The following is a 55,375-nucleotide window of genomic DNA, read 5'->3' on the forward strand; positions in this document are numbered from 1 at the left end:
AAGGCCCGCCCATCCCGGTTCGCCTTGGAGATCGAGAACCTGCCGGTCAACGGCTGGCTGGTTGAGGTCGAGGTCGACGCTGCCTACCCGGTTCGGTAGCGATTGCCGAAGCGGCCAGAAGGGTCGTGGTGGTGAGGGTCAGCCAGAGCGTGGCCTTGCCGTGGGCGGCGAGGGTGGTGACGACGGCAGGGGCGACGGCGAGGCTGAAGCCTGTGGAGAGTTGGAAGCGGGCGAGAGCCCGGCCCAGGAGCTGAGGCGGTGCTTGGGCGGTGACCAGGGCGGTGGCGCTCCCGGCGTAGACGATTTCGCCGAGCGTGCAGACGACCGAGACGGCGGCGACGGCACCTGGTCCGAGTGATGTTGCGGCGAGGAAACCAAGGTAGGAGGCGGCCAGTACGACGCCTGCGAACGCGAGCACTGTGCGCCGGGAGAAGCGCGACATCAGGATCGTGACCGGTACCTGGAGAGTGACCACCAGGACCGTATTCGCGACGAAGATGGCGGCTGACCAGGCGGGGGAGGCGTGCAGTTGGGTCACGATCACCAGTGGGATCGCGACCTCGGGGACGCTCAGGCAGAAGACGTAGATGACGTTCGCGACCAGGAGGGTGCGCATCGGGGGTGCGTCCGCCTGGAGCTGCGTCTTCGCCGGCCGTGCGTGAACGTGGACCGACCACGCCAAGGCGGCTGCGACCAGGTAGGCGAACCCGGTCGCAGCCGCCATCGCGTGCAGCGCGACGGGTCCGCCCGCGAGGCAGGCCGTGGCGAGGAGAGCGCCGACGCCGAGGGCGGCGTTGCGGAGAGAACGGGCGGCCGCGAGCGCGGCGTCGCGTTCGCGGCCGTGGGAGACCGTGGCCACGAGAGCTGCGTGGGCGGCCGGCCACGCTTGGTTGCCGATGCCAAGGAAAAGGCCGGCTGCCGCGAACATCCCGACCTGTCCGGGCTGGGTGGCCAGGAGGAGCACCACACCGACGACCCGGATCAGCATCGAGGCGGCGACGACCGTACTGCGCGCGCCCCGGTCGAGCCACCGGCCGACCGCGGGCATGCAGGCCAGGGCGACGACGACGCCGGCCGTCATCGCGATACCGGTGACCGGGGCAGACAGCCGCAGTACGGTCACGCCGTACAGCAGCAGGAAGGGCCGAAGCAGCCCGGTGCCGAGCGCGTCGACGGTCAGCGCGACGGCGTACCGGGGTCCTCCGGAGGCGCGGACGAGGGCCCGCCGGTTGGGCTTGGTCATGGCCTCAACGGTGCGTTCGTACGCCACGCGGACCACGACAGTTGACGAACACCGTCAACTGTCGCCGGCGCCGGTGGTCCGGCCAGCAACAATGAGGGCATGACGTTGCGCATCGACATCGGCGGTCCCGCGGCCGGACGGGTGCGGTTCGCCGCGTCCCCGTTGGCCGAGCTGACCGCGATGCTGCACGTCCTGGCCGAACCTGCGCACCATCCGCAGCTCGCCGGTTGGGCGGCCGACGTGTGGGCCGGGCTGCGGCCGGAGCTGGCCGAGCGGCTTCGCGAGGCGGAGTTCCTCTGGCGTTCCTCGCGGGCCGACTTCCTGGTCCCGGCTCGTCCGCGGCCGACGCTCGCCGCGGAGCTGGACGACGTGGACCGGATCGACGACGAGACCTATGTGACCGCGGCGCTCGTCACCACCTGCGGCAGCAACCGGGTCCACTTCGGTACACCGTCACCGCTGGTCGACGCGACGGCGCGGGAGCGGGCGCTCGATCTCGCCCAGGCCCGTGGCGCACTGCAGGAGGCGTTCGCGGAACGGCTGCTCGCGGATCCGGCTGCGGTGCGGGCGCGCGTACGGGACACGCTCGAGCAGTGCGCCGAGGCGTTCTTCGACGCGGCCTGGGCGGGCGTCGGCGTACAACTCGCCACCGATCTCCGGGTGAAGAACGATCTGCTCAAACGTCAGGGCATCGAGGCCGCCCTCGCTGCGGTCTCCACCGCCGTGACCTTCGACGGCACCTCGATCGTCGTCGACAAACTCCAGGACAACGCAACCACCGGCCCCGGCATCACCTTCCTTCCCACCGTCTTCGGTCGCCCACACTTGGTGGCAGTACACGCCCCTGGTTGGCATCCAGTTGTCCAGTACCCGGTCGCCGAGCCCGCTCCGTCGGAGCCGGTCTCCTTGGAAACGGTCACGCTACGGCTGGACGCCCTCGCACATCCCGTACGTCTGCGCCTCCTTCGCACCCTTGCCCGCGGCCCCCACACCACCGGCGAACTCGCCGACGCCTGGGACCTGACCCCACCCGAGGTCTCCCGCCACCTCGCAGTCCTCCGCCGAGCAGGCCTACTAACCTCCGAACGCCACGGCCGCTACGTCCGCTACACCATCAACCTCCCCGACCTGACGACCTTAGGCTCCGACCTGCTGTCCGCCGTACTCCGATAGTGCAGCCGAACCGCTCCACTCGTATCGGCGTCAGCGCGAGGCGTCCAGGTCGATTTCTTCGCGGACTGTTTGGAGGCTGGTTTGGAGGTCGGGGAGGGGTACCGAGCCGAGGGCCAGGCGGAGGGCGTGCGGGACGGTGGGGGTGGCGGCGAAGGGGGCGGCCGTCGAAACCGCGATTCCTTTGGCGGCGAGGGTTGTGGCGATGCGGTCGGGGCGGGCGTCCTGGGGGAGCGGGAGCCAGATGAGGTACGACGACGGGTGGCTGACGTACGGCAGTCCGTCGAGGCTCTCGGCTGCGATGGATTGGCGGAGGCGGGCGTCTTCGCGTTTCTGGAGTTCCAGGCGAGCGACGGTGCCGTCAGTGAGCCATCGGGTTGCGATCGCGGCGGTGATGGCCGGGGTGTGCCAGGTCGTTGCCCGGACAACACGTTCCAGTACGGGGATCAACGCCGGAGGAGCGGCGACGAAGCCGATGCGGAGTCCGGGCGCGACGCTCTTCGACAGGCCGGAGACGTACACGGTGCGACCGGGGGCGAGCGTGGCGAGTGGCGGCGGCGCGTCTTCGACGAGGTAGGCGTACGAGGCGTCCTCGACGATCGTGACGTCGTACCGCCGGGCGATCGCGGCGAGGCGTTCGCGCTGCCGTTTGCCGTAGACCCAGCCGAGTGGGTTGTGCAGGGTCGGCATCGCGTAGACGGCGCGAACCGGGCGTTGGCGGCACAGCTGCTCGAGAGCTTCGAGATCGGGACCGGTGCCGGCAGCGGGGATTGGCGCGAGTTCCAGGCCGAGGGTGCGGGCGAGGACGAGGAAGCCGGGGTAGGTGACGGCGTCGACGGCCACCACGTCGCCCGGCTGGAACAGCGCCATCGCGGTGACGGCCAGTCCTTGTTGGGCTCCGTTGACGATCAGTACGCGGTCGGCGTCGACGGCCAGGCCGCGGCGCCCGAGGTGACGGGCGACGGCGGCCCGGTCCTGGGCGCGGCCGAGGTGTGGCTGGTAGCGCAGCAGCGATTCGAGATCACCGGAGCCCGCCAGGTCCCGGAGCGCCTGGCGGAGCAGGCCGGCCTGTCTGGGGACCGACGGCGAGTTGAAGTTCAGGTCGATCGCGTCGGCGGCGACAGCTCGCTGATCTGTTCCCTCGGCGGTGGTGGTGGCCAGGTCGCGGACGAACGTGCCGCGGCCCTGCTCCGAGCTGACCAGGCCCATCGCCTCGAGTTCGGCGTACACCCGCGACGCCGTGACGATCGCGATCCCCTCGTCGGCCGCCAGCGCACGGTGCGTGGCGAGCCGGTGCCCGGCCGGCAACCGTCCGCTGCGGATCTCGGCCGCCAGCGAGTCCACGACCGCCTTGTACTTCGGCACTCTCACAGCCGCGATTGTATCCAGAACAATTCTTCGACTGTCATGGATAGGAGCTCCTAGCCTGAACCCCATGCACACCGCGATCCTGACCTTCGACGGCTACAACGAACTCGACTCGCTGATCGCCCTCGGCATCCTGAACCGGGTGAACGCGCCCGGCTGGCGGGTCTCGATCGCGTGCCCGGCACCACGCGTACGGTCGATGAACGGCGTGACGATCGACGCGATGATCGACTTGGACGAGGCGTGCGAAGCCGACGCGGTGATCGTCGGCAGTGGCCGCAAGACCCGCGAGGTCGTCGAGGACCCGGCCGTCATGGCGACCCTGGCGCGGCTCGATCCGAGCCGGCAGCTCCTCGCCGCGCAGTGCTCCGGAACCCTGGTGCTGGCGAAGCTCGGCCACCTCGACGGCGTACCGGCTTGTACCGATCTCATCTCCAAGCCGTGGGTGCAGGCGGCCGGCGTCGAGGTGCTGAACCAGCCGTTCTTTGCCCGCGGCAACCTTGCGACCGCGGGCGGCTGCCTGGCGTCGTCCTACCTTGCTGCGTGGACGATCGCCAGACTCCACAGCGTGGAAGCAGCCGACGAGGCCATGCACTACGTGGCACCGGTGGGGGAGAAGGACGAGTACGTCGCGATGGCGCGCCGCGCGGTCGGACCGTACCTGTCCGAGGCCGGGTCAGATCTTTGTCTCTCCTGAGCGCCGGAAGGCGATAGGGGACAGGCCGACGCGGTTCGTGAACAGGCGGGTGAAGTAGGCGGGATCGTCGTAGCCGACCCGGCGCGCGACGGCGGCCACCGGCAGGTCCTCCTCGGCGAGCAGGACCTTCGCGGTGCTGAGGCGCGTAGCCAGTACCAGCTCGTGCGGGGTCGATCCCGTCGTACGGCGGACGACCTCACGCAGCTGCTCGACGCTGAGGTCGAGCCGGTCGGCGTACGCCTGGATGCTCATCGGTGTACAGGCGAGCTCCGCCAACCGTTCCGCGATCTCGTCGGCCGGCTGTGGTGCGGCCTGCGCGATCAGGTCGAACAGTGCGGCCGCGGTCTGGACGGCGTTGTGCGCCCGGCTGACCCGGAGCAGCCGCGTGAACGCGCGGTCGATCTGCCGCGGATCCGGGTACCGGCTGACCGGTTCGGTGCCGAGGTGACCGAGCGTCGTGAGTGCCTCGGTCGCGGGACCGGCGAACAATGTCCACGCCTGCCGCCAGCGCGTCGCGGGTACGTAGCTGTGCAGCACGCCGGCGTGCAGCCGGAGCATCGCGGGCGCGCGTACCTCGTACAGCTCCCGGTCCGGTCCGTACTGCAGGTGGCCGCTGCCCTCGGTGACCCAGACGAGCGCGTGGCAGCCGAGCGCGCGCTCCGGCATCTGCTCGGTGCCGTTCTCCTTCTCGCCCGCTCCGAAACAGCAGAGTCCAAGTTGGCGCTCGGTCGCGCTCGGCGTCGGGTAGATCGACCACGATTTCATGCCGACAAGAGTCCAACAAGTCGCGTACGACCGTCCATTCCGGCGAACATCGCCGGTGCCGAACCGTTGACACCGGGCCCGCTGGGTCTCAAGGTGGCATCTGCGAAAGCGCTTTCGCCCAACGAGAGGACAGCCGATGGCTGGTTCGGTTCGAAAGATGATCGGGGTGCTCGCCGCGGGGCTGCTGGTGGCGAGCCAGTTGGTGACGACGGCAGCCGCAGCGGGGGACCCGGGGATCGTGTTCAGCAACCCGGTCGCCGCGGACGGGATCACCGCCTGGCCCGGCGACGCGGACAAGACGCCGGAGCACGCGGCGTCGAGCCGGCTCGGGGTGCCGTGCTGGCAGACCAGCAACGACCCCAAGGACCAGTACCTCTACCTGAACCTCGACAGCGCCCGGATCCCGGCCGGCGCGACCGACGCCGTACTCACGGTCAACTACTTCGACACGCCGGGCCAGCAGCTCACCGCGCAGTACGACAGCGTCAGCGCGGCCTTCACCTCGGTCCCGTGGTTCACGTTCCCCGGCAGCGGTGCCTGGTCGAGCACCCAGTTCAGGTTGTCGAACGTCAACTTCCAGAACCGCGCGAACGGCGCCGACATCCGGCTGATGGCGAATGCGCCTGGTGGCGTGATCAGCTCGGTCTGCGTCAGTTCGGTCAGCGTCTCGTTCGCGGACACGACCGGCATCACGGTCACCAACCAGAGCCTGGTCTTCCAGCAGGGCTCGGGCAACGTCACGCTCACCTCGACAGCGTCGTCGGTTGCCTGGAGCATCACCGACGACCAGTACCTACCGGTTGCCTCCGGCAACACCACCAACGGCACCATCAGTACGGCGTCGCTCGGCCCTGGTTTCTACAACCTGCGCCTCACCGCGGGCGGAACGGTCGTGGGCACGACGTTGGCAGTCATCCCACCGCTCCCGGCCGGGATCCAGTCGCCGACCGGCAGGTGGGGTGTGAACACCCACATGAACCACTACTACAACCTCAGCAGTGCCCTGATCCGCACCCTCGCGCTGGCCGGCTTCTCGCACATCCGGGAGAGCCTCGAGTGGCCGCGGATCGAGTCCGGCTCACCGGGCAACTATGCGGTGGACCCGCAGGAGGACGCGGTGATCGCCGACGCCAAGGCGAACGGTCTGACTCCGCTGCTGGGCACCGGCTACCGCAACCCGCTGTACGACGGTGGACATACCCCGAGCACGCCGGAAGGCCTGGCGGCGTACGGCAGGTACCAAAGTTGGTGGCTGAAACATTTTGCGGGGACGACCAACGACATCGGGACCTACAACGAGTACTACATGTCCGGGTTCAACGACAGCGCCTGCGGCATCACGGGCGCGTGTTTCGTGCAGCTGATGAAGGCGGCCTACGAACAGACACATGCCGACAACCCGAACGCGAACGTCCTGGCCGACATCGGGCCGAACAGTGGCGACACGTCGTTCCGTGATGCCGTGGTCGCAAACGGCGGGCTCAACTACTTGGACACGATCGACGCCCACATCTACACGTTCGGCGGGCCGGAAGGAAACCTGGACACCCAGATCCAGAGTCTGCGGGCCAAGGCCGACGCGAACGGCGGCGCCGGCAAGCCGATCTGGATCAGTGAGCAGGGTTACCCGACCGCGCCGAGCTTCGGCGGCTCAATGCTCGACCAGGCGCGCAAGTCGATCCGCAACGACGCGTTGATGATCGCGAACAACGTCAGCCAGTTCTACTGGTACGACGCTCTGAACGACGGCACCAACCTCGACGACAAGGAGTCCACCTTCGGCCTCCTGCAGGCACCCGCCGGACCGATCGCGGGGATGGCCCCGAAGCCGGCCCTGGTCGCGAAGGCGACGACGATCCGCGCGCTGAGCGGTCTGACGTACAGCGGCCGTGACAACCTGGCGGCACCGCTGTACTCGTACCGCTTCGGCACCACGCGCGTCATGTGGTCGACCGCGACCGGTACGTCGTCGGTCAACCTGAGTACGACCAGCCCGCTCGAGGTCACCGACATGTACGGCCACCAGACCACGCTCACCCCGACGAACGGGGTCGTGACGATGACCGTCGACCAGGACCCGGTGTTCGTGAAGGGGGCGGCCTCCGGCGTCACCGTCGCCGCCGCACCGGACGTCAAGGTCGCGGCCGCGGACCCGTCCAACTCGCAGGAACCGACCGCCGTCACGGTCACGCTGAAAGGCACCGCGCACAACCTCGGGCCGCGCGCGGTGACGATCGCCGGTCAGACCAAGCAGGTACTCGTTGTACCGGGCAAGGACTCGACCGTCACGATCCCGGTGCCGCCGAGCGACACCCTCGGTGCCCGGCACGTGGTCGCGACGGTGTCCCGGAACAACAGGCCGACCGCGCGGCTCGTCGCGTGGACCAGCGTCGAACCCGCTACCAGGATCCGGGTTCTCCCGCAGCTCACCCAAGACCTGCAGACGTCGCTCGGCCTCGAGCTCACCAACACCAGAGCGAGTACCGCGGCGACGATCCAGGAGCTGACCTGGACCATCGCCGGGCAGCACGGCACCGCCGGTGCCGGGCAGTCGGTCGAACCGGGGCAGAAGGCAACGATCGCCGTACCGGTGAGCGGGCTCCAACCGTGGAAGGCGTACGCGTACACGGTCGACCTCACGACGACCGACGGCAACAAGATCTCCGCGAAGGGGACCACCGCGTTCGACCCGATCGTGCCGTCGGCAACGACGCCGCGGAGCTCGATCGACCTTGCGACCGATGCCAGCTGGATCGCGTTCAGCCGGCCGTGGGGTGGCGCGGCCGACCTGTCCGGTACGGCCAATTTCCAGTACGACGCTACTGGTCTGACTGTCAACGCCGATGTCACCGATGACGTCTTCGCGCAGACTGAGACCGCGCCGAACCTGTGGCGCGGCGACAGCCTGCAGTTCGCGATCAGCAACGGGCTGCCCGGCGAGAACGCGACCTCCACCGAGATCGGCGCTGCCCTTTTGCCGACCGGTCCGGCGGTCTACACGTTCGCTCCCACGGCCGGGCCGACGGCCGGCGCCACCTCCGACATCACCCGCGCCGACGGCGTCACGTCGTACCGGATCAAGGTGCCGTGGACCTCGCTGGGGTTCACGGGCCAACCGGCCGGACCGATCGCGATCTCGCTTGCGCTGAACGAGAACGACGGTAGCGGGCGAGTGGGCGCGATGCAGTGGGCGAGCGGCATCGTCACCGGCAAGACCACCACCCTGTACCTGCCGGGGACGTTGATCAGCTGATGATCGTTGCTCAGGGCGCGCATCTGACCTACCCACATGCGAACGGCTTCCACGACGACCGGGTCGCGGTTGTCCGCTGGGATGCCGAACGGTCGGCGACGGCTCTCGTCAGCGTGTCGCTGGATGACGCCGGGGACGTGCAGGAGATCTGCACGGTTCCGGGGCCGTACCCGAACGACAACACCGTCTGGTTCGACGTCGCCCGGTCCGCGCGACGGCTCGCGGCGGTTTGGGATGACGCACTACACCTCGTCGACCTCGACGATCCGGTGGCCGAGGTCGTCTACCGGGGCCGGAACCTGCATGGGCTGGTCAGCATCAACGCTGCGGGAGACCGGGTGCTGGTGGCAGAGCAGGAGCCGTGCCGGTTGCTCGAGGTGGATGTTGATACCGGCGGCGTGCGTGTGGTGCACACCAGTAGTTGGTGGTCGAACCACGCGCACTACTGCCCGGCGGACGAGGCGTGGATCGGCTTCTCGCACGAGGGTCCTACTGAGACTGTCCCGGACCGCGTGTGGGCGTGGCATGCCTCGGAGTTGCCGGCCGGCGGTTGTGTGCTGAAGCAACCGGACGGGCTGTACTTCGGTCACGAACGTTGGGCGCACCATGCCGTCGGTGCTGTTGTCGTCGCGTACGGAGTCAGCCCGGGAGAGCCGCGGGGGTTGTACTGGACCTCGCCGGGGGAACCCGAGGGACGGTTGCTGTCGCGCGGCGACCGGTACTGGCATTGCGACATCAACCGCGACGGTACGCTCGCCGTCGTCGACACCAGCGGTCCGGCGGACCGCCCAGGGAAGGGCTGGGAGAACGCCGACAACCAGTCCGACGTACTCCTGATCGACCTCCGCGACGGCCAGGTGACGCCGCTCGCACGTACTCTCGCGAAGCGTCACCCGGCCCATCCGCACCCGATCTTCACGCCGGACAGCTCGTCCGTCCTCTACAACCACCTCGCCCCCGACGGCACGGTTTCCGTCGGGCGCGTCAACCTCTGATCAGCCCCAGATGCGATGGAACCTGTAGATCGGCGGACCGTACCCGTCGATCTGCCGGTGCCCCAGCCCCGGCGAGGGTGTTGGTGCCCGGCCCGGTCGGGTGCGGGATCAAGCCGTAGTAGATGCGGGGTGCGCCGTCCAGCCTCAAAGTCGCCTTGCCATTCGCTACCGGTAGCGTCCGGGTCTGCCCGATCGCATCCACCTCCCGAACAGTGGTGCCCGATGCGGCGACGGCAAGCGAAGTCTTGGTCGGCCACGGGTCGCCCCACACTTCGGGCGCGGGGAAATGCCAGTCCGTACGTTGGCCGACTGTGTTGAGGATGTACCCATCGGCCCGGTTCCACAGCACCACCGCCGGTCCGTCAGGAGTGTCGAACCACAACCCGAACGTCAGCGGATCCGCGAACGTCAGCCACCCGCTGAAGTCGGCCCGGTCGAACACCCGCGCGGCATTCGCATAGGCAAGCAGCGAAGGCTTCGGGCTGAGGTCGCGGTTCATCAACCCGTAGTGGTACTCGACGTTGTCCGGGTCGGCGACCTGCGGCATCCCGAGCACACTGTCGTGGAACTGGTACCAGCACACGCACTTCACACCTTCGGCCTTCGCCAGCGCGAGGGTGAGCAGGACGTTCTCGGCCGCATGCCGATACGTGTCGTGCCACCAGCTGTTGGGCTTCGTCGGCGCGTACGCCTCGGTCATCCAGATCTCTTTCGCGCCGTGCTGGTCCATCAGCGCCTTGAGCTGCTTCAGCCCGCCGTAGAAGTTCCAGTAGGTGCCTGCGGCACCGGTATCCCAGTCGCCTGGCGGTATGTAGTCGGGCGTGAAGTTCCCGCGCCCCGGGTGATAGGCGAAGGCGTCGATCAGGTCCCAGCCGCCGCCGGCGATGAAGTTCTCCACCCACGGCTTGTCCATCCCGGCCAGGCCGTTGTTCATCAGCTTGACCGTGTCACCAGTCACGGCCCGCCGGTTGAACACGGGCCGCATCACCTTGTCCAGGTACGCCTGCGCCACGGTCCCCGTGTTGAACGGCCGGTTCAGCTCGTTGCCCACTTCGAAGTACCCAGCCCCGGCCCCGGCCGCTACCGCCAGTTTGTCCGCGGCCCAGGTGGCCGCGACGGCGTCGGACACGTCCAGCGATGGCTGCAGCTCGATGTTGTGCCGCATCCCGCGCGCGTCGAACGCGGACGGCGGCAACCCGGGCCCGCCGTCGTACGCGATCCGGACGAGGCTGATGCCGGCGCGCTGCCACAGATCGAGTACGGCGCCCGAACTCGGCCGCTGCAGCCACGGGTAGTTCGCGATCCCGAACATGCTCGCCGTACCGGCCTGATAGTCGTACGACGGCAGTACGGCAAGATTGGTCCGCGCGAACGCCTCGTCGGCACCGGACCGTACGACGACCTCGGCCAACGCGATGCCACTCGCCGGAGCCGACAGGCTGAACGTGTACTGCCACGTCCCGGCCGCGGCGACGTTCCCGGTCACGGTCGAGGCCGCGAGCTGTACGCCGTCGAAGCTCCGCATCGTCAGCTCCAGCTCGACCGTCTTCGCCGCGCCGCCGTTCGCGACCAGCGCGGTCAGCTGCATCGGCTCCCCGGCCGTCTCGTACAGGTTGAAGTCCTTGTTGGTCGTCAGCTCAAGGCCTAGCTCGACGCCCCGGCCGATCGTGGCGGTGGCCGACGGGCGGGTCTCGGAGAAGTAGAAGTCGGCCTGACTCGTCCATCCGCCGGCCGGATCGACGACACCGGGTGCGTGCACCCAGGTCGCGTTCGTCCACGCCTGCTTCGACCGCTCCAGCAGGAACAGCCCGTGCAAGCTGCTGCTCCAGGTCGACGTGTGCGAGACGCCGACGGTGTCCTCGTACGGGATGCCGCCGCCCGCGTCGCGGACCCACTCGGTGATCGCGATGTAGTCGTCGGGCGCGGCCGGCGCCTGGATCGCCCGGCTGAACAGGAACCCGTCCGGGACCAGCGTCGAAGCCCCGTTGATCCGCCACTCGAGCCGGGCGTGCGACGTACTGACGCTGAACCACCCAGTCACCACAGTCCCAGCGGTGTCGAACGTGTAGTCCATCCGGATCGCCGGCGTCCCGTCCGGCAGCGCGCTCAACGTCGGCGTACCTCCGGTGGAGGTCTGAACACCGGTGACGCTGTCCTTGACCTGGAACTTCGAGCCGGCGGACCGCGTCACGCCGGCCGCGTCGCGGATCGCGAGCCGGCCGCCGGGACTGGCCAGCAGGCTGATGCCGCCGGCGGTCAGGGTGACGTCACCGGCGGCGGCGAACGCGCGGATCGGGGTCGCCTCGGCGACCAGGACGACGCCGGCCGCGAGCGCCGTCCCGAGGAAGCCCCGGCGGCTGATTGCTGAGGTCATCGACTGCTCCTCACTGATAATGCGTATCTTCAGATCGATGACCGGAACGCTCCCAGTCCGGAACCGCTTCGTCAAGAGGTCATTGCGCGATCGGTGCGAGCTGGGCTAAGGTCGCCGCAGATCGGTTGCAGATAGGCATTATCACCACGGAGGAACGATGGCCCCGAAACCTCGCCGAGTCACCCAGCGCGAGATCGCCGAGCTGGCCGGCGTCAGCCAGACCACCGTGTCGGTGGTGCTGAACGACCGCGACGGCAAGAACGTGCGGATCCCGGACGCCACCCGGGCGCGGGTCAAGCAGGCCATCGAGAAGCTGACGTACGTCGCCGATCCGGCCGCGCGCCGGCTGGCCGGGCTGGACAACGAGATCATCGGCGTCTTCACGTACGAGGCCGCGCTGTCCCCGGAGAGCATGGACTTCTACGGCCCGCTGCTGAACGGGATCGAGCGCGCCGCCGAGCGGATCGGCTGGGACCTGCTGTTCTTCACGTCGTCCCCGGTCGAGAACGGCAACCGCAGCCTGTTCCATCGCAAGACCCGGCTCCGGCTGACCGACGGCTGCGTCCTGCTCGGGCAGCAGATGGTCGCGTCCGAGCTCGAGCGACTGGTCGCGGAGCAGTTCCCGTTCGTCGCGGTCGGGCGTCGGGACGAGACCGCCGCCGCGGTGCCGTACGTCGCCATCGACTACGTCACGCCGACCACGGCGCTGATCGACATGGCCGCGGCCGCCGGACATCAGCAGGCGTTGTACGTGCATCGCGGCCGGGACACGCCCGCGGCGCGGGATCGGCGCGGCGCGGTCGAGTCCGCGTCGGCGGAGGGCCGGCTCGCGTTCCTGCTGGTGGGGGAGGAGCGGATCGCCGAGTTGCCAAGGCTCGCGCAGGCGACCGGCGCGACGGTGATCTTCGCGGAGGACGCGTTCCTGCTCGAGGACGTCGTCCATGCGCTCACAACGGCGGGCGTCTCGGTGCCGGACGAGATCTCGGTGGCGGCGCTCGGCGCGGTCCGCGGGCACAGCATCGAGGGCAAGGCGCTCGCGGGCTTCCACGTGCCGAGGGAACAACTGGCGGCCGAGGCGCTCGACCTGTTGCGGTTGCTGATCGCAACGGATCCGGCCGAGTGGGGCGGGATCGAGATCCGGCGGTTCCTGGTCGCCGAGGTCGAGCCGGGCGAGACGATCGTCGAACGGACCGGCGCATGAGCGAGAAGCTCGGCACCGAGGTCGCGATCATCGGCGGCGGGCTCGGCTCCGTCGCGGCTGCGCTCGCGTTGCTGCAGCGCGGCCGGCGCGTGGTGATGACCGAGGAGTACGACTGGCTCGGTGGGCAGCTGACGTCGCAGGCGGTGCCACCGGACGAGCACATCTGGGTCGAGCAGTTCGGTGTCACCGCCCGGTACCGAGCGCTCCGCGACGGCATCCGCCGCTACTACCGCGACCACTACCCGCTGACCGCCGCCGCGCGCGCCGACCGCGAGCTGAACCCGGGCCGCGGGCGGGTCAGCCGGCTGTGTCACGAGCCACGGGTGGCCGACGCGGTCATCACGGCGATGCTCGCGCCGTACCGGTCGACCGGCCGGCTGACCGTGCTGCAGCCACGGGTGCCGGTCGCGGCCGAGGTGACCGACGGCGTCGTCCGCAGCGTCACGGTCGCGGATCCGCGCACGGGGGCGGAGACCGTGATCTCGGCCGAGTTCGTCCTGGACGGGACCGAGACGGGTGACCTGCTGCCGCTGACCGGTACGGAGTACGTCGTCGGCGCGGAGGCACGCGCCGACACGGGCGAGCCGAGCGCGGCCGAGGTCGCGGATCCGGGCAACGTGCAGTCGATCGCGTGGTGCTTCGTCTTCGACCACGTGGCCGGCCCCCACACGATCCCGCGCCCGGACGACTACGACTTCTGGCGTTCGTTCGAGCTGCCGTTCTGGGGCGCGCCGATGCTGTCGTTCACCGCGCCGAACCCGCGCACCCTCGCGCCGGAAGAGCGGACGATGAACGTCAACCCGGCCGCCGACGTGACCGGCGACCCGCGCTACGACGCGGGCGACATGGACCTGTGGCAGTTCCGCCGGATCGCCGCCCGGCAGAACTTCGCGGACGGCTTTTACGACAGCGACATCGTGCTGGCGAACTGGCCACAGCTGGACTACGTCAGCGGTTCGATCATCGACACCGACGACAAGGCCGTACACCTGCGGGCGGCGAAGGCGCAGTCCCGGGCGTACGTGCACTGGCTGCAGACCGAGGCACCCCGCCCGGACGGCGGCCGCGGCTGGCCCGGACTCCGGCTCCGCGGCGATCTCGTTGGTACGGCCGACGGTTTCGCGCAGGCGCCGTACATCCGGGAGTCGCGCCGGATCAAGGCTCTCACCACGGTCCGCGAACAGGACATCTCGATCAAGGCCCGTGGATACGACGGTCCGGCCCGGTTCGACGGCTCGGTCGGCGTCGGGATGTACCGGATCGACCTGCATCCGTCCACCGGCGGCGACAACTACATCGACGTCGAGTGCGCGCCGTTCGAGATCCCGCTCGGCGCGCTCGTCCCGGTGGCCACCCAGAACCTGGTACCGGCCGCCAAGAACATTGGTACCACCCACATCACCAACGGCGCCTACCGGCTGCATCCGGTCGAGTGGAACATCGGCGAATCGGCCGGCGAACTGGTCGCGTTCTGTCTGGACCAGGGCACGAGCCCGCGGCAGCTCGCCACCGACGAGACCGCGGTCGAGAAGCTCCAGCACAGGCTGATCGACGCCGGCGTCGAACTGCACTGGCCTGAAATCGCCGGCTACTAGCTCTGAAGGGCCATCTCATGATCACTGCAAGGAAGCTGCTCGGCGCGCTCGCGCTGACCACCGCGGCTGGGCTGATCGCCGCGTGCGGCGCATCGGACACCGGGGCGTCGAAGGCCACCGACGTCAAGCTCCGGATGACGGTCTGGACCTCGAACGCGGACCAGCTCAAGCTGTTCGACTCGATCGGTGCCGCGTACCGCGCGGAGCACCCCGAGGTCTCGTCGATCACGTTCGAGAGCCTGCCGTTCGCCGACTACAACACCACGCTGACCACCCAGATCGCCGGCGGCAACGCTCCGGACCTGGCCTGGATGGGTGACCTCTCCAAGGACCTGATCGCCTCCGACGCGCTCGTTGGGCTGACCAACAAGTTCAAGGCGACCGACGGCTGGCAGTACGACGACCTGGCGGAGAGCGCGACCAAGGAGTACAGCCGCGACGGCACGCTGTACGCGTACCCGTTCTCGAACTCGCCGTTCGCGCTGTACGTGAACACCGACCTGCTGGCGAAGGCCGGTCAGAAGATCGACCCGAAGACACTGACCTGGGACCAGGTCGCAGCCGCCGGTGCCGCCGTCCACGCCAAGACCGGCAAGGCCGGCTTCGTGATCCGGGACTTCGACTACAACTCGTGGAACGTACTCGCCACGGTCTGGACCGGGTTCGGCGCGTCCGCGTGGAGTGCGGACGGCAAGAACTGTACGTTCAACAGCCCGGAGATGCAGCGGGCGTTCACGTTCCTGCACGACGCCGCGTTCAAGACCAAGGCGATGCCCGGTCCCGGTACGAAGGCCGACTTCTTCGCCGGTGACGCCGCCTTCACCGTCGCCCAGGTGTCGCGGGCCTCGCTGCTGACCGGATCCTTCAAGTTCGGCATCCACCCCTTGCCGGCAGGCCCGTCCGGGAAGTACGCCGTACTCGGTCAGGCCGGTATCGGCGTACTTGCCTCGGGCAAGCACCAGGACCAGGCGACGGACTTCCTCGCCTACCTGACGAACCCGGCGAACGCGGCCAAGCTCGCGCAGTTCTTCCCGCCGCCGCGGAAGTCGTTGCTCACCGGTGAGAAGCTTGCCGCGAACAACAAGGTGCTGTCCGCCGCGCAGCTGCAGCAGGTCGTGGTCGACCAGTTGCCGGACGCCGTGACGCTGCCCAACCACGCGAGCCCGGCCGAGATCGCCCAGAAGGGCAAGACCGCGCTGGACGCGATGTGGAAGGCCGACGCGGACGTGCCCGCCGTACTGAACTCGGTGTGCTCCGCGATCCAGCCGATCCTGTCCAAGTGACTGGCGAAGTGATGCGTTACTGGACAACGCGCCGGCGCGACGTGCTGACCGGGTACCTGTTCATCGCGCCGCAGCTGATCGGGGTGCTGCTGTTCGTCCTGATCCCGGTCGGGCTGGCGATCTGGTACAGCCTGAACAAGTGGAACGTCTTCACCGGGAAGCAGACCTTCGTCGGGGCGGAGCACTACACCGCCCTGGCGTCGGACCCGCAACTGCCGTCGGTGCTGCTGGCAACGGTCGTGTTCTCGGGCGGCGTGGTGGTGCTGAACATCACGCTCGGCCTGCTGATCGCCGTCCTGCTGAACCGGAGGTTCCGCGGCGCGACGTTCTTCCGCACGCTGTTCTTCTCGCCGGTCGTGGTGTCGGTCGTCGCGTGGACGCTGGTCTGGGGGTTCCTGCTGCAGGACAACGGTGGCATCAACGGCCTGCTGCACGCGGTCGGGATCGACGGACCGAACTGGTTGCAGCACGGTGACACCGCGATGCTGTCGGTGGTCGTCAGCCAGGTCGTCCGCAGCGTCGGCGTCAACATGGTGCTGTTCCTGGCCGCGCTGCAGGGCGTGCCGTCGGAGCTGTACGAGGCGGCCCGGATCGACGGCGCCCGGCCGCGGTCGATCTTCGCCCGGATCACCCTGCCGCTGATCTCGCCGACGGTGCTGCTGACCGCGATCATCACGGTCGTCGGCGCGCTGCAGTCGTTCGCGCAGATTGCCGTACTGACCGGAGGCGGACCCGAGCTGAGCACCACCGTGCTCGTGTACTACGTGTTCCAGCAGGCCTTCAAGTTCAACGACATCGGGTACGGCTCGACGCTCGCGCTGATGCTGCTGAGCTTCGTGATGGTGCTGACGCTGCTGCAGTGGCAGCTGCGCAAGAGATGGGTGTTCCATGAACAGTAAGCTCCGGCGCGCGCTCCTGGTGACAGCGCTCGCCGTCCTCGCCGTCCCGTTCGCGGTGCCGACGATCTGGATGGTGGCCGCGTCGATCAAGCCGCTGCCCGAGATCTTCAAGTCGCCACCGTCGCTGTGGACCGAGCACCCGACGCTGGCGGCGTACGGTGAGGCGTTCACGTTCCAGCCGTTCGCCCGGCAGTACGTGAACAGCGTCTACATCGCCGTACTCGTCACGCTGATCACGCTGCTGGTCTCTAGCATGGCGGGCTACGCGTTCGCCCGGATCCGGTTCCCCGGCGCGAACGCGCTGTTCCTGGTCGTCCTGACCGGGCTGCTGGTGCCGAGCGAGGTGACGATCGTGCCGCTGTTCCAGGTGTTCAAACGCGCCGGGCTGATCAACACGCACTGGCCGCTCATCCTGGTCACCGCCCTGGCCGCACCGTGCGTACTGGCGACCTTCATCATGCGGCAGTTCTTCATCGCGCTGCCCGCGGAGCTCGAGGAAGCCGGCCGCCTGGACGGGCTCGGCCGGCCCGGGCTCTGGTGGCGGATCTGCCTGCCGCTCGCCCGGCCCGCGTTGTCCGCGGTCGCGATCCTGACCTTCCTCGCGTCCTGGAACCTGTACCTGGAACCCACCGTCTACCTGACCTCGCCGGAGTTGTTCACGCTGCCGCAGGCGCTGACCCGCTTCACCGACGCGTACGGGGGCGAGATGTGGAACACCCAGCTCGCCGCCGCCACGATGACCGTACTGCCGGTCCTGATCGTGTTCGTCATCGCCCAGCGGCAGTTCGTCGAGGGCCTGGCGCATTCGGGGCTGAAATGATCTTCGAGGACGACAAGGTGCAGATGCGCGTCCACGACGGCGTCTTCGAGCTGTTCCAGCGCCGGAACGTGATCAGCCCGTACCGGACGCCGCTGGACTGGGTCAGGGTGCAGGCCCAGGTCCGCAAGCGAGGGGCCGTACTGCTGCACTTCTCCTACGCCGACGACCGCGACGCGCCGATCTACGGACGGCTGATGGGCAGTGTGTACTCGCTCGCGACGGTCGAGATCGCGATGGCCGACGAGCCGCGGTACCGCGCGTTCTTCGCCGAGCTGGCCGAGCTGGCGGGCCGTCCGATCCAGTAGCTGCGGGCGCACGGCGTGTCACACCTTGTAGAACCGGTAGCCTAGACGATTGGACTGGCGGACGGCGTGGGTACGGGGACGGATGTTGATTGCGGAGCGGTACCGGTTGGGGACGTCCCTCGGGCGTGGCGGGATGGGGGAGGTCTTCCGTGCCACCGACGAGCTGCTCGGCCGTGAGGTCGCGGTCAAGCTCATGCTCAGGTCCGGCCAGGACCCGGCGGCCGCCGAGCGGTTCCAGCGCGAGGCGCGAGCCGCCGCGCGGCTGAGCGACGCGCACATCGTCGCGGTCTACGACTTCGGGCAGGACGGCGAGAACTTCTACCTGGTGATGGAGCTGGTCGAGGGTCGTTCGGTCGCCCGGGAGGTCGACGACGACGGCCCGCTGCCGTGGCAGCGCGCGGTCGAGATCGTCGAGCAGGCCGCGGCCGGGCTGGCCGTCGCGCACGCCGAGAACGTCGTGCATCGCGACATCAAGCCGAGCAACCTGATGGTGTCCGCGGACGGCGTCGTGAAGGTCGCCGACTTCGGCATCGCGGCGCTGCCGGGCGCCGAGACGCACGAGCTGACGATGACCGGTCAGATCCTCGGCAGCCCGTACTACCTGTCGCCGGAACGCGCCCGCGGTCTGAAGGGCGGTCCCGAGTCGGACGTGTACGCGCTGGGCTGCGTGCTGTACCAGCTGATCACCGGCCGCCCGCCGTTCATGGGTGACCACCCGACCGCGGTGCTGTACCAACACGTCGACGCCGAGCCGGTGCCACCGAGCAGGCTGCGCCCAGAGCTGGCCGGCCCGTTCGAGGGTCTGCTGCTGCGGATGCTCGCCAAGGACCCGGCCGAACGCCCGACTGCCGCGGAACTGACCAACGTCCGCGCAGCCGCCGACCGCCTCAGCACCACGGCACCACTCGTGACCCAGCTGATCGCCGCGCCGGTCCCTGCTCCACTCACAGCACCACTCACGGCCCCGGAACGCCCGGCCCCGAAGTCCAACAAGCCGATCGTCATCACCGCACTGGCTCTGCTGGCCGTCGCCGCCGCGGTGACGACCGGAGTCGTGCTGCACAACACCGGCAACAACACCCCGCCCACGGTCGACATCGGCCCGAAACCAAGTACCTCCGCGACGCCGACCACGACACCTACGACGGAGCCGTCCCACACGACGACGAGCGAGCCGACCCGCCGTACGACGAACACGCCGTCGACCACGCCCTCCACCACCCCGAGCACCACCCCGTCGTCAACGCCGTCGTCAACGCCGTCCACGACCCCGTCGTCAACGCCCTCCACGACCCCGAGCACCACCCCGTCGTCGACGCCGTCCCATACGCCCAGCACCACGCCGCCAACGACAACGTCGACGCCGACCAAGACCTCAACACCACCGTCGAACCCACCGACGCCGTAGCTCAGAGCGGTTCGAGGGTGATGTTGCGCCAGCGGCAGGCAGCGTTCTTGCCCCAGCGCTCCTGGCCGAGGACCGGGTCGTTGTCGTGGACTTCGAAGGCGAGGTGGCCGGTCGGGTTCACGAACCCGGGGGAGTAGCCGGGGGCGACGAGGGTGGCGAGGTCGAGTTCGGCGATCTTGACGTCGTTGATCCAGGTGGTGACGTGGGGCTGGGCGCCGGTGCAGCGGATGCGGAGGGTGTTCCAGTCGCGCCAGCGCCAGGTGTTCAGGAACTCTTCGACGGACGCGGCGTATCGGAGGAGCGCGGCCTGCGCGGGGGTGAAGGGTTCGGCCGAGTTGCCGGGGTCGTCCTCCCGGAGACCGACGGGGTGGCCGTCGGCGTCCAACTGGGCAGTGAGGGCGAACGGTACGGCATGGAAGCTGCCGAGGCCGTTGCCGAAGAAACCGCCGATCGATCCGGAGTGGCGGTGGTCGACGAGAACCTGCAGGCCTTTCCACGAGTCGGCGCTGCGGCGGATCATCACGCCGGTGTCCGCGGGCCAGTCCGGGTTCACGTCGACGGTCAGTTCGAAGTCGCCGTACGGCTCGTCGCTGATCAGGTAACCGCCGTACCCGCTGCCGGCCGGATGTTGCCGGCCGACGATCGCGCCGTCCTCGACCGACCAGGCCGCTGGGTGTTGCGCGGCCTGCTCGGCGTAGTCCGCTGGGAAGTCCTGAACGAGGTCGAGAACCTGCGGTCCGCCGGGGTAGACGGTCCCGTAGCTGCGCGGGATCACCGACCAGCCGGTGAGGTCCTTTCCGTTGAAGAGCTCCATCTCAGAACGTGCCGAGGTGGTCGGCGATCCACTGTGCGGAGAGCTGCGTCGACTCGAGGTTGGTCGGAGCCTCCGGTACGTCGACCTCGACGATCAGCCACCCGTCGAAGGTGTCCGGCAAGGTGCCGATCGCGGCCATCAGGTCGACGTCGCCGCGCCCCGGCTCCGTCCACACGCGGTACTTCGTGACGGTCGCCTCGAAGTACCCGGCGTCCGCCGCCCGCGCCTGTTCGGCCTGCTCGAGGTGTACGTCCTTCAGGTGCACCGCGGCGATCCGGTCCGCATACTCCGCCATCACCACGTGCGGAGTCATCCCCGCCCAAGCCAAATGCCCCGTATCGGGCCCGAACCCCAACACCCCCGCAGGCACCCCGTCCAACACTGCCCGAACCTCCGACTCGACCTCCACCGAACTCCCCACATGCGGATGCAAAGCAGGCCGAACCCCCTCCCCACCCACAGCCTCAGCAACCCGCCCCACCACATCCACCACCTGCTCGAGCTCGCCGGGTGCTCGCCATCCGATGGCTGGGTGGGCGATTCGTTCGGGTGTCAGATTCGTGGCCAGGAACACAACGGTGTTGCCAAGAGCTGCCTGCACCCCGGCGTGACGTTTCGCCGACTCGACGACGTCGGCCGCTTGTAGATCCGCGGAGAAGTACCCAGGCGCCGGCTCGAGCCCATACTCCGCCAGCAACGCACGATAGGAAACCGCATCGACCCCCGCCGGCGGATCCGCATGAATACCTTTGAACGGCGTACGAGCAATCTCGGCGAACGCCCTCCGAAGAACGGGAACACTGAGGTCGAAACCATCAGGAGTAAGCACCCACGGCAACGGATTCAAACCAACACGCATCAGAGATCCTTTCTCAGCGCCCGGCAAGGGACCCACCGATCCCACCGACGCTGAAGTACTTGTTGAGAAACGCGAAGATGACAGCCGGCGGCAGCAGCATCACCACGGACACCGCCATCACCGACCCCCAGTCGGTGGCGTTCTGCTGGAAGAACGTCTGCAACCCGATCGGCAACGTGAAGATCACGCTGGACCGCAGGAACACCAACGCGACGAGATAGTCGTTCCAGGCAAGGAGAAACGCGAAGATCGCAGTGGAGAGAATCCCCGGCAGCGAGTTCCGCAACACGATCCGGGTGAACGACCCGAACACCGAGCACCCGTCCACCCAGGCGGCTTCCTCCAGCGCGTGCGGGATCGAGTCGAAGTACGCCGCCATCATCCAGGTAGCGACCGACAACGTACTCCCGACGTACACGATCACGAGCCCGATCAGGTTGTCCGCCAACCCGATCCGCGCGAACAACACGAACAACGGAATGATCGCAGTGATCACCGGCAACGACTGGATCACGAACAACAGCAACGAGAACCCGGTGACCGCCTTGCTCCGGCCGCGGGACAATACGTACCCAGCTGGTGCAGCGACCACCACAGACACCACGACGGTCGTCAGCGTCACCCCGAGGCTGTTGCCGAGCCACAGCGCCACATCCGTACTCGTGAAGATGTAGCGGAAGTTCTCAAACGTCAGTGCCCCACTCGCGCTGCTCGTCGTACTGGGCCGAATCGCCAGCAGTACGGTCGCGAGCACGGGGATCAGCACGATCACGGTGATCACAACCAACGCACTGAACCGCCACCACTGGCCACGGGCCGCTGGCTCGCTCACCGTTGTCATGCGATGTCCACCTTCCGGATCTGCCGGTACAGCGTGGTCGAGATCACGACGAGTACGAGTGTCATCAGGAACGCGATCGCTACACCGGGCCCGGTCTGCAGGTCCTGGAAGACGCTGCGATATGCGAGCACCACTAGCGACGACGTCGCGTCCACCGGACCACCTGCGGTCAGCAGGTAGATCGTGGGGAAGTCGTTCACGCAGAAGATCGTCATCAGGATCCAGCTGATGTACGTCGACCGCGAGATCAGCGGCAACGTGATGTGTACGAACTGTTGCCACCGGCCCGCACCGTCGATCCCCGCGGCCTCGTACACGGTGTGGTCGACCGCAGCCAGCGCGGCCGACGTCATCAGCATCATGAACGGGAAGCTCACCCACACCTTGAACACGCAGACCGTGACCGCCGCGAGGACCGGGTCCGCGAGGATCTGCACGTCGCCGAGCCCGAGCTTCGCCGCGAGCGCCGGTACCGGGCTGGTCGGCGTACTGACGAGCCAGTTCCAGGCGGTCGACGACACGACGATCGGCACTACCCACGGAAGCATCAGCAGTACCTTGAACACGGACCGCCCCGGGATCTTCGTCCGGAGCAGCAGTGCGAGTCCCATGCCGACCAGCCAGCTCCCGAACACGCCGACCACGGTGAAGATCAGCGTGAACCGCGCCGCCTTCCAGAACCGCGGGCTGCCCAGCACGTCGGTGTAGTTGGCGAGGCCAACGAACTTTCCGGTCACGATCAGCGTGCCGTCGTGGATCGACTGCGACGCGGCCACCACCAGCGGGTACGCGTTGATCAGGACGACCAGCACGATCGCGGGTGCGACCAACAGAACCATCGTGAGGGCGCGCCGGTTGAGCCGTCGCGGCCCGGCCACAGTGCGGGCCGCCGGAAGCGTCGCGCTCTGCGTGGCCATCAACGCTTCACAATCGACTCGAGTCCCTGCTGCAGGGTGGTCAGCGCCGCCTTCGGGTCGGTCTTGCCCTGCAGCATCGCTTGGGCGAACTGCGCGAGCGGCTGCCCGCCGTCGACGGCTGCCAGCGCGGCGAACGACTGGGTCTTCTTGGCGGCGTACGTCTTGCAGACCGGCATCCACTTGTCGACGATCTTGACCTGGTTCGGGTCCTTCGCGTAGTAGTCCGCCGACGCGATCGACTTCAGCACCGGCACCGAGACGCCGACCGGGTTCTGCCAGTAGGTGTGGATCTGGCCGAGGTAGTACTTGAGGAACGCCTCCGACGCCTCCTGCGACGGCGTGTTCGTGTACATCATCAGGTTGTTGACGAAGAACAGCCCGGCGACGGCCCCGGACGGACTCTTCAACGGGTCCATCACGTGCAGGCTCTTGCCGACCTTCACCGCCCTCGCCGCCAGGCCCGGCGTGTGGATCCCGATGCCCGCCTTGCTGTTGTTCCACTGCGACGAGAGGTTGTCGATCGTGTACGAGACGGTGCCCTTGTCGATGATGCCCTCGTTCGCGAGCTCCCGGACGAACGTCATCGCCTGGATGTTCGCGTCCGTCACGCAGTCCGGCTTGCCGTCGGGGTCGAACAGGCCGCCGCCGTTGTTGACCATCATCGCAACCATCGTGTGCGCGCCCAGGTTGTTGTCGGCGCCGGATCCGGTCGCGAAACCGGACACGCCGATCTTCTTCAGCGCCTGCCCGGCGGTCAGGAGCTCGTCCCACGTGGTCGGTACCTTCGCACCGGCCTGGTCGAGCAGCGCCTGGTTGTACCAGAACGGCCGGACGTCGGTCTGCCACGGTACGGCGACGTACCCCTTGTCGGTCTTCATCGTGTCGATGACGCCGGGCAGGAAGTCGTCGTACGTGCCGTCCTTCTTCAGTGTCTCGATGAAGTTGTCGGCGTACGCGATCTGGCCCTGGTCGGCGAACTGGAAGGCCTGGAAGCCCGCGCCGGAGCTGACGGCCGGCCCGGTCTTCGACGCGATCGCCGATGAGAACGTCTGGTAGAAGCCGTTCCACTGGATGATCTGGTACGTCGCCTTGCCCTGGCCGCTGCCCGGCTGGTAGTCCCCGATGATCTTCTTGCCGAGGTCGTTGTACTGTGGCGTTCCCCACGGCATGTCCCAGAACTTCAGGTCGCCACCGCCACCGCTCTTGCTCGCCCCGCTGCTGCCGGACACGTTGCACGCGGCCACCGCCGGGGCGGCGATCGCCGCACCTGCCAGCCCCAGGAATCCTCGACGCGTCACTGCTCTGTTCATGGACTGCACTCCTCCCGCGATCACGGCGACCGCTGCCGGTCGATCGCGTCGGTCGATCAGCGGTCAGGCGGGCGCCTGAACCGCAGGGTGGTCCCCGAGGGCGGCCGTCGTCAGGGCGACGTCGGCCTGTAGGCGGCGCAGCTCGGCCAGTGCTTCGGCCGGTCCGGTCGCGTGCAGCTCGCGCAGACTCGCGCGATGGGCGGATTCGTACTGCGTGGGTTCGAGTACGGCGCCGTCCGGGCCGACCGTCGTCAGTCGCGCGGGTCGGGCCGTCTCGCTGGACGGGAGCACCAGTTCGACGCTGCCGTCCGGCGTCAGTTGCCGCAGGGTGGCCGACGCGGGAAGTCCCGACGTACGGACGATGCTCAGGTCGACCGTGACCTCGGCCTCGGTCCGGCCGGTTGCGTAGAGGGCGTGGTCGGAGACGTGCTGGACGTCAAGCGTCGTCATCGGCGCGACTGCGGCGCGGATCAGCATGACCTGGTGCAGTAGTTCGGTCGCGAGGTCGGCGTCCGGGTGTGCGAGGACTCGGCATTCGATGCGGGACGTGCTCCGCTTGAAGGCGTTGTTGATCGCGGGGTTCTTCGCCCAGGGGGAGTCGACGACCACAGGCGGAAGGTTGTCGACGATCTTGAAGTCGACAGGCGCCGGGTGAACGAGGAGGATCCCGCGCGGGCGGGAGCGCAGTACCCGCTCGAGCTCGGCCGGCCAATTGGCGTCGCCGTCGACGAACGTGACCGAGCCAGGATCCAGGAAGGTCGTCGGCAGTGTCGCGAGCGCAGCACGTGCCGACGAGCTCGCGGTCATGCGGCCACCTCCGTCTTGCGTACGGAGTCGGCGGCGGCGTCGGCTACTGCCAGTGCGAAGCGGACGTCGTCGACCAGTTCTTCGATCTTTGGTGGAGCTGTCTCACCGCGGACGACCGCAGCCAGCTCCCGCCACTCGGCCTCGTACCCGTTGCATGCCGTCGGACCGAACACCCGCGCCTCGCCACCACCGCTGAGTGTGCTCACGGCTGATCCTGCATGCACGTACGAGGGCGTGAACTCGACCTGCAGCACCTGGTCGTCCGCGTACGCCTCCAGCACCCAGTCGGGCTCCCACGTCTGCGACAACACCGCATGCAGCTCGACAACCTTGCCGCTGGCAACGAAAACGATCCGGTAGCCGTACGGCTCGAGCACGCGTGCGTCGACGATCCGCAGGTCGTCGTACCGGGGGAGCAGGCTGCGAATCAGCGGAAGATCGTGGATCGTCAGCCCCATCACCAGGGCATGCAACAGCCCCGCCACCATCTCTGGATCCGACCGGTCGACCGACGGAAGCGCCGGACGCGACAGGACTTCGGTGGCGAGGTCCTCGAACCGCGCGTTCGGCGGCAGCACGATCGACGACCGGATGGTGTGACTGCGCGCCGGCAGGTCGCCCCACGCAGCCTGCGCCGCGCGCCATCCCGGATCGAAGGTGTGCATCGCGCCGACCAGGATCGGTACGCCGGTCTCCGCGGAGACGGCCGCGATCGCGTCGGCTTCGGCCACCGACATGACGAGCGGCTTCTCGCACAGCACGGCCCGCTTGCCCGCCCGGCAGGCCGCGATCACCTGCTCGGCGTGGAAACGATGCGGACTGCACACGACCACGACGTCGACGTGCGGATCGTCCAGGAGTACGTCGATCGAGGTCGAATGGGATGCGCCGAGCCGGCCGGCGACCGTCGCGGCGACGGCCGGGTCGACGTCGGTCACGTGCCGGACGGTGAACTCGCCGCCCAGCCGGGCAACGGTCGGCAGGTGGATCGCCTGGGTCACCGGTCCGGCGCCGGCGAACCCGATCCCGAGAGTGGACTGCATACGCGGCTCCTCAGCAGAGAGCGAAACCCGATCAGTCGTTCAGATTTCGGCAAACGTAAACGCCTGGTAAGGTTTCGTCAATACCGTGGCACCGGAAGCCGGGAGGGCACGTGGCGAACGAGGCAACGTCGATGGTCCGCGGGCCTTACCGCAAAGGCGTTCAGCGGCGGGAGCGGATCGTCCGGAGCGCGTCCGACGTCTTCGGTGAGCTCGGCTACCTCGGCGGCTCGCTGCGCGCGATCGCCGACCGGGTCGGCGCGTCACCCGCGACCCTGATCCAGTACTTCGGCAGCAAAGAGGGACTGCTGACGGCCGTCCTCGAGGACTGGACCGCGCAGACCAAACGCTCGTCGATGCCGGAGGACGTCCGCGGGCTCGCGTACTTCCGGCAACTGCGCGCGTTGATGGAGTTCCATGTCGAGCACCGCGGCCTGCTGGAGCTGTTCATCACGATGGCGGCCGAGGCGACCAACCCGGGTCACCCGGCCCGCGACTTCATCCAGCAGCGCTACGCGAACGGCCGCGAACTCTGGAGCGCGAAGCTCCGCGAGGCGGTCGACGACGGCGAGATCGCACCCCTCACCGACGCCCAGATCGAAGCCGAGATCCGCACCCTCGTGGCCGTCCTCGACGGCCTCGAACTCCAGTGGTTACTGGGCGCCGACATCGACCTCCCCGACCTGGTCGCGACGTACATCGACCAGTCGATCGTTCGCTGGAGTGCTTGAGACAGGTTGAGGGCCTTGCATCTAGGCTTCCGCTCCACGTCGCCGTGGAGGACCGCGACCGAGCGATGCCAGCGCCGCGGACCCTGCGGATGGTCGTCGCGATGTTCGTCGGCCGGCTGCCCAACGGCATGTTCCCGTTGGGCAGAGGGGTGCCGGGTTGGGGAGGATTTACCGCCCGATCCGGGACAAGATCCTCCCCAGGGCGGTCAGTTCCGCGACTGGATGCACGACTAGGACAGGCCGGTGCCGACGGCGAGGCCGATGGTGAAGGTTACTGCGGCGGAGAGGCCGCCGAGGAGGAGTTGGCGGCCGCCGCCGTACCACAAGGGACGGGCAGTGATCTTGCCGACGATGCCGCCGGTGAGGACCAGGCCGAGGGCGCTGAGCAGCAGTGCGGGGAGGATGCTCGTCGCGCCGATCACGAACGGGAGCAGCGGGATCAGGGCGCCGACGGCGAAGGCGGCGAACGACGAGCCGGCCGCGACCCAGGGTGACGGCAGGTCGTTGGGGTCGACGCCGAGTTCCTCGCGGACGTGGACCTCGAGTGCGACCTCGGGGTTCGCGGTGAGCTCGCGGGCGACCTCGGCGGCCAGTTCGGGACGCAAGCCCTTTGCTTCGTACATGAGGGCGAGCTCGCGCTCCTCCTCGGCCGGGTGGATCTGCAGTTCGCGTTTCTCCACGGCGATCTCGGCCTGCATCAGCTCGGTCTGCGACGAGACCGAGGTGAACTCGCCGGACGCCATCGAACACGCGCCCGCGACCAGGCCGGCCAGTCCGGTCATCAGTACGACCTTGCCGGTCGCGCCGCCGCCGACCACACCGGCCACCAGTGCGAAGTTCGACACCAGTCCGTCCATCACCCCGAACGTTGCCGGCCGCAACCATCCGCCGGTGACGTCGCGATGCGAGTGGTGGATCTCGGGTTCCGCGAGCTGCGCGGTCATCGGGCCGTCCTCTCCGCAACCAAGGTGAGCGTAACCTCAGTTAAAACGCATCATCTGTTACACCAGCGTAGGCAGCGAAAGCGCGCCGAAGCAACGAAGGTGAGCCGAACCTGAGTGGACGCCGAGCACCTGCCCGGGACGGGGCAGGTCAGCGATGGTGGGCGACCAGTTCGTGGGCGTGGCCGGCTTCGGTGGCGAGGGGTTCGGTGTGGATCGTCGCGGAGGTGAGGCGCCGGACGCCGTGGATCAGTTCGTGCTCGACCTGGTGGCTGAGGCGGTGCGCGTCGACGAGCGAGGTGTTCGTGTCGACGGTGATCCGGGCCTCGGCGCGCAGGCTGTGCCCGAGCCAGCGGAGCTGGACGCCCTGGACGTCCAGTACGCCCGGCGTCGCGCGGATGACCTGCTCGGCCTGGTCGACGAGTGCCGGGTCGACCGCGTCCATCAACCGGCGATACACCTCGCGGGCCGCGTCGCGCAGCACGAACAGGATCGCGACCGTGATCAGCAGACCGACGATCGGGTCCGCGAGCCGGAACCCGAGCCACGCGCCGACCGCGCTCAGCACGACAGCCAGGCTGGTGAAGCCGTCGGTACGGGCGTGCAGTCCGTCGGCGACCAGTGCGGCCGATCCGATCCGCTTGCCGGTGCGGATCCGGTACTGCGCGACGATCTCGTTGCCGAGGAACCCGACCACGCCGGCGACGATCAGTACGCCGACATGCTTGACGTCGGCCGGGTGGATGAAGCGCATGATCGCCTCGTACCCGGCGTACGCCGACGACAGCGCGATCAGTACCACGACGACGATGCCGGCCAGGTCCTCGGCGCGGCCGAAGCCGTACGTGTAGCTGCGCGTCGCGAGCCGGCGACCGACGACGAACGCGATCGCGAGCGGGACCGCGGTGAGGGCGTCGGCGTAGTTGTGCAGGGTGTCGCCGAGCAGCGCGACCGAGTTCGTGTAGATCACGATCACGGTCTGGATCAGCGCGGTCAGGATCAGCCCGGCGAAGCTGATCTTCAGACAGCGCATCCCCTCCGCGCTCGCCTCAAGCGCGGAGTCGACCTTGTCCACGCTGTCATGCGAGTGCGGCACGAACAGCTCCTTAACCTTCCCCAACAGGCCGCGGTCATGCCCGTGCCCATGCCCGTGCCCATGCCCGTGCCCATGCCCGTGCCCGGTGCCGCTCATCAGTTCGTCCTCCGGTGGTGTTCTGGAACGCCTCCGCTGGAGTGTTCGGCGTGATAGATCGCGTCCTCGACCAGCTGACTGGCGTGCGAGTTCTCGATCCGATAGAAGACCTGGTTGCCCTGCTTGCGCGTCCGCACCAGCCGCGCCATCCGGAGCTTGGCCAGATGCTGCGACACCCCCGCGGGTGACTTCCCGACCGCCTCGGCCAGTTCGTTCACCGGCCGCTCACCGTCGAGCAGCGCCCAGAGCAACCGCACCCGGGTGGCATCCGACAACATCCGGAACACCTCGACGGCGAGCGCCACGTGTTCCTCACCCGGATCCCGGCGCGGTTTCTTAGTATCTGCGCGCATACGTAGATACTAGACAACAAGAACGGCCCCATCCAGCTGGATGGGGCCGTGGAAGGTGCGGCTACGGCTTGCGGCCGACGCCTACCCAGAGGCTGCACATGATGTCGGTGAATTCGCCGCGGTCTACGTACGCCTGGGTCTCGTCGTCCGGGTACCAGCGGAAGGGGGAGACCACGCCGGGGTCGATGAGCTCGGTGCCGTCGAAGAAGCGGGTGACCTCTTCCTTGCTGCGGACCTGGGCCTCGCCGCCGTCGGCCTTGTAGACGACCATCGCGCGCTCCCACAGCTCCGGCGCGAAGTCCGGCGTGCAGTGCGAGAAGATCAGCAGCGAACCCGGGGCGAGCGGCTCGACCAGCTGGCGGACCAGGTCGTACGGCTGCAGGTGGTCCGGCAGGTAGTGGAAGACGCCGACGATGCTGAGCGCGACCGGCTTGCCGAAGTCGATCAGTTCCTTGACCTCGTCGGAGCCGAGGATCGCCTGCGGGTCGGTGACGTCGGCCTCGAGGTAGGCCGTCTTGCCTTCCGGCGTGCTGACCAGCAGCGCGCGCGAGTGCGCGAGCACGATCGGGTCGTTGTCGGCGTACACCACGTGCGCCGCCGGGATGATCTTCTGGACCACTTCGTGCAGGTTCGGCTCGGTCGGGATGCCGGTGCCGATGTCGAGGAACTGCGTGATGCCCTGGTCCGCGGCGTACTTCGCAGCCCGGTGCATCCACATCCGGTTCGACAGGGCGGCGGTGCGGAAGCCAGGGAACGCCTTGAGCAGGTGCTCGGCAGCCTGCCGGTCGACCTCGAAGTTGTCCTTGCCGCCGAGGAAGTAGTCGTACACCCGGGCAGGGTGCGGCCGGTCCAGGTTCAGCTTCTCGTACATTCCCTGGTCGGCGTCCTGCGATTCAGCCATCAATATCCATTCGTGCTGCGGGTTCGGTACCGAGGTTTCATCGTAACCGGCGCGCAACAGACTGTGACACCGGCACCTCGACCCTACCCCTGCCGGGCGTCACTCACACCGGCTGCGGCGCGCCCCGGGACGGCTTTAACGGAGCCTTGAAGTCCGAGCCTTTCGGTAGGGACCTGTTCGATCCGGGTCCAGCCCTTCCAGCCGCGTTCTTCCATGATCTCGAGGAGCCGCGCGGCCTCGGGCGCGGACTCGATCATCACCGAGTCCAGCAGCTCGACAAGCTTCTCGTCGAACGGGTCGACACCCAGCTGACCGGCCTCGTAGGCACGGGTGTAGATGCGTTCCAGGAGGTCGGCGATCTCGTACAGCAACTCCTCGCCGTTGGGGTGGTCGACCGCCTCGCTCACCAGGCTGTACAGCTTCCGCGCGTCGGGATCGTCCAGCTCCTTGTGCTTCGCGGCGATGATGACGTCGATCAGCTCGGGTACCTGCGCGGCGATCATGATCCACGCATCGCGCTCCATCTCGATGTACCGCTCGCTGACGCCGTGCGCGCGGAGCAGGTCGAGATAGCCCAGGACGCTCGGCGGCAGTGCCAGGTGGTCGCCGGCCGCGAGCCGCGCGAGCCGCCGGCGGCTGTCCTGCAGCCGCCGGATCTCCGCGCGCAACTCCTTGTCGATCGCCTGTACGCCGTCCGAGAACTCGGCCGGTGCCGCGTCGAGCAGCTCCTGCACCCGGGCCAGCGGTACGCCCGCGTCGGCCAGCGTGTGAATCCGGATCAGCCGGACGACAGCGGCCGAGCCGTACGACCGGTAGCCGGAACGGTCCCGTCCGGGCTCCGGCAGCAGCCCGATCTTGTGGTAATGCCGTACGGCCCGCACCGTCACACCGGCGTACGCCGCCAGCTGGCTGATGGTGAGCATGTACCCAAGCCTGCCTCAGGCGGACTTCCGGCGATAGGCGACGATCGAGAGCGCGTACGCGACGACGAGCACGCCGACGCACCAGGCCAGCGCCGTCCAGATGTCGTTGCCGACCGGCTGCTCGGCGAACAGCGCCCGGATCGTGTTGACGATCGACGTGACCGGCTGGTGCTCCGCGAACCACCGTACCGGCCCCGGCATCGTCTGGGTCGGCACGAACGCCGAACTCACGAACGGCAGGAAAATCAGCGGGTACGCGAACGCGCCCGCGCTCTCCACCGAGTTGGCGGTCAGGCCAGGGATCACGGCCAGCCAGGTCAGCGCCAGCGTCGACAGCAGCAGGATGCCGGTCACCGCGAGCCACGCCAGTACGCCCGCGCTGGAGCGGAAGCCCATCAGCAGCGCGACCCCGACGACGATGACGAGCGCGATCAGGTTGGCGACCATCGACGTGACGACATGCGCCCAGAGCAGGCCCGACCGGGCGATCGGCATCGACTGGAACCGTTCGAGGATCCCGCTCTTCAGGTCCATGAACAGCCGGAACGCGGTGTAGGAGATGCCGGACGCGATCGTGATCAGCAGGATCCCGGGCAGCATGAAGTTGATGTACTTCGTCCCGGTCGAGATCGCCCCGCCGAACACGTACACGAACATCAGCATCAGCGCGACCGGCGTCAGTACGGTCGTGATGATCGTGTCCAGACTGCGGGTGATGTGCCGCAACGTCCGCACCGTGAGGGCGAAGGTGTCGCTGAAGAAGTACGCGTTCATCGGTGGTCTCCAATGATGGCCAGGAAGATCTCCTCGAGGGTCGGTTGCTTCTCGACGTACTCGACCTGGGCGGGCGGGAAGAGTTGCTTGAGTTCGGCGAGGGTGCCGTTGGCGATGATCCGGCCCTGGTGCAGGATCGCGATCCGGTCCGCGAGCTGCTCGGCCTCGTCCAGGTACTGGGTGGTCAGCAGCACGGTCGTACCGGAACCGGCGAGCTCCTTGACCATCGTCCACACCTCGATCCGCGCCTCCGGGTCGAGACCCGCGGTCGGTTCGTCGAGGAAGATCACCGGCGAGTCCCCGATCAGGCTCATCGCGATGTCGAGCCGGCGCCGCATCCCACCGGAGTACGTCCCGACTTTCCGCGCGCCGGCCTCCGTCAGCGAGAACCGTTCGAGCAGGTCGTCCGCGATCGCCCCGGGGTTCCCGAGGTGCCGCAGCTTGGCGACGAGGACCAGGTTCTCCCGTCCGGTGAGGATCTCGTCGACGGCCGCGAACTGACCGGTCAGACTGATCGACTTCCGTACGTCCGCTGCCTGCGTCGCGACGTCGAACCCGTTCACGGCAGCCGTTCCCGCGTCAGCCTTCAGCAGCGTCGCGAGGATCCGGATCGTGGTCGTCTTGCCGGCCCCGTTCGACCCGAGCAAAGCGAAGATGCTCCCTGGTGCCACGGCGAAATCGACCCCACGCAGCACCTCCTGTTTCCCGTACGACTTCTGCAGTCCTTGCACCTGGATTGCGCTCATGCCGACCAGGATGAAGGGTTGACCCTGCGTCAAGGTCAAGCCGCACGACCTCTTGAGCGGCCCGCCAGACCCAACTACGCTCTGTAGGCGTCTGATCACCTCTGCGGGCGGGGCGTGGGATCGTGGCGAAACGACGGAGGGGCACCAGGGTCGGGGAGCTGCTGATCTTGTTGTGGATCGGGGCGCTGGTGTGGCTCGGTTACCCGCCGCGTCAGCATCCGATGGCCTGGATCGTCGTGGTGCCGGTGGTTGCGGTGGTCTGGGCTGTGCTCCTGGGGGTGCGCGGGAGGCTACGTGGCCGGAGCGTGGGGCGGCATTCCCGGATCGGTTGAGCGTTTCGATCAACGGGTCGCGACGGGGGATCAAGCGGGGGGCGGGTTCTGCCTACAGGGTTGAAGCGTGACTTCTACTGATGAATCTCAGCGACTGGGGACTTCCTTCGCTTCCCTGATCGCTCTTGATCTGGGGATCTGTCTGCTGGTGGCGAGCGAGTTCCTGCCGGCCAGTGTGTTGCCGCGGATGGCTGCTGACCTGGGAGTGTCCGAAGGGACCGCCGGGTTGGCGGTTGCGGCGACCGCGATCGCGGGCGCGGTGACGGCGCCTTCGATCGCGATGGTGTTGCCCAAGGCGGACCGGCGACTGGTGCTGATCGGGCTGCTGCTGGTCGCTGCGGTTTCCGATCTCGCGGTGGCGCTCGCGCCCGGGTTCGCGGTCGTGTTGTTGAGCCGGTTGATCCTCGGCGTCGCGATCGCCGGGTACTGGTCGTTCGCGTTCGTCGCCGGGGTGCATGCGTTGCCCGGCCGGGAGCGGCTGGTGTCGACGAGTCTGTCGGTCGGCGTCAGCGTCGCGACGATCGTCGCCGTACCGCTCGCGTCGATCGGTGCGGACACCGCCGGCTGGCGGGTGGTGTTCGGCGTGGCCGCCGGGTTCACCTTGATTAGCTTGGCGTTTCTCGTACTGGTGTTCCCGCCGGTTCCGGCGCATCCGGCCGCCGGGTTGGTGATGATGCGGAGTGCGCTGCGCAATCCGTTGCTGATCGCGGGCCTGGTGATGATCGTGCTGGGTGTACTCGGGAACTTCGTCGCCTACCCATACATCCGCTTGGCGATCATGCGGGTCGCGCCAGGGGATTCGGCCTGGTTGTTGTTCGCGTGGGGTCTCGGCGGACTGGTCGGCAACCTTACGGCTGGTGCGTTGGCCACGCGCCTGCGGCTCGCGTCCGCGGTCGCCCCGCTGTTGCTGGCGGTCAGCCTCGCGGTGACGGCGTACGCGGCCGGAGTCCCGATGCTCGCGGCCGGCGTGATCGTCTGGGGGCTGGCGTTCAGCATGATGCCGGTGGTGACGCAGTTGTGGGTCGCGACGGCGGAGCCCGAGCGGATCGAGTCCGCGATGAGCCTGCAGGTGACCGCGTTCCAGGCGGCGATCACCGTGGGTTCAGCGGTCGGCGGCGCGTTCGTGGACGGTCACGGTGTCGCGGCGACGCTGGCGCTGGGCGCGGTCTGCGCGGTACTCAGCGGGATCGGGTTCGCCGTACTGCGTCCCTCCCGAAGTCCTTCCTGAAGTACGGCGGTCCGCCAGGATTGTGGGGATGACCCATGATCGGCGGCGAACGCCCGGCTGAACGCGGCGATCGAGCCGTAGCCACAGCGGGCCGCCACCGCCTCGACCGGAAGCCCTGGCTCGGAAAGGAGGCGCCGGGCCTCGCCCATCCGTACCTCGCGCAGCATCCGGACCGGGCTGCGGCCGAGCGCCTTCTGGAACCGCGCGCTGAGGGCCGACCGGGAGAGGTGGACCAGACTCGCGAGCGACTCCACGCTCCACTTCTGGGCGGGGTCGGCAACGACCGCGTCGAGTACGCGTGCCACGAGCGGATCGCGTTCGTCGCCGGACGGGCCCTGGTCGTCGAGCCAGGAGTCCGTCATCGCGGCGCCGATCAGCGTGCCGTATCCCTCGGCGAAGAGCGAGGCCCGGCACGCGCCGTCCATCGGACAGCTCCGCACCAGGTCGGCGACGCCGGGGTGCCGGCCTGCGAAGCCGCGGATCACCAGTGGACTCGGCAAGGCATCGGCCGCAACCACGACGCGCAGGTCGCCGATCGCCAGGTCCGCATCGCCGTCCACCGCGAACGCGGTCCGCGCGTCGACCCACACCGCGTCGCCTTCGCCGAGGGACGTGACACCGCTCGCGGTCTCGAGGTACGCCGTACCGCCGAGCACCAGGAACCACACCGGACCGGGCGCGCCCAGCGGCTCGCTTCCGGTGAGCGTGCGGTGGTGCAGTCCACCGAGGTCGTACCGAGCCGTCGTCCGTCGAGAGGCAGCCATGAACGTCAGAACAGCACGAATCGATCGCTCTATTCCCGGGTCCTTCGTTACCCTCGGATCATGGTGCCCGTCGTGAAGTGTCCGCACTGCGGCCAGAAGAACCGGGTTGCGTCCGGTGGATCCGGTAAGCCTGTGTGCGGGAAGTGCGGGAAGGCGCTGCCGTGGATCGTCGACGGCGGCGACTCGGACTTCTTCGAGGTGGTCGAGTCGTCGACCACACCCGTACTGGTTGACGTGTGGGCGCCGTGGTGCGGGCCGTGCCGGATGGTCAGCCCGGTGCTGGAGAAGCTCGCCGCCGAGAAGGCGGGGGAGCTGAAGCTGGTGAAGATCAACGCCGACGAGGCACCGGACCTGTCCCGCCGCTTCGACATCCGATCCATCCCGACGCTGATGGTGTTCCGCTCCGGCCGCCCGGTCGCGACCTACACCGGAGCCGCACCGGCCACGGTCCTCCGGCCGTGGCTGGAAAAGGCCCTGAAGTGATGAGGCTATAAGTCGGCGTGCTTCTGGACCTTCTTCTCGAGGTCGTCCTTGGGGAGGTTCGAGGTGTTGGGGATGTCGGCGTTCCTGGCCTGCTGGGAGAGTTCGTCGCGGGTCAGGTCGCCCGGCTGCTCGCCGAGGTGCTGTTTGCGGCTGGCGGCGAACGCGTCGCCGAGTTCGGCGCGGCGCTGCTCCGAGAGGTTGGAGCGCATGCCGGGCAGGACCTTCGTCTCCTCTTCCTCGACGTGATGGGTGACCGCGTCGACGAGGTTCTGGAGGACTTTCTCGAAGTCCGGTGACGACGGGTCGGTGGCGGCCAGTTTCGCGAGCAGCTGGTCGGCCTCGATGTGCTCCTGCTGGCTGTGCGAGACCTCCTCCTTCTCGCCGGCCTCCGCGGCGGCGACCGGGTACACCTCGGCCTCCTCCGCGCGGCTGTGCGCGGTCAGCAGGGTGGTCAGCACCGGGAGCAGGTTCGGGCGCTTGTCCGGCTCGTTCCTGAGCTCGTCGAACAGCCGCTCCACTTCGCGGTGGTCCTGCAGGATCAGGTCGACAACGTCCACACTCATGAGGGCTCCTTCTCGAGCATCGTCTTGATGGTGGTCAGGGTCCGTTCGAGTTCCTCGTCCACACCGGTGGGCTCGGTGGTGTGCACCCGGACGGTCAGCGTCGAGGTGCCGTCGGCAACGAAATCGACGACCAGCTCACCGCCGTACCGGTGCGCTCCGTCCATGCCCCAGCGCAGCGTGCGGTCCTCGTCGAGCAGTTCGATCCAGCCCTCGCGGTGGCCGCCGCCGACCGTCACGTCGACGTCCTCGCGAACCGCCTGGTGCGGCCGCCGCGCCTCGGCGCCCTGCGCCGTGACCGGGACGTCGGTGGGATGCAGCGACGTCAGCCAGGGAATGTACGTCGGCAGTTTCCCGAGATCGGACAACCGCTCGAACACGATGTTCGGCGCCACGTCGACCATGATCGACGCTTCGTGCTCACCCATGGGACTACTCCTTCCGCAGTCGCAGTTCGGGCAGTACCTCGGTCCGGTAGAGGTTCATCATGTCGACGCTGTACGGCCCGATGTTCGCGACGTACACCTCGTCGAACCCGGCGTCGGCGTACGGCGTGAACGCCTCCACGTGCGCCTTCGTGTCGGGGCCGCAGGCAACCGATTTCGCGGTGGACTCCTTCGTCACCAGCTGCGACGCCTGCTCGAAGTGCCGTGGCGACGGCAGCACCTGGGCGAGTTCGCCGGGCAGGCCGGCGTTGGCCCAGATCCGATGCGCCTGCTCGGCACCTTCCTCCGCGGTCGGTGCGTAGCTGACCTTGAAGCCCGCCTGCGCGGGCTTGTCGCCGCCGCCGTGATCGCGGAACCGGCGGAGCAGGTCGGCGTCGGGCGACGTGGTCAGGTACCCGTCTCCGATCCGCGCCGCGACATCGGTTGCCTCCGGCCCGAATCCGGAGACGTAGATCGGCAGCGGCTCGTCCGGGCGGGTGTAGATCCGCGCGGTGTCGACGGTGTAGTGCTTGCCGTGGTGGTTCACGAACCCGTCCTCGGTCCACAGCCGCCGCATGATCTCGACTGCTTCCTCGAGCATCTCCAGCCGTACGTCGACGCTCGGCCAGCCGGACCCGAGGACATGCTCGTTCAACGCCTCGCCGGTCCCGACACCGAGCCGGAACCTCCCGTTCAGCAGCACCGCGCTGGTGGCCGCCGCCTGCGCGATCACCGCCGGATGGATCCGCACCGTCGGACAGGTGACCGCGGTCGTGATCGGCAACTCGCAGACCTGGGAGATCGCGCCGATCGTCGACCAGACGAACGCGCTCTGGCCCTGTTCGTCGTTCCACGGATGGAAGTGGTCGCTGATCCACAGCCCGTCGAACCCGGCGTCCTCGGCCATCCGGGCCTGTTCGATCAGTTCGGCGGGGGTGTACTCCTCGCTGGACAGGAAGTATCCGATCTTCACGCTGTGATCCTCCGATCAGTCGCTCACCCTTCCGGGTGCCCTCAGCCACGGCTTGCAATCGCCCGGATTGCACACCAGGCCACGGGGTACCCGGCAGGAATGATGACTCTCGACGGGCGGGTGATCTATCAGCTCGATCCGGCGACGTTCACCGACGACGGCCTGCGTGGCGTCCGGCGCCGGCTCGACCACGTCCGCGCGCTCGGAGCGGACACGGTGTGGCTCGGTCCGTACTACGTGTCGCCGTACCGCGACGCCGGGTACGACGTGGTCGACCATCGTGGGGTGTCGCAGCGGTTCGGGACGATGGCCGACTTCGACGACCTGGCCGCGCGGTGTCACGAGCTCGGGATGTACGTCGTCGTCGGCCTGGTCATGCAGCACACGTCGAACATGCACCCGTGGTTCCGTTCGGCGCGGGACGACCCGTCGTCGCCGTACCGCGACTTCTACGTGTGGGCGCAGGAGCCGCACGAGGACGACGTCGTGAAGCAGCCGGTCTTCGCGGGCGTCGAGGACTCGATCTGGGCGTACGACGGGCACGCGGGGAAGTACTACCGGCATGCGTTCTACCGCCATCAGCCCGACCTGGACGTCGGCCACCAGGGAGTACGCGACGACATCGCCAAGACCGTGCGGCACTGGATCGACCACGGCGCCGACGGGTTCCGCGTCGACGCCGTGCCGCACATGGTCCGGCAGGCCGCGGTGTCCGACGACCGTGACGACGGGTTCTGGTTCCTGACCGAGCTGGCCGAGTACGCGGACGGCGCGCCGTTGATGGGCGAGGTGGACTCGGAGCCGGCGGCGTACGGCAACTACTTCGGCGACGGTGACCGGCTGCGGGGCATTCTCGACTTCTGGACGAACAGCCTGCTGTTCCTGGCCCTCGCCCGTGGCGACGCCGAGCCATTGCAGCGGGCGATGCGCAAGCAGCCCGAGCCGCCGGACGGTTGCACGTACCTGAACTGGCTGCGCAACCAGGACGAGCTCAACCTCGCGCTCCTCGCCGACGACGAACGCGCCGAGGTGATGGCGGCGTTCGCGCCGGACGAGAACATGCGCGTGTACGGCCGCGGTATCCGCCGCCGGATCGCGCCGATGCTGAACTTCGACGTCCGCCGGATCGCGCTGGCGCACGCGGTCGTGCTGTCGCTGCCCGGCGTGCCGATCGTCCGGTACGGCGAGGAGCTCGGCCTGGACGAGGACCTGTCTCTGCCCGAGCGTGAAGCGGTCAGGCTGCCGATGGACTGGGCCGCCGCCGAGGACCAGAAACTCGAACCGGGCTCACTGCTCAGCCGCGTCGCCCAGCTGATCCGCATCCGCCGCGAACTCGGCGTCTTCGGGCCCCGCAACGCGGAGGCCGTCGCGTTCGAGCAGCCGTCCCTCTTCGCGGTTCGCCACCAACGCTCCGACGATGCCGTCCTCATGCTCGCGAACCTCGCCGACCAGGAACTCCACCTACAGCTGGACCACGAAGCAGACCTCCTGGCCGACCAGCCCTACGAACCCTCCGCCACCGACATCACGCTCGCTCCCTACGGCTACCGCTGGCTGCGGGTGAAGTAGACCGCGGCGGCTCCGGCGCCGGCGAGGACTGCGGTCAGTACGTTGCGGTGGCGAGAGGCCCAGACCTGGTAGCTGCGAGGTGTGGACCGTGCGTCGAAGACTCCGTGGGCGCCGTAGTCGCGGGAGCGGTCGTCGGCGGGGGACCACAGGTTCGCGGCCTGCTCGTTGGGCCGGTCGGTCTGCTGCGACTTGTTGCCGGTACGGGCCAGGTAGCGGTCGAGCAGCCCGGCGGCGAACTTGTTCGCGGTGATGGTCAAGGCGGTGGGGCCGCCGACCCAGTACTCGCGACGGCGCGGGTGGTCCGCCGCGTAGACGATCGCGTCCGCGGCGACCTCCGGCTGGAAGATCGGCGGGACCGGCTGCGGGTGTTTCGGGAGCCGCGACAGTACCCAGGAGAACTGCGGGGTGTTGACCGCCGGCAGTTGCACCATCGTGACGCGAACGTGCGACTTGTCGTGCAGGAGCTCGCAGCGCAGCGAGTCGTGGAAGCCCTGGATCGCGTGCTTCGCCCCGCAGTACGCCGATTGCAGCGGGATCCCGCGGTACGCCAGCGCCGACCCGACCTGCACGATCGTGCCGTGGTCGCGGGGCTTCATCCGGGTCAGGGCTGCCCGCGTGCCGTTCACGTAACCGAGGTACGTCACGTCGGTGGCACGCTTGAACTCAGCCGGATCGATCTCCAGGAACGGCGCGAACACCGACGTGAACGCCACGTTCGCCCAGACGTCGATCGGCCCGAGTTCCTTCTCCACCTGTTCCGCGGCCGACTCGACCTGCGCCGGGTCGGCGACGTCGACCGACAGCGGGAGCGCGGTCCCGCCGGCCTCGGTCACCTCGCGGGCGGCACCGTCGAGACCGGCCTCGCCGCGGGCCAACAAGGCGACTCGGTCCCCGCGCCGCGCAAAGGCGACCGCAGCCGCCCGCCCAACACCACCACTGGCCCCGGTCACCACAACCACCTGTCCCACGCCTGCCTCCTCAGCTAGCGGCCTGGTCTCCCCGGTTGACCGGGGCGGGCCGGTCGAAACGCGTTTGTTGCGAAGTGGCCCGGGTACCGACCGAGCGGTCGAGGTCTGGAGGTCGTCTGTGGCGGTGGACGTTGAGACCGGCAGTGGTCGCACGCCCGGCGGTTTGGCGGGCGCGCTGCAGGCGGCTGTCGACGGCGAGGTGCGGTTCGACGCCGGGTCGCTGGCCACGTACTCGTGCGACTCGTCGAACTACCGGCAGATACCGCTCGGAGTGGTCGTGCCGCGGACGGTGGACGCCGCGGTGGCGGCCGTCGAGGTGTGCCGGCAGGCGGACGCACCCGTACTGTCGCGCGGCGGCGGTACCAGCCTCGCCGGGCAGACCACGAACGCCGCGGTGGTCATCGACTGGACGAAGTACTGCAACCACCTGGTGTCGGTGGACGCGGCGGCGCGGACGTGCGTCGTCGAACCGGGCATCGCGCTCGACGACCTGAACCGGGAACTCGCCTCGGACGGGCTGATGTTCGGTCCGAAACCGTCGACGCACCAGAGCTGCACGATCGGCGGAATGGTCGGCAACAACTCGTGCGGTGCGAGCGCACAGGCGTACGGCAAGACCGTCGACAACGTCCGGCGGCTCGAGGTGCTGACCTACGACGGCGTTCGGATGTGGGTCGGGCCAACCGATGAGGTTGTCGAAGGCAACGACCGGCAGGCCGAGATCCACCGGGAGCTGCGGGCGTTGCGGGATCGGCACCTCGGTGAGCTGCGGACCGGTTACCCGAAGATCCCGCGGCGCGTCTCCGGGTACAACCTCGACGCGCTGCTGCCCGAGAACGGCTTCGACGTCGCGAAGGCGCTCGTCGGCAGCGAGGGCACGCTGGTCACGGTCCTGCACGCGGAGCTCGAGCTGGTCAAGGTACCGAAGTACCAGGTCATGGTCGTCCTCGGTTACCCGAGTCTGGAGGAGGCCGGACACGCCGTACGGCGGATCCTGCCGCACAAGCCGTGGCAGCTCGAAGGCCTCGACCAGGTGCTGATCGACCTCGAACACGACGAGCACAAGGTCGACACCGCGATCGAGCGGCTACCGGCAGGCCACGGGTGGCTGACTGTGCAGTTCGCCGGCGACACGTTCGAGGAGGCGGACCGGGCCGCGCACGGGTTGATGGACGACCTGAAGGACGACGAGGCAACGGTCAGCTACTTGGACGATCCGGGCCGTGAGCAACAGTTGATCGAACTCCGGGAGGCCGGTCTCGGCGCGACCGCCCACCCAGCCGCGAAGCACGAGAACTGGGAGGGCTGGGAGGACTCCGCCGTACACCCGGACGACCTGGGTGACTACCTGCACGACCTGCGCGAACTGCTCAACCGGTTCGGGTACGACGAGACCGAGACGTCGCTGTACGGGCATTTCGGGCAGGGCTGCGTACACACCCGGACCCCGTTCGAGTTGCGGACCGCCGACGGCATCGCGCACTACCGCGACTTCGTCGAACAGGCCGCACGGCTGGTGAAGCGGTACGACGGGTCGCTGTCCGGGGAGCACGGCGACGGGCAGTCGCGGGGCGAGTTGCTGACGACGATGTTCGGGCCGGAGCTGGTCCGGGCGTTCGGCGAGTTCAAGGCGATCTTCGACCCGCGGAACCGGATGAACCCGGGCAAGATCGTCGACCCGAACCCGCTCGACTCGCACCTGCGGCTCGGCACCTCGTTCGCGCATCAGGCCCTGCCGAGCGAGTTCAGCTACCCGCGGGACGACGGGAAGTTCAGCAAGGCGACGATGCGCTGCGTCGGGATCGGCAAGTGCAGGCAGTCCTCGTCTGCCGAGGGCGAGGTGATGTGCCCGTCGTACCTGGTGACCCGGGAGGAGGAGCACTCGCCGCGCGGGCGGTCGCGGTTGCTGTTCGAGATGGTGCGCGGCGAGGTGATCCCGGACGGCTGGCGGTCGACCGAGGTGCGGGACGCGTTGGACCTGTGCCTGGCCTGCAAGGGCTGCAAGGTGGACTGCCCGGTCGGGGTCGACGTGGCGACGTACAAGGCGGAGTTCCTGTCGCACCACTACCGGCATCGGCTGCGGCCGATGGCGCACTACTCGATGGGGTGGCTGCCTGTGGCCGCCCAGTTGGGTGGTCGTGCTCCGCGGGCCGTGAATGCTGTCACCCAAGCGCCGAGGCTCGCCAAGCTGCTGAAACGGGCGGGCGGGATCGCGGACGAGCGACAGCTGCCACGGTTCGCGGAGCAGCCTTTCACCGAGTGGTTCGCCCAGCGCCCGCAATCGCGGGGTCGCCGGGTCGTGCTCTGGCCGGACACCTTCACGAACTTCTTCCACCCGTCGATCGGGCGGGCCGCGGTCGAGGTACTCGAGGCGGCCGGCTATCAGGTCACGATCCCGGAGCGCCCGGTGTGCTGCGGCCTGACCTGGATCTCCACCGGTCAGCTCGGCGTCGCCAAGCGGGTCCTGCGCCGGACGCTCGGCGTACTGCGGGAGGCGATCCGGGCCGGCGTACCCGTCGTCGGGCTGGAGCCGTCGTGCAGCGCGGTGTTCCGGTCGGACGCGCCGGAGCTGCTCCCGGACGACGAGGACCTGCGGCGGCTGTCGAAGCAGTTCGTCACGTTCGCGGAGCTGCTGAAGGACTGGGATCCGCCTCGGCTCGGCGTCCACGCGATGGTGCAGACGCACTGCCATCAGCACGCGGTGCTCTCGTCGGACGCCGACCTGATGCAGCGGGCCGGGATCGAGCGCGAGCAGCTCGACTCCGGCTGCTGTGGCCTGGCCGGGAACTTCGGGTTCGAACGCGGCCACTACGACGTGTCGATGGCGGCCGCCGAACGCGTGCTGCTGCCGAAGGTACGGGCCGCGGGCAACGACACCGTGATCGTTGCCGACGGCTTCAGTTGCCGAACGCAAATAGAACAAGCCACCGACCGGCGGGCCGTACACCTCGCCGAACTTCTGGCAGGAGGATTGTGATGAGCACGACAGTTGGCGATTTCGTACTCCAGCGCCTGCGTGAGTGGGACGTGGACCATGTCTTCGGGTACGCCGGGGACGGCATCAACGGGCTGCTCTCCGCCTGGCAGAAGGCGGACAACCAGCCGCGGTTCGTGCAGGCCCGGCACGAGGAGATGGCAGCCTTCGAAGCCGTCGGCTACGCCAAGTTCACCGGCCGCGTCGGCGTCTGTACGGCGACCAGCGGTCCGGGCGCGATCCACCTGCTGAACGGCCTGTACGACGCGAAGCTCGACCACGTACCGGTGGTCGCGATCGTCGGCCAGACGGCCCGCAGCGCGATGGGCGGCAGCTACCAGCAGGAGGTCGACCTGCACACGCTCTACAAGGACGTCGCGTCGGACTACTGCGAGACGGTGATGGTCCCGGAACAGTTGCCGAACGTACTGGACCGGGCGATCCGGATCGCCGCGTCGCGCCGTACGGTGACCGCGCTGATCATCCCGTCGGACCTGCAGGAGCTGGAGTACACAGCGCCCTCGCACGCGTTCAAGATGGTGCCGTCGAGTACGGACCTGAGCTGGTCGGCGCCGGTACCGGTGGCGGAGCAGATCGATCGCGCCGCGGAGATCCTGAACGAGGGTTCGCGGGTCGCGATCCTGGTGGGGCAGGGTGCCCGGGGTGCCGCCGACGAGGTCACGGAGGTCGCGGAGCTGACCGGTGCCGGGGTCGCGAAAGCCCTGCTGGGCAAGGACGTTCTGCCCGACGCGCTGCCCTGGGTGACCGGGTCGATCGGGTTGCTCGGCACGCGTCCGTCGTACGAGCTGATGATGGACTGCGACACGTTGCTGGTGGTCGGTTCGAACTTCCCGTACACCCAGTTCCTGCCGGAGTTCGGCAAGGCGCGGGCGATCCAGATCGATCTCGACCCGACCATGATCGGGATGCGGTACCCGTTCGAGGTGAACCTGGTCGGCGACGCCGGCCGGACCCTCCGCGCGCTGATCCCGCTGCTGCAGCGCAAGCAGGACCGGTCCTGGCGGTCGGGCGTCGAGAGCAACGTCCGGCGCTGGTGGGAGGTGATGGAGCGGCGCGCCCACACGTCCGCGGACCCGATCAACCCGGAGCTGGTGTTCCACGAGTTGTCCGACCGGTTGCCGCGGGACGCGATCCTGGCGTCGGACTCGGGCTCGGCGGCGAACTGGTACGCGCGGCACATCAAGATCCGCGAGGACATCCGCGGCTCGCTGTCCGGGACGCTCGCCACGATGGGACCGGGCGTGCCGTACGTGATCGGCGCGAAGTTCGGGCTGCCGAACCGGCCCGCGTACGCGCTGGTGGGGGACGGCGCGATGCAGATGAACGGGATCAACGAGCTGATCACGATCGCGAAGTACTGGCAGGAATGGGCCGATCCGCGGCTGGTGGTCGCCGTACTGCACAACAACGACCTGAACCAGGTGACGTGGGAACTGCGGGCGATGGGAGGCTCGCCCCAGTTCCTGCCCTCCCAGGAGCTGCCGGAGTTCCCGTACGCCGGGTACGCGAAGCTGCTCGGCCTGCACGGGGTGACGGCGGAGAAGCCGGAGGAGGTCGTACCGGCCTGGGAGGAGGCGCTGCGGGCGGACCGGCCGTGCGTGGTCGAGTTCCGCACCGATCCGGCCGTGCCGCCGATCCCGCCGCACGCGACCTGGGACCAGATGGAGAAGGCGCTGGAGTCGATCGTGCGGGGTGACAGCGACCGGGCGGCGATGATCAAGGAGGGCGTCAAGTCCAAGATGCAGGAGTTCTTGCCCGGCAAGTCATGATCGGGGCCGTGCGGGCGTCGGCGTACACGATCCCGACCGACGCGCCGGACGGCGACGGGACCTTCGCCTGGGACAGTACGACGCTGGTCCTGGTGGAGGTCTCGGCCGACGGCGTGACCGGGACCGGGTGGACGTACGGGTCGCCGGCCTGCGCGACTGTCGTCATCGGTGACCTCGCCAAAGTGGTCGCCGGACGGGACCCGATGGACGTCGCCGGGTCGTGGAACGCGATGAGGTCCGCGTTACGGAACATCGGCCGGCCGGGGGTGGCCGGGATGGCGCTGTCGGCGGTGGACTGTGCGTTGTGGGACCTGAAGGCGCGGCTGCTCGGGTTGCCGCTGCACCGGTTGCTCGGGGAGGTGCACGACAGCGTGCCGGTGTACGGCAGCGGGGGCTTCACGACGTACGACGAACGGCAGTTGGCGGATCAGCTGTCCGGTTGGGTGGGGCAGGGGATCCCGCGGGTGAAGATCAAGATCGGGGAGAGCAGCGGGGCGGTCGAGGATCGGGACTTGGCCCGGGTCGCTCAGGCGCGGGAGGTGGTCGGCCAGCGTTCGGAGTTGTACGTCGACGCGAACGGTGGGTACACGGTCGGCCAGGCGTGCCGGGTGGCTTCGCGGTTGGCGGAGTACGACGTGACGTGGTTCGAGGAGCCGGTGTCGTCGGACGACCTCGCCGGGTTGCGAGTGGTTCGCGACCACACCGGGATCGACGTGACAGCGGGGGAGTACGGGTACGACCTGGTGTACTTCGCCCGGATGTGCGGATCCGTTGACTGTCTGCAGGCCGATGTCACCCGCTGCGGAGGGATCACCGAGCTTCTCCGCGTCGCTGCGGTCGCCGAGGCGCACGGGCTCGAGGTTTCCGGGCACTGCGCTCCGGGCCTCCACCTCGCGGCGCTGTCGGCTGTACCGAACCTGCGGCACCTGGAGTGGTTCCACGACCACACGCGCATCGAGTCGATGCTGTTCGACGGCCTGCCGACGCCGATCGACGGTGCCGTGACGCCGCCCGATTCACCGGGCCACGGTCTGACCTGGCGCCCCTCGGCGGCTGCTGCCTACCGCGTCGCCTAAGGCCTTTTCGGCCAGAAACCGATCCGGATGTTCGCGTGGTTGAACGTCCCGGGCATCGGGCCGGACAGCCGCCCGCGGGTGGCCGGATCGACGTCGAGGTCGTACTGCGTAGCGACACGGCTGACTGCCGTACTGGTCGTGAGGAGTACGACGTTCCGCCCCGGGCAGCCGGCCGGTCCTTCGCTGAACGGGAAGATCGGCCACGTCCCGTCGGCTCGTCCGTCGAGCCATACCGTGGGCTCGAAGTCGTTCGCGAAGTCGAGTGCTTCGTCGTCGCGGTGGAAGACCGAGCTGACGATCGCGAACTCGGTACCGGCTGGCGCGACCCGGTCTCTCCAGACGGTCGGCTCGCCTGACTGGCGCAGTACGACGAGCGTGGTCGGCCAGAGCCGCAGCGACTCCTGGACGGCGGCGCCTGCGTACGCGAGCAGCGGCGAGGCTTCCGGGTGGTACGCCTCCGCGACGATCGGCTCGAGCAGGGCCGGACGGGTGCCGAGTACGGCGAACAACCGCCAGAGCGCGATGCCCGCGGCATCGAACGCGAACAGCCAGTGCGGTACCTGTCCGGCCGGGTCCAGCTCTTCGGGTTGCAGGGACAGGGATTCGACGAGGCTTCCGGGCTCGGCCTTGTCGACGTACTGCGCGATCGACGCGAGGAAGCGGGTGCGGAGCTCGTCGTGGCTGGGCCCGAGTTGAGCCCAGTTCGCGTCGGCGCGGAGCTGGTCGAGCTGGGTGGTCAGTACGACGTTGTCCCGGGCCGCGTCACCGAGGACGATCCGCCGTACGACGCGAGACCAGATCGCGCGGAAGTCGTTCCAGCCGAGGGTTGCGTGCAGTGCGTCGAGCTCCTCCCGTACCACCTCGACGAACCGGTGACCGTGGTGATGGACCGGGCTGTGGGCATCGAGCGCCTGTTCGTTCAGCTTCCGGCGCGTTGCGCGCAGCGACGAGTTGGTGACCAGGACGGCGTGCGGCTGGAAGTGCGTCAGCGCGGCGACCTTCTCGCCGGACGCGGCGGCGAACGGTTCGGGCGTCTCGGCGAGCAGGCGATGCACGTCCGCGGGCGCCAGCACGAGCGCGAGCGTACGACCGGGAAGCCGCAGCAGGACCGGGCCGTCGCCGTACCTGCGGCGCAGCCTGCGCGCCTGACGCAGCGCGCGATCGTCGGCGTGCAGTCGTTCGGCCAGGGTGCCGAGCCGCGGCCGGCGGAGGATCGGTCCCTGGGCGACGACCGGTCCGAGCACGTCGCGCAGGATCCGTGCGCTGTCCAGCGCGGAAGCGAAAGGCAGAAGAGTCGTCATACCTCCAGGTGTCCGGCGGATCCGCCGCGAAACCATCGGTTTGCCGGTCGGTCGCGCGGGCACCGGATCGGTCCGCACGGGGATTCGTCCCGCCGGGAGACTCCCCGGCCCGCAAAAAGGAAAAGGACCATGGAATTCATTCTGTGGATCATCGCGGTGATCCTGGTGGTATCCGGAATCGTGACGATCTTCCGTGGTGCGGTGCTGTGGGGCATCGCGCTGATCGTCATCGGCCTCCTGGTCGGGCCCGATGGCGTCAGCATCTTCACCTGACCGCCCGCTCTGCCGGATCCAGGCGCCCCCATGCAGATCCTCCGTGCATGGGGGCGTCGTGGCTCTCAGCCGTGCTCACCATCCAGCAGCTTGTGGATCTCCTCCAACGCGTGCTGGATGTCGGGATGGTCGTACTGCGCGGCCCGCGACTCCGCACTGATCACCCCGCAGCGGTGTACGCGCCGGAAGTCGCCGTACGGGAACTCGTAGTGCCCCTTGGTCTCCTCGTCCATCTCCGTGTCGACACCGAGGAACCACAGCCCGTAGTCACGCCACCCGTGCTTGTCCAGGTACGCGTTCTGCTCGTCCGCGGACGGAGCGTGCTCACTCCAGTCGTCCCGCTCGTCCTTGGCCGTCTGCCCCTTCCCGACCAGGAACTTCGCATGCTCGAACGCCTTCTCGTTCAACTTCACAGTCATACCAACCCAGTGCCCGACCCCCCGACCGCTAACCCGCGGATTCCAGGCCCGCCGGCTCGGGCACCGCGCGGGTGAGTGCACGTACCCGACCGCAAGGGGTGACTGAGTGATGACGAAGGTGTCCGAATCGGTTCGTTCGGAGGCGGACGAGTATCGGCAGGGGGCGACGCGGCCGCTGGGTGGGTATGCGGTGGCGATGACCGCGTTCGGTGCGCTGGTGGGTGCCGCGGGAGTGGTGGCGGCGTGGCGTGGTACGGGTGGGCGGCGGATCTCGCCGTACGAGTTGCTGTTGATGACCGCGGGGACGCACAAGCTGGCCCGGCTGGTCAGCAAAGACGCGATCACCAGCCCGTTGCGGATGCCGTTCACTCGGTATCGCGAGAGCGGGGGACCGGCCGAGGTGATGGAGGACGTGCGCGAGCACGGCCAGCTCCGGCATGCGGTCGGTGAGCTCGTGAGCTGTCCGTTCTGCCTGTCCGTCTGGGTGGCGACGGGGTTCAGCGTCGGGTTCCTGTTCGCGCCGCGCTTCACCCGGATCGCCGCGTCCGCTCTCACCGCGATCGCCGGATCCGACTACCTGCAACTGATCTACGCGTCTCTGCAGCAAGCCGCGGAGAAGAACGAGTAGCTTGCAGCGGCGTGTTCTCGGGTCGTCGCGGGTACCGGGAGGGCGACCCGAGGAAGGTGAGAAAGCAGTGAGGTTCATGACGTGGAACGTCTGGGGACGCTTCGGTGACCGGTGGCTGCGACGGCAGCGGGCGATCGCCGAAACGGTGCGCGGGCAACGACCTGATTTCGTTGCCCTGCAGGAGACCTGGAGCAGCGACGCGGAGGCGCAGACCGGTCTGCTCGGGTTCGAACTCGGCATGACGCCGGTGTTCGCTCCGTCCCGGATGCCGCGGGACCCCGATCCGGGCGTACAGCTGGGACTGGGCATTCTGAGCCGGTTCCCGTTGGTCGACGTCGAACAGCACACGTTGTCGACCGGAACCGTCGCGTTGCGAGCCGAGATCCGGCTGGGGACGGACAGTCTGCACTTCATCACCAGCTGTCTGGACTGGGAAGAGGACCACCAGCAGCAGCGGTTCGAGCAGGCGACCTCGCTGGCCGCGCTGGTGTCCGAGCTCAAGGCCGGCGGCGACGACGTGATCGTTGCCGGTGACCTCAACACACCACCTGGTGGCCCGGAGCTCGAACCGTTGCTCGCGGTTCTCGACGACTGCTGGCAACCACAGCTGTACGACGGCGTCACCTACAGCTCGCGCAACCCGTACCTCGGCAACGGCGAATGGCTCGAGGACCACCGGATCGACTACATCCTGACGAACCACCTGACCGTCAGCGGCTCCCGCCTCGCGGGTCTGGACGAGGACCACGGCCGGCCGCCTTCCGACCACTACGCCGTCGTCGCCGACGTACCCGTCGCCTGATCACGATGCGACTGCGGCGCAGCCATCCGCACGCCGACGGGTTCAGCCGCCGGCGCCGCGGCACCGGGTTCAGCTACCTCGATGCCGAGGGCAACGTCATCGAGGACACCGAGGTGGTCGAACGGATCCGTACGCTGGCGATCCCGCCGGCCTGGGACGACGTGTGGATCTGCCCGTTCCCGAACGGCCACATCCAGGCGGTCGGCACCGACGACGCCGGCCGCCGGCAGTACCTGTACCACGACGACTGGCGGGTGGCACAGGACGCCGGCAAGCACGACCGGGTCCGGCAGCTGGCCCGCAAGCTCCCGGCGTTCCGCGAGGCGGTCGACGCGGACCTCGATCGGAAAGGGCTGGACCGGCGGCGCGTGCTGGCCGTCGCGCTGCGCATGCTCGACTACGGCGTCCTCCGGACCGGCAACACGCAGTACGCCGACGAGAACGGGAGCCGCGGCGCTGCCACGTTGCTGCGCCGCGACGTACGGGTGAGCCACGGGAAGCTGGTCTTCGACTTCCGCGCGAAAGGCGGGCAACGCCGTACCGCCGAACTGGACGACGACAAGCTGGTGGCGGCGGTGCGATCGCTGAAACGCGGGCGGCATCCGCGGTTGCTGATGTACCGCGACCGCGACGGGTACCACGAGATTGACGCCGGCATGATCAACGATCGCTTCCACGAGCTCGTAGGCGACGACTTCACGGTCAAGGACCTGCGTACCTGGACCGCGACGGTCCACGCCGCGGTGGACCTGGCCGAAGCCGATCCGCCGGCCACGAAGCAGGCGCTGAACGCAGCCGTACAGGAGATGCTCGACGAGGTATCGGACCATCTCGGCAACACGCCCGCGGTGGCACGTTCGTCGTACGTCGATCCGCGCGTCCTCGAGCAGTTCGAACACGGCCGCACGATCGCCGAGACGGTCCGCCGTGTCGGCGACGACCTCGACGACGAGCACACCCGGGCAGGCCTCGAACGCTCCGTGAACAAACTCCTCGACCAAGACACCCGAGAGTAGGGCCGATGCGACAGATCCACGAACAGCTGGTGGCTGCAGTGCGCGAGGCCGAGCGCCTTGCCCGCGCCGTCGATCCCGATCAGCTCGGCGACCCGACGCCCTGCCCGGACTACGACGTTCGCAGGCTGATCGCGCATCTGATGCAGGAGATCGTGTTGCACAGCTGGGATCTCGCCGTTGCGACCGGCCAGACGCCCGAGTTCCCGGACGAGGTGCCGGACACCGTGCTGCGTTGGCTGGACAGTGGCGGCGAAGACCTGAGCTCAGGCCAGTGGTACGCAGCTCCCGTTGCGACCGCAGCCGATTCCTCGCTGGATCGCGCGGTTGCCCGTTCCGGACGCGACCCGGAGCTTCTCCGCGAACGCCGCCGGTGAGTAGTCAGCTCGCTCTGTGTTTGAGGGTCGCCGTGTGGTTGAGAGCTGTTGTGTGTTTGAGAGCGTGTGCGAGCGGCAGGGCGGCGTGGAGGGCCAGGAGGTGGGCGACTGCGACAGAGTGCGCGCTGAAGCTGTGCGGCGCATCGTCGTACCAGGTGAGGAAGCCGATCGTCCGATCAGCCGTCGCCACGCGTGAGCTCAGTACGCTACGAACCCCGAGTTCGAGCACGGGACGGTTCCAGGCCGGCCAGCGCGAGTCGTCGATCGTGTCGTCGACGACGACCTCGGGCGGACCGTCCGGACGCGCGAGACACGACCAGCACGGGCCCTGCCGTACGGCGATCTGTACCTGATCCGCCTCCGCCGCCTGCGCATCCGTCGAGCGCCCAGGCTTGAGCGTACGGCCCCGCCCACAGAGCAACAGCAGCCCGACGTGCGGGCAACCAACCGCCGGAGCGGCGAGCTCCACGATCGCCTCGAGGAGCTCATCGGGTCTCTTCCGGTCGTGCAACCGTGCTGACGTTTCCGCGAACTCACGTGCGAGCTGACCGTGCATACGATCGATCCTCCACTACCGGACTACGCCCGGTGACTGGGCCGGTTGCCATTGGCAACAGAAATGACTGCCAGGCGCCGAACCCCGCACTGTTGGAGGATCCGCCTCCATAAGACAGCCGAACCCCCGCCGCGTCAAGCGATCCTTCGTTGTCAACCAGCAACAGTCCGTTTGCCGGAGCCCACCCCCGGGCACCGGTCATCCGCCCGTGGGCGAGGAGTCCGTCATGCCTGCCAGCACGCGGTCGGCATCCATCCCGACCCGGCTGTGGCCCGCCGCTGACCCGCCCGCCCCACCGGCGACCTGACCGTACTGGAACTCTGCGCAATCGCCGGTCTCCCCGCCCTCGCGATCGCCCTGAAACTACGCCACCGCGCAGACACCATCCAAGACAAGGCCGCCGAATCCGCCGTACCCCTCCTCCCAGAATCCCTAACCTGCGAACACCCGAACGGCCACCCCCAACCTGATCAGCCCCCACCCACAACCCAACCCGAGCCAGCCCACCAGCCAGCCCACCCGAACATCGGCCCTAACCCTCGCCCTCGGAGCGAGCCCCGGGAACCCACCGCCCCCACGCGAACAGACGGCCTTGCCCTTCGCCGACATCCCTAACCCCAATCCATCCCGTGGCCACACGACCAAGCGCACCCACCCTTCGCGCCCCGCCAACCCCACCGCCCCGCCCCACCTTCACATGCCCGCGCCACCGACGGCACCCAGCCGAAATCCCGCCCCATCCAACACGACCCACAACCTGACGCCCACCCACCCGAAGCACGGCCCCGTCCAGCACGCGTGTAGAGGCTGACGTCCACCCACCCGGAACACCGCCCTGTCCAACAGTGGTGTGCAGGCTGATGCTCCCAGCTGACGACCGCCCAGCCGGAGTGCGGCCTCGTCCAGCTCGGACCTACATTCTGACGCCCACTCAGCCGAAGCACCGCACCGCGTGCAGGCTGGTGACCGGCCAGCCGGACTGCCGCGCCGTTCAGCACGGCACCCACGGCAGAACGATCCAGGTGATCAACGCCCGTCAACACCGCGAAGGCCTCAAGGTGTTTCCTCACATCGCCTTACTGCCTCCGCGAGCGTCGTACAAGAGCTGATCGCGAGCAGCTGCGGTACCGCGTCCGCGACGTCGGCGGCGGCCGCGCGCCCCGCGCCGCATGTACCTGGCCCGCGCGCCCCGTCCGGCACAGCGCCGGTCCCGGCAGCCCGATCAGCGTGAGCGCTGCCCCTGCGCGAGCACAACCGGGCGCCGCGAGCCAGGTCAGCAAGAACGACTCCGACGCGATCCCCAGCAACGCCCTGGCATCATCCGACACCCGACGCGATCCCCAGCCGCGCGCTCGGCGTCAGCCCGCACCGGCGCGACGTCGTGGTCACCCTGAACCAGCTGCCCTCCCGTCGCCTGTGGTCCACCGTACGTCGAAGAGCTCGTTGCCGCAGGCAACCAGATCTGACCGTTCCGCAAGCTCTCGCCCAGGCTTCGAACGCCCGCCGAGCAGATGAACCAAACCATTCAGCCCTTGACCGCCATACAGCCCACCGACGCCACCTGGCCCTCATGACCCGTGCCGCCACAATCCAGTCCGGCGGCTCCCGCGATCGAATGCCTCCTCCCATCCAGGCCCGCACCATTCGCGCCGCCGCCACGTCATACCCCGTACCGATCATGATACCGAACCGGCGCCCAGATCGATCGCCGCCAGCAAATCTGTGGATAACTATTTCCCTTAAAAATAAGGGGAATCGGCTTTGAAAACTGTCGGAGGCTGTGTCTAGAGTCTTGGGTATGGACAAGGCGCCGGAGGTGATGACCGAGGACGAGCTGGTGCGCGCTCTCGACCAGGCCGACGCCGACCTGGCCCGCCGGCACACGGACCGGTTGGGGTTGATCGCGGCGCTGGACAAGATCGGGTATGCCGAGCGTGTCGGTGCGCGTGACACGGTCCAGTTCCTCGAGTACCGCTACCGGCTGGACCATTACCGGGCTCGTCGTGACGTGCAACTGGCTTTGGCGTTGCCGAAGTACCCGGTGGTGTCTGCGCAACTGTCCGAGGTCGCACTGCGTCCCGCGCAGGCCGAGGCGATCGTGCTGGAACTGGAGAAGACCCCCTCGACGGTGCCGGTGGCCGATCTGGAGGTCGCCGAATGTGAACTGTCCCGGCTGACCCATCTGCCGCCGACGCAGCTGCGCAAGGCCGCGATCCAGGCCCGGGACATTCTCGACACCGACGGCCCCGAACCCGACGAACACAAGGCCTACGCCCGCGAGTCGCTCTCCTTGAGCTCGGTCGAGCGCGGTGTGAAGTTCAAGGGCTACCTGGCCAACGAGAACGCCGAACTCCTCCGCACCCTGATCACCACCGGCGCCCGCCCCCACAAAACTGTCGACGGCGCCCCCGACCCCCGCCCCCGCGCCAAACGCCAAGCCGACGCCCTCACCACCGCCCTCACCCTGGCCGCGGTCCCCTCGACACCGGCACCCCCTCCCCCACCCTCCCCCGCCCCACCACACCGGCCACCACGGCCACACCGGCCGGAACGGCGAGCACGGCGAGCACGGCGAGCACGGCGGCGGGAGCGGCGGCAGGTAGGGAGGCGGGTACGGAGGCGGGTACGGAGGCGGGTACGGCGGCAGGCACGGCGGCAGGCACGGCGGCAGGTACGGCGGCAGGTAGGAAGGCGGGGACGGCGGCCGGTGCTGATGCGGCCGGTGAGACGGGCACGACCCCGGCGGCCAGTCACGCACCGGGCAGCGGCACCGCGCCGCCGGAGCCGGACCGTGCCGCGGCAGCTCGCTCAGTGACCCAGGGCGCCGGGGCCTGCGGCGAGGTCGTGCCAGGGTTCGGCGCGAAGGCGAACATCACCGTCACCATCGACCTGGACGACCTGAAAACCGCCACCGCCGACGCGATCGGGCAGACCGTCTACAGCAACGGCCTGTCCGCGGCCGCCATCCGCCGCCTGGCCTGCGACGCCAACGTCATCCCGATCGTGCTCGGCTCCAGATCCGAACCCCTCGACGTCGGCCGCTGCGAACGCCTCGTCACCAAACCCATCCGCCGCGCCCTCAACACCCGCGACCGCGGCTGCGTCGTCTGCGGAGCCCCACCCGTCATGTGCGACGCCCACCACCTCACCCACTGGATCGACGGCGGCATCACCGCCGTCTGGAACCTGGCCCTGCTCTGCCGCAGGCACCACACCGACGTCCACAACGGCCACTGGCACCTCACCATCACCAACGACACCGTCCACGTCACCCGCCCAACCTGGGCCAACCCACCACCCCACCCAGCACCATCTCAAGCCACCAAGTCACCACCCAACCCCGTCAGCCACCCAGCCATGGGCAACTCAAGCGTCGACGCTCCACCCGAACGCAACGGCACTACGCGACCAGCCGCGCCCGAGACCGGCGCAGACAGTCGACCTGAGCCCAACGGCGCGAGGCGACCAGCCGCGCACGAGCCTGGCGTCGAGGTTCGACCTGAGCGCCGTACAACCATTCACCGCTCGCTCATCGAACCACCGACCGAGGACGAGAAGGCGTTGCGCGCCGCGACCTACCTCGCGATCTGGGGCGAGCCCCTCCCACCCGGACAGCACCACAAGCAACCAGATGAGTACGCGAAGCTGACTCCGGTCGATCCCTGGAACGAGCCGGCGACCCTCACCTGAACCAGGCCAACCAGAACCGACCAACCCTGTGCAGAGCCAGCTCTGCGTAGAGCTGACCCGTTCAGGGCTCGCCTGTGGGAAGCGCACGCAGTGCTGGCCGCCTCTGGGACTCGGCGTGTTCGGGTGGAGGGGTGCCGGCGAGTGCCTGTACGAGGCTGGCCTGCGGGGAGGGGCCCGCGGGCGGGTGCGGGGCAATGTGGGGATGGCTCTCTGGGGGAGGAGCCTGTCGGGAGGTGGTGGGTGCGGGGGAGGCGCGTCGGGAGAGAACCTCTGCGGAGACCTTGTCGCGGAGCGGGTGCCTGCGGAGAGGCCTCGAAGAGGTGGCGTACCCAGAGCGCGCCCGTACGCAGCGCGCGCCCGTACACAGAGCGCCCGTACACAGCGCGCCCGCACGCGGAGAGTTCGTACGCGGAGAGTCCGTAGGCAGAGGGCTCGTATGCGGAGGGCTCGTATGCGGAGGGGCTGTGCGGTGTCGGTTGATGGGGGCCGGCGGGCCTTAGTTGGGTCGGAGTGTCGGGGTGATGGAGGGAACCTTCGGGCGGGCCTATGGCAGGACTTGACCGGACGTGATGGGGGCTTGATGTGGGTGCATACGTCGGGGTGGCGTGGGCACCGACGCGGAGCGGTCTTGATCTGAGGCGCGGTACGG

52 protein-coding genes (1 of these 52 only partly in view) are annotated in these 55,375 nt (G+C 68.5%); 26 read left to right on the top strand and 26 right to left on the bottom strand.

Annotated elements, in window-relative coordinates; genetic code table 11:
* Positions 1-99, top strand: the end of a protein-coding gene (locus ACFYRU_RS16245; RefSeq protein WP_387658852.1) for a Rid family hydrolase. Its footprint begins 555 nt before the window's first position; the window shows 99 of its 654 coding nt (coding positions 556-654); the start codon falls outside the window, past its left edge; it ends in the stop codon at positions 97-99.
* On the opposite strand, the gene ACFYRU_RS16250 is transcribed toward ACFYRU_RS16245, so the two are convergent.
* Positions 47-1,243: an MFS transporter gene (locus ACFYRU_RS16250; RefSeq protein ID WP_387658855.1), complete on the bottom strand. Its 1,197-nt coding sequence runs from the start codon at positions 1,241-1,243 to the stop codon at positions 47-49. The two genes, ACFYRU_RS16245 and ACFYRU_RS16250, sit on opposite strands and share 53 nt — an antisense overlap.
* Positions 1,244-1,342: 99 nt before the next feature.
* On the opposite strand from ACFYRU_RS16250, the gene ACFYRU_RS16255 reads away from it, so the two are divergent.
* The gene (locus ACFYRU_RS16255) at positions 1,343-2,416 is read left to right on the top strand and encodes a DUF5937 family protein (RefSeq protein ID WP_387658857.1); all 1,074 of its coding nucleotides are present in this window, start codon (positions 1,343-1,345) and stop codon (positions 2,414-2,416) included.
* A 30-nt stretch (positions 2,417-2,446) separates the two neighbouring features.
* Here the strand turns inward: ACFYRU_RS16255 and ACFYRU_RS16260 are convergent, their stop codons facing one another.
* Positions 2,447-3,784 carry a PLP-dependent aminotransferase family protein gene (locus tag ACFYRU_RS16260; protein WP_387658860.1) on the bottom strand — a complete coding sequence of 446 codons (1,338 nt, stop codon included), beginning with the start codon at positions 3,782-3,784 and terminating at the stop codon, positions 2,447-2,449.
* Positions 3,785-3,848: 64 nt separating this feature from the next.
* On the opposite strand from ACFYRU_RS16260, the gene ACFYRU_RS16265 reads away from it, so the two are divergent.
* Positions 3,849-4,478, top strand: coding sequence for a DJ-1/PfpI family protein (locus ACFYRU_RS16265; RefSeq protein WP_387658862.1), 630 nt, complete (start codon positions 3,849-3,851; stop codon positions 4,476-4,478).
* Here the strand turns inward: ACFYRU_RS16265 and ACFYRU_RS16270 are convergent.
* Positions 4,458-5,243 carry a helix-turn-helix domain-containing protein gene (locus tag ACFYRU_RS16270; RefSeq protein ID WP_387658865.1) on the bottom strand — a complete coding sequence of 262 codons (786 nt, stop codon included), beginning with the start codon at positions 5,241-5,243 and terminating at the stop codon, positions 4,458-4,460. The genes ACFYRU_RS16265 and ACFYRU_RS16270 overlap by 21 nt on opposite strands.
* Positions 5,244-5,379: 136 nt before the next feature.
* On the opposite strand from ACFYRU_RS16270, the gene ACFYRU_RS16275 reads away from it, so the two are divergent.
* Both ACFYRU_RS16275 and ACFYRU_RS16280 read left to right on the top strand, forming a co-directional pair.
* Entirely contained in the window at positions 5,380-8,496 is a 3,117-nt protein-coding gene (locus ACFYRU_RS16275) for a sugar-binding protein (RefSeq protein WP_387658868.1), read from the top strand.
* Positions 8,496-9,491, top strand: a complete 996-nt coding sequence (locus ACFYRU_RS16280; protein ID WP_387658870.1) for an oligogalacturonate lyase family protein — start codon at positions 8,496-8,498, stop codon at positions 9,489-9,491. Before ACFYRU_RS16275 ends, ACFYRU_RS16280 begins: the two co-directional genes overlap by 1 nt.
* On the opposite strand, the gene ACFYRU_RS16285 is transcribed toward ACFYRU_RS16280, so the two are convergent.
* Positions 9,481-11,865 (bottom strand): hypothetical protein, encoded by a 2,385-nt coding sequence (locus tag ACFYRU_RS16285; RefSeq protein ID WP_387658872.1) that lies wholly within the window; start codon positions 11,863-11,865, stop codon positions 9,481-9,483. The genes ACFYRU_RS16280 and ACFYRU_RS16285 overlap by 11 nt on opposite strands.
* A gap of 157 nt (positions 11,866-12,022) precedes the next feature.
* Between ACFYRU_RS16285 and ACFYRU_RS16290 the strand changes: the two genes are divergently transcribed.
* The 7 genes from ACFYRU_RS16290 (at position 12,023) to ACFYRU_RS16320 (ending at position 19,376) form a co-directional block, all read left to right on the top strand.
* On the top strand, positions 12,023-13,066 hold the full coding sequence (locus tag ACFYRU_RS16290) for a LacI family DNA-binding transcriptional regulator (protein WP_387658875.1): 1,044 nt from the start codon (positions 12,023-12,025) through the stop codon (positions 13,064-13,066).
* A complete protein-coding gene (locus ACFYRU_RS16295; protein WP_387658878.1) occupies positions 13,063-14,661 on the top strand; it encodes an FAD-dependent oxidoreductase in 1,599 nt (532 codons plus the stop codon). The genes ACFYRU_RS16290 and ACFYRU_RS16295 overlap by 4 nt, the downstream gene beginning before the upstream one ends.
* 17 nt (positions 14,662-14,678) lie before the next feature.
* A complete protein-coding gene (locus ACFYRU_RS16300) occupies positions 14,679-15,944 on the top strand; it encodes an ABC transporter substrate-binding protein (RefSeq protein WP_387658881.1) in 1,266 nt (421 codons plus the stop codon).
* On the top strand, positions 15,941-16,843 hold the full coding sequence (locus tag ACFYRU_RS16305; RefSeq protein ID WP_387658884.1) for a carbohydrate ABC transporter permease: 903 nt from the start codon (positions 15,941-15,943) through the stop codon (positions 16,841-16,843). The genes ACFYRU_RS16300 and ACFYRU_RS16305 overlap by 4 nt, the downstream gene beginning before the upstream one ends.
* Positions 16,833-17,663 (top strand): carbohydrate ABC transporter permease, encoded by an 831-nt coding sequence (locus tag ACFYRU_RS16310; protein WP_387658887.1) that lies wholly within the window; start codon positions 16,833-16,835, stop codon positions 17,661-17,663. The genes ACFYRU_RS16305 and ACFYRU_RS16310 overlap by 11 nt, the downstream gene beginning before the upstream one ends.
* Positions 17,660-17,968, top strand: a complete 309-nt coding sequence (locus ACFYRU_RS16315) for a hypothetical protein (protein ID WP_387658889.1) — start codon at positions 17,660-17,662, stop codon at positions 17,966-17,968. The genes ACFYRU_RS16310 and ACFYRU_RS16315 overlap by 4 nt, the downstream gene beginning before the upstream one ends.
* Positions 17,969-18,050: 82 nt before the next feature.
* The gene (locus tag ACFYRU_RS16320; protein ID WP_387658892.1) at positions 18,051-19,376 is read left to right on the top strand and encodes a serine/threonine-protein kinase; all 1,326 of its coding nucleotides are present in this window, start codon (positions 18,051-18,053) and stop codon (positions 19,374-19,376) included.
* A 1-nt stretch (position 19,377) separates the two neighbouring features.
* Here the strand turns inward: ACFYRU_RS16320 and ACFYRU_RS16325 are convergent, their stop codons facing one another.
* The 7 genes from ACFYRU_RS16325 to ACFYRU_RS16355 form a co-directional block, all read right to left on the bottom strand.
* Positions 19,378-20,190, bottom strand: a complete 813-nt coding sequence (locus tag ACFYRU_RS16325; RefSeq protein WP_387658894.1) for a DUF1080 domain-containing protein — start codon at positions 20,188-20,190, stop codon at positions 19,378-19,380.
* A gap of 1 nt (position 20,191) precedes the next feature.
* Entirely contained in the window at positions 20,192-21,049 is an 858-nt protein-coding gene (locus ACFYRU_RS16330; RefSeq protein ID WP_387658897.1) for a sugar phosphate isomerase/epimerase family protein, read from the bottom strand.
* Positions 21,050-21,062: 13 nt separating this feature from the next.
* Positions 21,063-21,890, bottom strand: coding sequence for a carbohydrate ABC transporter permease (locus tag ACFYRU_RS16335; RefSeq protein ID WP_387658900.1), 828 nt, complete (start codon positions 21,888-21,890; stop codon positions 21,063-21,065).
* Positions 21,887-22,807 carry a carbohydrate ABC transporter permease gene (locus ACFYRU_RS16340; protein WP_387658902.1) on the bottom strand — a complete coding sequence of 307 codons (921 nt, stop codon included), beginning with the start codon at positions 22,805-22,807 and terminating at the stop codon, positions 21,887-21,889. Before ACFYRU_RS16340 ends, ACFYRU_RS16335 begins: the two co-directional genes overlap by 4 nt.
* Positions 22,807-24,117: an ABC transporter substrate-binding protein gene (locus ACFYRU_RS16345; protein WP_387658905.1), complete on the bottom strand. Its 1,311-nt coding sequence runs from the start codon at positions 24,115-24,117 to the stop codon at positions 22,807-22,809. The genes ACFYRU_RS16340 and ACFYRU_RS16345 overlap by 1 nt, the downstream gene beginning before the upstream one ends.
* A gap of 63 nt (positions 24,118-24,180) precedes the next feature.
* Positions 24,181-24,924 (bottom strand): hypothetical protein, encoded by a 744-nt coding sequence (locus ACFYRU_RS16350; RefSeq protein ID WP_387658908.1) that lies wholly within the window; start codon positions 24,922-24,924, stop codon positions 24,181-24,183.
* Positions 24,921-25,967 carry a Gfo/Idh/MocA family protein gene (locus ACFYRU_RS16355; protein ID WP_387658911.1) on the bottom strand — a complete coding sequence of 349 codons (1,047 nt, stop codon included), beginning with the start codon at positions 25,965-25,967 and terminating at the stop codon, positions 24,921-24,923. The genes ACFYRU_RS16350 and ACFYRU_RS16355 overlap by 4 nt, the downstream gene beginning before the upstream one ends.
* 110 nt (positions 25,968-26,077) lie before the next feature.
* Here ACFYRU_RS16355 and ACFYRU_RS16360 point away from each other — a divergent pair, with 110 nt between their 5' ends.
* Entirely contained in the window at positions 26,078-26,695 is a 618-nt protein-coding gene (locus tag ACFYRU_RS16360; protein WP_387658914.1) for a TetR/AcrR family transcriptional regulator, read from the top strand.
* A gap of 230 nt (positions 26,696-26,925) precedes the next feature.
* Here ACFYRU_RS16360 and ACFYRU_RS16365 read toward each other — a convergent pair whose 3' ends face one another.
* The 7 genes from ACFYRU_RS16365 to ACFYRU_RS16395 all read right to left on the bottom strand — a co-directional run bounded on the left by ACFYRU_RS16365 (position 26,926) and on the right by ACFYRU_RS16395 (position 32,525).
* Complete coding sequence (locus tag ACFYRU_RS16365) at positions 26,926-27,639, bottom strand: VIT1/CCC1 transporter family protein (RefSeq protein WP_387658917.1); 714 nt, start codon at positions 27,637-27,639, stop codon at positions 26,926-26,928.
* 148 nt (positions 27,640-27,787) lie between these two features.
* Positions 27,788-28,828, bottom strand: a complete 1,041-nt coding sequence (locus ACFYRU_RS16370; protein WP_387658919.1) for a cation diffusion facilitator family transporter — start codon at positions 28,826-28,828, stop codon at positions 27,788-27,790.
* Positions 28,828-29,181 carry an ArsR/SmtB family transcription factor gene (locus ACFYRU_RS16375; protein ID WP_387658922.1) on the bottom strand — a complete coding sequence of 118 codons (354 nt, stop codon included), beginning with the start codon at positions 29,179-29,181 and terminating at the stop codon, positions 28,828-28,830. Before ACFYRU_RS16375 ends, ACFYRU_RS16370 begins: the two co-directional genes overlap by 1 nt.
* 61 nt (positions 29,182-29,242) lie before the next feature.
* A complete protein-coding gene (locus ACFYRU_RS16380; protein WP_387658925.1) occupies positions 29,243-30,082 on the bottom strand; it encodes an SAM-dependent methyltransferase in 840 nt (279 codons plus the stop codon).
* An 83-nt stretch (positions 30,083-30,165) separates the two neighbouring features.
* Positions 30,166-31,005 (bottom strand): MerR family transcriptional regulator, encoded by an 840-nt coding sequence (locus ACFYRU_RS16385; protein ID WP_387658928.1) that lies wholly within the window; start codon positions 31,003-31,005, stop codon positions 30,166-30,168.
* Between the two features lie 15 nt (positions 31,006-31,020).
* Positions 31,021-31,779 carry an ABC transporter permease gene (locus ACFYRU_RS16390; protein WP_387658931.1) on the bottom strand — a complete coding sequence of 253 codons (759 nt, stop codon included), beginning with the start codon at positions 31,777-31,779 and terminating at the stop codon, positions 31,021-31,023.
* Positions 31,776-32,525, bottom strand: a complete 750-nt coding sequence (locus ACFYRU_RS16395; protein WP_387658934.1) for an ABC transporter ATP-binding protein — start codon at positions 32,523-32,525, stop codon at positions 31,776-31,778. Before ACFYRU_RS16395 ends, ACFYRU_RS16390 begins: the two co-directional genes overlap by 4 nt.
* Positions 32,526-32,924: 399 nt before the next feature.
* Between ACFYRU_RS16395 and ACFYRU_RS16400 the strand changes: the two genes are divergently transcribed.
* Positions 32,925-34,085: an MFS transporter gene (locus ACFYRU_RS16400; protein WP_387658937.1), complete on the top strand. Its 1,161-nt coding sequence runs from the start codon at positions 32,925-32,927 to the stop codon at positions 34,083-34,085.
* On the opposite strand, the gene ACFYRU_RS16405 is transcribed toward ACFYRU_RS16400, so the two are convergent.
* Positions 33,989-34,849, bottom strand: a complete 861-nt coding sequence (locus tag ACFYRU_RS16405) for a helix-turn-helix domain-containing protein (RefSeq protein WP_387658939.1) — start codon at positions 34,847-34,849, stop codon at positions 33,989-33,991. The genes ACFYRU_RS16400 and ACFYRU_RS16405 overlap by 97 nt on opposite strands.
* A 60-nt stretch (positions 34,850-34,909) precedes the next feature.
* On the opposite strand from ACFYRU_RS16405, the gene trxA reads away from it, so the two are divergent.
* Positions 34,910-35,332 carry a thioredoxin gene (trxA, locus tag ACFYRU_RS16410; protein WP_387658942.1) on the top strand — a complete coding sequence of 141 codons (423 nt, stop codon included), beginning with the start codon at positions 34,910-34,912 and terminating at the stop codon, positions 35,330-35,332.
* A gap of 5 nt (positions 35,333-35,337) precedes the next feature.
* Here trxA and ACFYRU_RS16415 read toward each other — a convergent pair whose 3' ends face one another.
* From ACFYRU_RS16415 to ACFYRU_RS16425, 3 genes are read right to left on the bottom strand one after another with little or no spacing between them, the layout of a single operon-like run.
* The gene (locus ACFYRU_RS16415) at positions 35,338-35,895 is read right to left on the bottom strand and encodes a hemerythrin domain-containing protein (RefSeq protein ID WP_387658944.1); all 558 of its coding nucleotides are present in this window, start codon (positions 35,893-35,895) and stop codon (positions 35,338-35,340) included.
* The gene (locus ACFYRU_RS16420) at positions 35,892-36,320 is read right to left on the bottom strand and encodes an SRPBCC family protein (protein ID WP_387658948.1); all 429 of its coding nucleotides are present in this window, start codon (positions 36,318-36,320) and stop codon (positions 35,892-35,894) included. Before ACFYRU_RS16420 ends, ACFYRU_RS16415 begins: the two co-directional genes overlap by 4 nt.
* A 4-nt stretch (positions 36,321-36,324) precedes the next feature.
* On the bottom strand, positions 36,325-37,290 hold the full coding sequence (locus tag ACFYRU_RS16425) for a TIGR03557 family F420-dependent LLM class oxidoreductase (protein ID WP_387658950.1): 966 nt from the start codon (positions 37,288-37,290) through the stop codon (positions 36,325-36,327).
* Positions 37,291-37,389: 99 nt separating this feature from the next.
* On the opposite strand from ACFYRU_RS16425, the gene ACFYRU_RS16430 reads away from it, so the two are divergent.
* Complete coding sequence (locus ACFYRU_RS16430) at positions 37,390-38,859, top strand: alpha-amylase family glycosyl hydrolase (RefSeq protein WP_387658953.1); 1,470 nt, start codon at positions 37,390-37,392, stop codon at positions 38,857-38,859.
* Here ACFYRU_RS16430 and ACFYRU_RS16435 read toward each other — a convergent pair.
* The gene (locus ACFYRU_RS16435) at positions 38,835-39,827 is read right to left on the bottom strand and encodes an SDR family oxidoreductase (protein ID WP_387658956.1); all 993 of its coding nucleotides are present in this window, start codon (positions 39,825-39,827) and stop codon (positions 38,835-38,837) included. The genes ACFYRU_RS16430 and ACFYRU_RS16435 overlap by 25 nt on opposite strands.
* 124 nt (positions 39,828-39,951) lie before the next feature.
* Here ACFYRU_RS16435 and ACFYRU_RS16440 point away from each other — a divergent pair, with 124 nt between their 5' ends.
* From ACFYRU_RS16440 to ACFYRU_RS16450, 3 genes are read left to right on the top strand one after another with little or no spacing between them, the layout of a single operon-like run.
* Complete coding sequence (locus ACFYRU_RS16440) at positions 39,952-42,804, top strand: FAD-binding and (Fe-S)-binding domain-containing protein (protein ID WP_387658959.1); 2,853 nt, start codon at positions 39,952-39,954, stop codon at positions 42,802-42,804.
* Positions 42,804-44,591, top strand: coding sequence for a thiamine pyrophosphate-requiring protein (locus ACFYRU_RS16445; protein WP_387658962.1), 1,788 nt, complete (start codon positions 42,804-42,806; stop codon positions 44,589-44,591). The genes ACFYRU_RS16440 and ACFYRU_RS16445 overlap by 1 nt, the downstream gene beginning before the upstream one ends.
* 8 nt (positions 44,592-44,599) lie before the next feature.
* A complete protein-coding gene (locus tag ACFYRU_RS16450; protein WP_387658965.1) occupies positions 44,600-45,667 on the top strand; it encodes an enolase C-terminal domain-like protein in 1,068 nt (355 codons plus the stop codon).
* On the opposite strand, the gene ACFYRU_RS16455 is transcribed toward ACFYRU_RS16450, so the two are convergent.
* Entirely contained in the window at positions 45,664-46,968 is a 1,305-nt protein-coding gene (locus ACFYRU_RS16455) for a cytochrome P450 (protein WP_387658968.1), read from the bottom strand. The genes ACFYRU_RS16450 and ACFYRU_RS16455 overlap by 4 nt on opposite strands.
* A gap of 129 nt (positions 46,969-47,097) precedes the next feature.
* On the opposite strand from ACFYRU_RS16455, the gene ACFYRU_RS16460 reads away from it, so the two are divergent.
* Entirely contained in the window at positions 47,098-47,241 is a 144-nt protein-coding gene (locus ACFYRU_RS16460) for a GPGG-motif small membrane protein (RefSeq protein ID WP_387658971.1), read from the top strand.
* A 65-nt stretch (positions 47,242-47,306) separates the two neighbouring features.
* Here the strand turns inward: ACFYRU_RS16460 and ACFYRU_RS16465 are convergent, their stop codons facing one another.
* A complete protein-coding gene (locus ACFYRU_RS16465; protein ID WP_387658973.1) occupies positions 47,307-47,660 on the bottom strand; it encodes a hypothetical protein in 354 nt (117 codons plus the stop codon).
* Between the two features lie 109 nt (positions 47,661-47,769).
* Between ACFYRU_RS16465 and ACFYRU_RS16470 the strand changes: the two genes are divergently transcribed.
* From ACFYRU_RS16470 to ACFYRU_RS16485, 4 genes are all read left to right on the top strand, one after another.
* The gene (locus ACFYRU_RS16470) at positions 47,770-48,288 is read left to right on the top strand and encodes a DUF1360 domain-containing protein (protein ID WP_387658975.1); all 519 of its coding nucleotides are present in this window, start codon (positions 47,770-47,772) and stop codon (positions 48,286-48,288) included.
* Positions 48,289-48,364: 76 nt separating this feature from the next.
* Complete coding sequence (locus ACFYRU_RS16475; RefSeq protein WP_387658977.1) at positions 48,365-49,090, top strand: endonuclease/exonuclease/phosphatase family protein; 726 nt, start codon at positions 48,365-48,367, stop codon at positions 49,088-49,090.
* Positions 49,091-49,095: 5 nt separating this feature from the next.
* The gene (locus tag ACFYRU_RS16480) at positions 49,096-50,106 is read left to right on the top strand and encodes a DNA topoisomerase IB (protein WP_387658980.1); all 1,011 of its coding nucleotides are present in this window, start codon (positions 49,096-49,098) and stop codon (positions 50,104-50,106) included.
* 5 nt (positions 50,107-50,111) lie between these two features.
* Complete coding sequence (locus ACFYRU_RS16485; protein ID WP_387658982.1) at positions 50,112-50,480, top strand: maleylpyruvate isomerase N-terminal domain-containing protein; 369 nt, start codon at positions 50,112-50,114, stop codon at positions 50,478-50,480.
* 4 nt (positions 50,481-50,484) lie between these two features.
* Here the strand turns inward: ACFYRU_RS16485 and ACFYRU_RS16490 are convergent, their stop codons facing one another.
* Positions 50,485-51,036, bottom strand: coding sequence for a GAF domain-containing protein (locus tag ACFYRU_RS16490; protein ID WP_387658985.1), 552 nt, complete (start codon positions 51,034-51,036; stop codon positions 50,485-50,487).
* A 1,798-nt stretch (positions 51,037-52,834) separates the two neighbouring features.
* Here ACFYRU_RS16490 and ACFYRU_RS16495 point away from each other — a divergent pair.
* Complete coding sequence (locus ACFYRU_RS16495) at positions 52,835-53,851, top strand: DUF222 domain-containing protein (protein ID WP_387658987.1); 1,017 nt, start codon at positions 52,835-52,837, stop codon at positions 53,849-53,851.
* On the top strand, positions 53,848-54,726 hold the full coding sequence (locus ACFYRU_RS16500) for a DUF222 domain-containing protein (RefSeq protein ID WP_387658988.1): 879 nt from the start codon (positions 53,848-53,850) through the stop codon (positions 54,724-54,726). Before ACFYRU_RS16495 ends, ACFYRU_RS16500 begins: the two co-directional genes overlap by 4 nt.
* Positions 54,727-55,375: the final 649 nt, after the last annotated feature.

It is taken from the genome of Kribbella sp. NPDC004536 (assembly GCF_042873835.1).
Classification (GTDB): domain Bacteria; phylum Actinomycetota; class Actinomycetes; order Propionibacteriales; family Kribbellaceae; genus Kribbella.

Coding starts and splice junctions, on each gene's coding strand:
- ACFYRU_RS16320 (WP_387658892.1), top strand. CDS start 18,051: ATGTTGATTGCGGAGCGGTACCGGTTGGGGACGTCCCTCGGGCGTGGC.
- ACFYRU_RS16285 (WP_387658872.1), bottom strand. CDS start 11,865: ATGACCTCAGCAATCAGCCGCCGGGGCTTCCTCGGGACGGCGCTCGCG.
- ACFYRU_RS16290 (WP_387658875.1), top strand. CDS start 12,023: ATGGCCCCGAAACCTCGCCGAGTCACCCAGCGCGAGATCGCCGAGCTG.
- ACFYRU_RS16340 (WP_387658902.1), bottom strand. CDS start 22,807: ATGGCCACGCAGAGCGCGACGCTTCCGGCGGCCCGCACTGTGGCCGGG.
- ACFYRU_RS16395 (WP_387658934.1), bottom strand. CDS start 32,525: ATGAGCGCAATCCAGGTGCAAGGACTGCAGAAGTCGTACGGGAAACAG.
- ACFYRU_RS16250 (WP_387658855.1), bottom strand. CDS start 1,243: ATGACCAAGCCCAACCGGCGGGCCCTCGTCCGCGCCTCCGGAGGACCC.
- ACFYRU_RS16420 (WP_387658948.1), bottom strand. CDS start 36,320: ATGGGTGAGCACGAAGCGTCGATCATGGTCGACGTGGCGCCGAACATC.
- ACFYRU_RS16310 (WP_387658887.1), top strand. CDS start 16,833: ATGAACAGTAAGCTCCGGCGCGCGCTCCTGGTGACAGCGCTCGCCGTC.
- ACFYRU_RS16380 (WP_387658925.1), bottom strand. CDS start 30,082: ATGGCTGAATCGCAGGACGCCGACCAGGGAATGTACGAGAAGCTGAAC.
- ACFYRU_RS16415 (WP_387658944.1), bottom strand. CDS start 35,895: ATGAGTGTGGACGTTGTCGACCTGATCCTGCAGGACCACCGCGAAGTG.
- ACFYRU_RS16370 (WP_387658919.1), bottom strand. CDS start 28,828: ATGAGCGGCACCGGGCACGGGCATGGGCACGGGCATGGGCACGGGCAT.
- ACFYRU_RS16475 (WP_387658977.1), top strand. CDS start 48,365: ATGACGTGGAACGTCTGGGGACGCTTCGGTGACCGGTGGCTGCGACGG.
- ACFYRU_RS16330 (WP_387658897.1), bottom strand. CDS start 21,049: ATGCGTGTTGGTTTGAATCCGTTGCCGTGGGTGCTTACTCCTGATGGT.
- ACFYRU_RS16385 (WP_387658928.1), bottom strand. CDS start 31,005: ATGCTCACCATCAGCCAGCTGGCGGCGTACGCCGGTGTGACGGTGCGG.
- ACFYRU_RS16460 (WP_387658971.1), top strand. CDS start 47,098: ATGGAATTCATTCTGTGGATCATCGCGGTGATCCTGGTGGTATCCGGA.
- ACFYRU_RS16295 (WP_387658878.1), top strand. CDS start 13,063: ATGAGCGAGAAGCTCGGCACCGAGGTCGCGATCATCGGCGGCGGGCTC.
- ACFYRU_RS16375 (WP_387658922.1), bottom strand. CDS start 29,181: ATGCGCGCAGATACTAAGAAACCGCGCCGGGATCCGGGTGAGGAACAC.
- ACFYRU_RS16485 (WP_387658982.1), top strand. CDS start 50,112: ATGCGACAGATCCACGAACAGCTGGTGGCTGCAGTGCGCGAGGCCGAG.
- ACFYRU_RS16405 (WP_387658939.1), bottom strand. CDS start 34,849: ATGGCTGCCTCTCGACGGACGACGGCTCGGTACGACCTCGGTGGACTG.
- ACFYRU_RS16390 (WP_387658931.1), bottom strand. CDS start 31,779: ATGAACGCGTACTTCTTCAGCGACACCTTCGCCCTCACGGTGCGGACG.
- ACFYRU_RS16275 (WP_387658868.1), top strand. CDS start 5,380: ATGGCTGGTTCGGTTCGAAAGATGATCGGGGTGCTCGCCGCGGGGCTG.
- ACFYRU_RS16345 (WP_387658905.1), bottom strand. CDS start 24,117: ATGAACAGAGCAGTGACGCGTCGAGGATTCCTGGGGCTGGCAGGTGCG.
- ACFYRU_RS16300 (WP_387658881.1), top strand. CDS start 14,679: ATGATCACTGCAAGGAAGCTGCTCGGCGCGCTCGCGCTGACCACCGCG.
- ACFYRU_RS16315 (WP_387658889.1), top strand. CDS start 17,660: ATGATCTTCGAGGACGACAAGGTGCAGATGCGCGTCCACGACGGCGTC.
- ACFYRU_RS16265 (WP_387658862.1), top strand. CDS start 3,849: ATGCACACCGCGATCCTGACCTTCGACGGCTACAACGAACTCGACTCG.
- trxA (WP_387658942.1), top strand. CDS start 34,910: ATGGTGCCCGTCGTGAAGTGTCCGCACTGCGGCCAGAAGAACCGGGTT.
- ACFYRU_RS16355 (WP_387658911.1), bottom strand. CDS start 25,967: ATGCAGTCCACTCTCGGGATCGGGTTCGCCGGCGCCGGACCGGTGACC.
- ACFYRU_RS16480 (WP_387658980.1), top strand. CDS start 49,096: ATGCGACTGCGGCGCAGCCATCCGCACGCCGACGGGTTCAGCCGCCGG.
- ACFYRU_RS16465 (WP_387658973.1), bottom strand. CDS start 47,660: ATGACTGTGAAGTTGAACGAGAAGGCGTTCGAGCATGCGAAGTTCCTG.
- ACFYRU_RS16350 (WP_387658908.1), bottom strand. CDS start 24,924: ATGACCGCGAGCTCGTCGGCACGTGCTGCGCTCGCGACACTGCCGACG.
- ACFYRU_RS16495 (WP_387658987.1), top strand. CDS start 52,835: ATGGACAAGGCGCCGGAGGTGATGACCGAGGACGAGCTGGTGCGCGCT.
- ACFYRU_RS16470 (WP_387658975.1), top strand. CDS start 47,770: ATGACGAAGGTGTCCGAATCGGTTCGTTCGGAGGCGGACGAGTATCGG.
- ACFYRU_RS16280 (WP_387658870.1), top strand. CDS start 8,496: ATGATCGTTGCTCAGGGCGCGCATCTGACCTACCCACATGCGAACGGC.
- ACFYRU_RS16325 (WP_387658894.1), bottom strand. CDS start 20,190: ATGGAGCTCTTCAACGGAAAGGACCTCACCGGCTGGTCGGTGATCCCG.
- ACFYRU_RS16490 (WP_387658985.1), bottom strand. CDS start 51,036: ATGCACGGTCAGCTCGCACGTGAGTTCGCGGAAACGTCAGCACGGTTG.
- ACFYRU_RS16335 (WP_387658900.1), bottom strand. CDS start 21,890: ATGACAACGGTGAGCGAGCCAGCGGCCCGTGGCCAGTGGTGGCGGTTC.
- ACFYRU_RS16255 (WP_387658857.1), top strand. CDS start 1,343: ATGACGTTGCGCATCGACATCGGCGGTCCCGCGGCCGGACGGGTGCGG.
- ACFYRU_RS16455 (WP_387658968.1), bottom strand. CDS start 46,968: ATGACGACTCTTCTGCCTTTCGCTTCCGCGCTGGACAGCGCACGGATC.
- ACFYRU_RS16365 (WP_387658917.1), bottom strand. CDS start 27,639: ATGACCGCGCAGCTCGCGGAACCCGAGATCCACCACTCGCATCGCGAC.
- ACFYRU_RS16270 (WP_387658865.1), bottom strand. CDS start 5,243: ATGAAATCGTGGTCGATCTACCCGACGCCGAGCGCGACCGAGCGCCAA.
- ACFYRU_RS16445 (WP_387658962.1), top strand. CDS start 42,804: ATGAGCACGACAGTTGGCGATTTCGTACTCCAGCGCCTGCGTGAGTGG.
- ACFYRU_RS16430 (WP_387658953.1), top strand. CDS start 37,390: ATGATGACTCTCGACGGGCGGGTGATCTATCAGCTCGATCCGGCGACG.